At 70.9% G+C, this 57,212-nt stretch carries 46 protein-coding genes; 20 read left to right on the top strand and 26 right to left on the bottom strand.

All coding sequences use genetic code 11. The features are described from left to right. Positions 1 to 135: 135 nt before the first annotated feature. The gene (locus ACWCQ1_RS11015) at positions 136 to 1,140 is read right to left on the bottom strand and encodes an Lrp/AsnC family transcriptional regulator (RefSeq protein WP_451026299.1); all 1,005 of its coding nucleotides are present in this window, start codon (positions 1,138 to 1,140) and stop codon (positions 136 to 138) included. Between the two features lie 118 nt (positions 1,141 to 1,258). Here ACWCQ1_RS11015 and ACWCQ1_RS11020 point away from each other — a divergent pair, with 118 nt between their 5' ends. Both ACWCQ1_RS11020 and ACWCQ1_RS11025 read left to right on the top strand, forming a co-directional pair. Continuing rightward, positions 1,259 to 2,758, top strand: a complete 1,500-nt coding sequence (locus ACWCQ1_RS11020) for an MFS transporter (RefSeq protein WP_451026300.1) — start codon at positions 1,259 to 1,261, stop codon at positions 2,756 to 2,758. Positions 2,759 to 3,009: 251 nt separating this feature from the next. Then, positions 3,010 to 4,836, top strand: a complete 1,827-nt coding sequence (locus ACWCQ1_RS11025; RefSeq protein WP_358596749.1) for an AMP-dependent synthetase/ligase — start codon at positions 3,010 to 3,012, stop codon at positions 4,834 to 4,836. On the opposite strand, the gene ACWCQ1_RS11030 is transcribed toward ACWCQ1_RS11025, so the two are convergent. The 5 genes from ACWCQ1_RS11030 to ACWCQ1_RS11050 are packed head-to-tail and all read right to left on the bottom strand — an operon-like array spanning position 4,837 to position 14,353. After that, positions 4,837 to 6,867, bottom strand: coding sequence for a PQQ-dependent sugar dehydrogenase (locus tag ACWCQ1_RS11030; RefSeq protein WP_358596227.1), 2,031 nt, complete (start codon positions 6,865 to 6,867; stop codon positions 4,837 to 4,839). Positions 6,868 to 6,878: 11 nt separating this feature from the next. After that, positions 6,879 to 9,128, bottom strand: a complete 2,250-nt coding sequence (locus ACWCQ1_RS11035) for an alpha-galactosidase (protein ID WP_133041899.1) — start codon at positions 9,126 to 9,128, stop codon at positions 6,879 to 6,881. Then, positions 9,125 to 12,364, bottom strand: coding sequence for a glycosyl hydrolase family 28 protein (locus ACWCQ1_RS11040; protein WP_358596230.1), 3,240 nt, complete (start codon positions 12,362 to 12,364; stop codon positions 9,125 to 9,127). Before ACWCQ1_RS11040 ends, ACWCQ1_RS11035 begins: the two co-directional genes overlap by 4 nt. 11 nt (positions 12,365 to 12,375) lie before the next feature. Beyond that, the gene (locus tag ACWCQ1_RS11045) at positions 12,376 to 13,158 is read right to left on the bottom strand and encodes a heparin lyase I family protein (RefSeq protein WP_358596233.1); all 783 of its coding nucleotides are present in this window, start codon (positions 13,156 to 13,158) and stop codon (positions 12,376 to 12,378) included. Between the two features lie 4 nt (positions 13,159 to 13,162). Beyond that, entirely contained in the window at positions 13,163 to 14,353 is a 1,191-nt protein-coding gene (locus ACWCQ1_RS11050) for a glycoside hydrolase family 88/105 protein (RefSeq protein ID WP_133041897.1), read from the bottom strand. 299 nt (positions 14,354 to 14,652) lie between these two features. Here ACWCQ1_RS11050 and ACWCQ1_RS11055 point away from each other — a divergent pair, with 299 nt between their 5' ends. Further along, positions 14,653 to 15,489 carry an aldo/keto reductase gene (locus ACWCQ1_RS11055; RefSeq protein WP_133041896.1) on the top strand — a complete coding sequence of 279 codons (837 nt, stop codon included), beginning with the start codon at positions 14,653 to 14,655 and terminating at the stop codon, positions 15,487 to 15,489. Here the strand turns inward: ACWCQ1_RS11055 and ACWCQ1_RS11060 are convergent. The 3 genes from ACWCQ1_RS11060 to ACWCQ1_RS11070 form a co-directional block, all read right to left on the bottom strand. After that, positions 15,476 to 18,007: a hypothetical protein gene (locus ACWCQ1_RS11060; RefSeq protein ID WP_451026301.1), complete on the bottom strand. Its 2,532-nt coding sequence runs from the start codon at positions 18,005 to 18,007 to the stop codon at positions 15,476 to 15,478. The two genes, ACWCQ1_RS11055 and ACWCQ1_RS11060, sit on opposite strands and share 14 nt — an antisense overlap. Before the next feature lie 114 nt (positions 18,008 to 18,121). Next, positions 18,122 to 18,733, bottom strand: coding sequence for a hypothetical protein (locus ACWCQ1_RS11065; protein WP_133041894.1), 612 nt, complete (start codon positions 18,731 to 18,733; stop codon positions 18,122 to 18,124). A gap of 78 nt (positions 18,734 to 18,811) precedes the next feature. Further along, on the bottom strand, positions 18,812 to 19,756 hold the full coding sequence (locus ACWCQ1_RS11070) for a DMT family transporter (protein WP_358596240.1): 945 nt from the start codon (positions 19,754 to 19,756) through the stop codon (positions 18,812 to 18,814). Between the two features lie 228 nt (positions 19,757 to 19,984). Between ACWCQ1_RS11070 and ACWCQ1_RS11075 the strand changes: the two genes are divergently transcribed. After that, positions 19,985 to 20,680 (top strand): glycoside hydrolase family 75 protein, encoded by a 696-nt coding sequence (locus ACWCQ1_RS11075; protein WP_133041892.1) that lies wholly within the window; start codon positions 19,985 to 19,987, stop codon positions 20,678 to 20,680. A gap of 39 nt (positions 20,681 to 20,719) precedes the next feature. Here the strand turns inward: ACWCQ1_RS11075 and ACWCQ1_RS11080 are convergent, their stop codons facing one another. Further along, positions 20,720 to 21,430 (bottom strand): SDR family oxidoreductase, encoded by a 711-nt coding sequence (locus ACWCQ1_RS11080; protein WP_133041891.1) that lies wholly within the window; start codon positions 21,428 to 21,430, stop codon positions 20,720 to 20,722. Positions 21,431 to 21,546: 116 nt separating this feature from the next. Further along, the gene (locus ACWCQ1_RS11085) at positions 21,547 to 22,452 is read right to left on the bottom strand and encodes a class I SAM-dependent methyltransferase (protein ID WP_358596246.1); all 906 of its coding nucleotides are present in this window, start codon (positions 22,450 to 22,452) and stop codon (positions 21,547 to 21,549) included. 158 nt (positions 22,453 to 22,610) lie between these two features. Between ACWCQ1_RS11085 and ACWCQ1_RS11090 the strand changes: the two genes are divergently transcribed. Then, positions 22,611 to 23,381 carry a phytanoyl-CoA dioxygenase family protein gene (locus ACWCQ1_RS11090; protein ID WP_451026302.1) on the top strand — a complete coding sequence of 257 codons (771 nt, stop codon included), beginning with the start codon at positions 22,611 to 22,613 and terminating at the stop codon, positions 23,379 to 23,381. Positions 23,382 to 23,442: 61 nt separating this feature from the next. Here the strand turns inward: ACWCQ1_RS11090 and ACWCQ1_RS11095 are convergent, their stop codons facing one another. Then, entirely contained in the window at positions 23,443 to 24,918 is a 1,476-nt protein-coding gene (locus ACWCQ1_RS11095; RefSeq protein ID WP_451026303.1) for a cellulase family glycosylhydrolase, read from the bottom strand. A 275-nt stretch (positions 24,919 to 25,193) separates the two neighbouring features. Here ACWCQ1_RS11095 and ACWCQ1_RS11100 point away from each other — a divergent pair, with 275 nt between their 5' ends. Further along, complete coding sequence (locus ACWCQ1_RS11100; RefSeq protein ID WP_451026304.1) at positions 25,194 to 28,112, top strand: glycoside hydrolase family 48 protein; 2,919 nt, start codon at positions 25,194 to 25,196, stop codon at positions 28,110 to 28,112. A 211-nt stretch (positions 28,113 to 28,323) separates the two neighbouring features. Here the strand turns inward: ACWCQ1_RS11100 and ACWCQ1_RS11105 are convergent, their stop codons facing one another. Further along, the gene (locus ACWCQ1_RS11105; protein WP_358596258.1) at positions 28,324 to 29,259 is read right to left on the bottom strand and encodes a helix-turn-helix transcriptional regulator; all 936 of its coding nucleotides are present in this window, start codon (positions 29,257 to 29,259) and stop codon (positions 28,324 to 28,326) included. Between the two features lie 39 nt (positions 29,260 to 29,298). On the opposite strand from ACWCQ1_RS11105, the gene ACWCQ1_RS11110 reads away from it, so the two are divergent. Together ACWCQ1_RS11110 and ACWCQ1_RS11115 are read left to right on the top strand one after the other, a co-directional pair. Continuing rightward, positions 29,299 to 29,778: a hypothetical protein gene (locus ACWCQ1_RS11110; RefSeq protein WP_133041885.1), complete on the top strand. Its 480-nt coding sequence runs from the start codon at positions 29,299 to 29,301 to the stop codon at positions 29,776 to 29,778. Further along, complete coding sequence (locus tag ACWCQ1_RS11115) at positions 29,775 to 30,248, top strand: hypothetical protein (RefSeq protein WP_451026305.1); 474 nt, start codon at positions 29,775 to 29,777, stop codon at positions 30,246 to 30,248. Before ACWCQ1_RS11110 ends, ACWCQ1_RS11115 begins: the two co-directional genes overlap by 4 nt. On the opposite strand, the gene ACWCQ1_RS11120 is transcribed toward ACWCQ1_RS11115, so the two are convergent. After that, positions 30,220 to 30,975, bottom strand: coding sequence for a methyltransferase domain-containing protein (locus tag ACWCQ1_RS11120; RefSeq protein ID WP_451026306.1), 756 nt, complete (start codon positions 30,973 to 30,975; stop codon positions 30,220 to 30,222). The genes ACWCQ1_RS11115 and ACWCQ1_RS11120 overlap by 29 nt on opposite strands. A 5-nt stretch (positions 30,976 to 30,980) precedes the next feature. After that, positions 30,981 to 31,286 carry a 4a-hydroxytetrahydrobiopterin dehydratase gene (locus ACWCQ1_RS11125; protein WP_358596265.1) on the bottom strand — a complete coding sequence of 102 codons (306 nt, stop codon included), beginning with the start codon at positions 31,284 to 31,286 and terminating at the stop codon, positions 30,981 to 30,983. Between the two features lie 121 nt (positions 31,287 to 31,407). Here ACWCQ1_RS11125 and ACWCQ1_RS11130 point away from each other — a divergent pair, with 121 nt between their 5' ends. The 4 genes from ACWCQ1_RS11130 (at position 31,408) to narJ (ending at position 34,643) form a co-directional block, all read left to right on the top strand. Further along, a complete protein-coding gene (locus ACWCQ1_RS11130; protein ID WP_358596268.1) occupies positions 31,408 to 32,238 on the top strand; it encodes a helix-turn-helix domain-containing protein in 831 nt (276 codons plus the stop codon). A gap of 86 nt (positions 32,239 to 32,324) precedes the next feature. Beyond that, positions 32,325 to 33,188, top strand: coding sequence for a helix-turn-helix domain-containing protein (locus ACWCQ1_RS11135; RefSeq protein WP_133041880.1), 864 nt, complete (start codon positions 32,325 to 32,327; stop codon positions 33,186 to 33,188). 52 nt (positions 33,189 to 33,240) lie between these two features. Then, positions 33,241 to 34,053 (top strand): SAM-dependent methyltransferase, encoded by an 813-nt coding sequence (locus ACWCQ1_RS11140; protein WP_358596271.1) that lies wholly within the window; start codon positions 33,241 to 33,243, stop codon positions 34,051 to 34,053. 98 nt (positions 34,054 to 34,151) lie between these two features. Continuing rightward, positions 34,152 to 34,643, top strand: a complete 492-nt coding sequence (narJ, locus tag ACWCQ1_RS11145) for a nitrate reductase molybdenum cofactor assembly chaperone (RefSeq protein ID WP_133041878.1) — start codon at positions 34,152 to 34,154, stop codon at positions 34,641 to 34,643. On the opposite strand, the gene dnaK is transcribed toward narJ, so the two are convergent. From dnaK to ACWCQ1_RS11175, 6 genes are all read right to left on the bottom strand, one after another. Continuing rightward, positions 34,640 to 36,517: a molecular chaperone DnaK gene (dnaK, locus tag ACWCQ1_RS11150; RefSeq protein ID WP_133041877.1), complete on the bottom strand. Its 1,878-nt coding sequence runs from the start codon at positions 36,515 to 36,517 to the stop codon at positions 34,640 to 34,642. The genes narJ and dnaK overlap by 4 nt on opposite strands. Before the next feature lie 152 nt (positions 36,518 to 36,669). Then, positions 36,670 to 37,098, bottom strand: a complete 429-nt coding sequence (locus tag ACWCQ1_RS11155; RefSeq protein ID WP_133041876.1) for an OsmC family protein — start codon at positions 37,096 to 37,098, stop codon at positions 36,670 to 36,672. Between the two features lie 57 nt (positions 37,099 to 37,155). Beyond that, a complete protein-coding gene (locus ACWCQ1_RS11160) occupies positions 37,156 to 38,955 on the bottom strand; it encodes a vWA domain-containing protein (protein ID WP_358596277.1) in 1,800 nt (599 codons plus the stop codon). Beyond that, positions 38,952 to 40,013: an ATP-binding protein gene (locus ACWCQ1_RS11165; protein WP_451026307.1), complete on the bottom strand. Its 1,062-nt coding sequence runs from the start codon at positions 40,011 to 40,013 to the stop codon at positions 38,952 to 38,954. The genes ACWCQ1_RS11160 and ACWCQ1_RS11165 overlap by 4 nt, the downstream gene beginning before the upstream one ends. Before the next feature lie 92 nt (positions 40,014 to 40,105). After that, positions 40,106 to 42,112, bottom strand: a complete 2,007-nt coding sequence (locus ACWCQ1_RS11170; RefSeq protein WP_451026404.1) for an alkaline phosphatase family protein — start codon at positions 42,110 to 42,112, stop codon at positions 40,106 to 40,108. A gap of 133 nt (positions 42,113 to 42,245) precedes the next feature. Next, on the bottom strand, positions 42,246 to 42,653 hold the full coding sequence (locus ACWCQ1_RS11175) for a hypothetical protein (protein ID WP_133041872.1): 408 nt from the start codon (positions 42,651 to 42,653) through the stop codon (positions 42,246 to 42,248). Positions 42,654 to 42,736: 83 nt separating this feature from the next. Here ACWCQ1_RS11175 and ACWCQ1_RS11180 point away from each other — a divergent pair, with 83 nt between their 5' ends. Both ACWCQ1_RS11180 and ACWCQ1_RS11185 read left to right on the top strand, forming a co-directional pair. Continuing rightward, positions 42,737 to 43,510 carry an MBL fold metallo-hydrolase gene (locus ACWCQ1_RS11180; protein ID WP_358596286.1) on the top strand — a complete coding sequence of 258 codons (774 nt, stop codon included), beginning with the start codon at positions 42,737 to 42,739 and terminating at the stop codon, positions 43,508 to 43,510. Beyond that, positions 43,507 to 44,133 (top strand): DedA family protein, encoded by a 627-nt coding sequence (locus ACWCQ1_RS11185; RefSeq protein ID WP_358596289.1) that lies wholly within the window; start codon positions 43,507 to 43,509, stop codon positions 44,131 to 44,133. The genes ACWCQ1_RS11180 and ACWCQ1_RS11185 overlap by 4 nt, the downstream gene beginning before the upstream one ends. A 151-nt stretch (positions 44,134 to 44,284) precedes the next feature. Here ACWCQ1_RS11185 and ACWCQ1_RS11190 read toward each other — a convergent pair whose 3' ends face one another. From ACWCQ1_RS11190 to ACWCQ1_RS11205, 4 genes are all read right to left on the bottom strand, one after another. After that, on the bottom strand, positions 44,285 to 45,340 hold the full coding sequence (locus tag ACWCQ1_RS11190) for an MBL fold metallo-hydrolase (RefSeq protein ID WP_451026308.1): 1,056 nt from the start codon (positions 45,338 to 45,340) through the stop codon (positions 44,285 to 44,287). Next, complete coding sequence (locus ACWCQ1_RS11195) at positions 45,337 to 46,584, bottom strand: aminotransferase class I/II-fold pyridoxal phosphate-dependent enzyme (protein ID WP_358596295.1); 1,248 nt, start codon at positions 46,582 to 46,584, stop codon at positions 45,337 to 45,339. Before ACWCQ1_RS11195 ends, ACWCQ1_RS11190 begins: the two co-directional genes overlap by 4 nt. Before the next feature lie 115 nt (positions 46,585 to 46,699). Next, positions 46,700 to 47,599: a hypothetical protein gene (locus tag ACWCQ1_RS11200; protein WP_358596298.1), complete on the bottom strand. Its 900-nt coding sequence runs from the start codon at positions 47,597 to 47,599 to the stop codon at positions 46,700 to 46,702. A 167-nt stretch (positions 47,600 to 47,766) separates the two neighbouring features. Beyond that, positions 47,767 to 48,561 (bottom strand): RNA polymerase sigma factor SigF, encoded by a 795-nt coding sequence (locus ACWCQ1_RS11205; protein WP_358596301.1) that lies wholly within the window; start codon positions 48,559 to 48,561, stop codon positions 47,767 to 47,769. Between the two features lie 256 nt (positions 48,562 to 48,817). Between ACWCQ1_RS11205 and ACWCQ1_RS11210 the strand changes: the two genes are divergently transcribed. Continuing rightward, entirely contained in the window at positions 48,818 to 50,614 is a 1,797-nt protein-coding gene (locus tag ACWCQ1_RS11210) for a thiamine pyrophosphate-requiring protein (RefSeq protein ID WP_358596304.1), read from the top strand. An 869-nt stretch (positions 50,615 to 51,483) separates the two neighbouring features. Here the strand turns inward: ACWCQ1_RS11210 and ACWCQ1_RS11215 are convergent. Continuing rightward, on the bottom strand, positions 51,484 to 52,149 hold the full coding sequence (locus tag ACWCQ1_RS11215) for a TetR/AcrR family transcriptional regulator (RefSeq protein ID WP_451026309.1): 666 nt from the start codon (positions 52,147 to 52,149) through the stop codon (positions 51,484 to 51,486). Between the two features lie 82 nt (positions 52,150 to 52,231). Here ACWCQ1_RS11215 and ACWCQ1_RS11220 point away from each other — a divergent pair, with 82 nt between their 5' ends. The 5 genes from ACWCQ1_RS11220 (at position 52,232) to ACWCQ1_RS11240 (ending at position 56,649) form a co-directional block, all read left to right on the top strand. Continuing rightward, the gene (locus tag ACWCQ1_RS11220; RefSeq protein ID WP_451026310.1) at positions 52,232 to 53,065 is read left to right on the top strand and encodes an alpha/beta fold hydrolase; all 834 of its coding nucleotides are present in this window, start codon (positions 52,232 to 52,234) and stop codon (positions 53,063 to 53,065) included. 19 nt (positions 53,066 to 53,084) lie between these two features. After that, positions 53,085 to 53,990: an alpha/beta fold hydrolase gene (locus tag ACWCQ1_RS11225; RefSeq protein WP_451026311.1), complete on the top strand. Its 906-nt coding sequence runs from the start codon at positions 53,085 to 53,087 to the stop codon at positions 53,988 to 53,990. Continuing rightward, complete coding sequence (locus tag ACWCQ1_RS11230; RefSeq protein WP_451026312.1) at positions 53,987 to 55,567, top strand: FAD-dependent oxidoreductase; 1,581 nt, start codon at positions 53,987 to 53,989, stop codon at positions 55,565 to 55,567. The genes ACWCQ1_RS11225 and ACWCQ1_RS11230 overlap by 4 nt, the downstream gene beginning before the upstream one ends. Further along, a complete protein-coding gene (locus ACWCQ1_RS11235; protein WP_451026313.1) occupies positions 55,564 to 55,971 on the top strand; it encodes an amidohydrolase family protein in 408 nt (135 codons plus the stop codon). Before ACWCQ1_RS11230 ends, ACWCQ1_RS11235 begins: the two co-directional genes overlap by 4 nt. A gap of 123 nt (positions 55,972 to 56,094) precedes the next feature. Further along, positions 56,095 to 56,649, top strand: a complete 555-nt coding sequence (locus tag ACWCQ1_RS11240) for a TetR/AcrR family transcriptional regulator C-terminal domain-containing protein (protein WP_451026314.1) — start codon at positions 56,095 to 56,097, stop codon at positions 56,647 to 56,649. Positions 56,650 to 57,212 lie beyond the last annotated feature (563 nt).

Here is a 57,212-nt window from a genome sequence, read left to right on the forward strand (position 1 = left end):
CGCGTAGCGCTCCGCGAGAAGTGCCGCGCCGGGACGTCGGTCGTCCGCGGCGCCCTCGTCGCTGGTCGCGCAGTTCCCCGCGCCCCTCGGGGCGTTACAGCGGGGCCGCTCAGGTGCTCAGCTGGGGGAAGCTGTTCAGCGCTGGGGCGGTGCATAGGTGAGCTGCTTGATTCTGCGCAGATAGGGCACGGCGTCCACGTGCTGGATGCCGTCCAGCCGTCCGATCGGCCCGCTCAGGTAGCCGTACAGCGCGGCCGTGTCCTTGAAGACGGCGGTGGCCATCAGGTTCGACGCACCGGAGATCGCCGTGACGTATGCGGTCTCCGGATGCCCCGCGACCGCCTCCCCCACCGCGTGCAGCCTGGCCGGTGTGGCGGTGATCCACAGCGAGGCGGCGAGGGGGTAGCCGAGGATCTCCGTGTGGTACTCGACGTCCAGATACACCGCCCCGGACGCGACGAGCGAGGCCAGCCGCCGTTTCACGGCGGACTCCGAACGGCCGGTCGCGCGCTGGAGCTCGGGATACGGGGCCCGCGCGTCCCGTTCGAGCACGGCGACGAGCGGCTCGTCCTCGGGATCGATCCGCGCGGGCCCCGGCGAGGGCACCGGATCCGGCCGCAGCGCCGCCCGCTGCTCCTCGGTCAGCGCGCCGAACTTCTGCAGCCAGCCGTCCGGCCCGCCGAAGAACCGGTGCAGCAGCTGATGGGCCCGCAGCTCCACCACGCTCGGCGTCCGCGGCAGCTTGCCCAGCATCAGGTCGTCGCGGTCGCCGGGACTGCGCGGCCGGGTCCCGCACAGCACCTCCGTCCCTCCGGCGGCGAGCGCGATCCAGTGGGTGTCCGGTCGCTTGGCGAGCGCGTCCGCGATCTGCAGCGCGGTGTCCGGCACGCAGCGCAGCCGCAGGTTCCACTGGTCGTACCCGAGCCGCTCGGGGTCCCGGACCGCCACCACCCGCAGCCCGCCCTCGGCGCACAGCCGCCGAAAGCGCCGGGCGACGGTCTGGTCGGAGACACCCAGCACCGCGCCGATCCGGCTGAAGGAGGCCCGCGCGTTGGTCTCCAGGGCCGCCAGGATCCGCAGATCGAGCCCGTCGAACGTGTCGGACTCCATGACCAGCCCGTGGGATTCCGTCGCAGTCATGCCCTCTCCTGTCGGGTTTCGGCGTCGGGGCACCCGAAACCGCCGCGATCAGCCGTGCGGGGCCCATCGTACGGAGAGCTACGCGTCCGGCGTACGGAAAGCACAGGGAGTTGAGGACATGCGTACATGGGGGCCGCTCACGGCGGTGTGCCTGGGCACGTTCATGTTGTTGCTGGACGTGACCATCGCGGTGGTCGCGTTGCCGGACATGGCCAGGTCGCTGCACGCGTCGCTGAGCGATCTGCAGTGGGTGATGGACGGCTACGCGCTGGCGCTGGCCGCGCTGCTGCTCGGGATCGGGGCCGCGGCCGACATCCTGGGCCGGCGGCGGGTGCATGTCGCGGGCGTCGTCGTGTTCGCGACGGCGTCCCTGTTGTGCGGCCTCGCGACGGGCCCCGGCATGCTGGTCGCCGCGCGCGGGCTGCAGGGGCTCGGCGCGGCGGCGATGTTCGCGACCACGCTGCCGCTGCTGGGCTCGGTCTACCAGGGCAGGCGGCGCTCGACGGCCCTCGGCGCGTGGGGCGCGGTCAGCGGCGCGGCGGCGGCGGTGGGTCCGGTGGTCGGCGGACTGCTGACGGACGGGCCCGGCTGGCGGTGGATCTTCTATGTGAACCTGCCGGTGAGCGTGGCCGCGGCGTGGCTGACGCTGAAGGTCGTGCCGGAGTCGCACGGCTCGCGCGAGCGGCGCGTGGACTGGGCGGGCACGGCGACGTTCGCCGCCTTCGCCGCGGGGCTGACGTACGGGGCGGTGCGGGCCGGGCAGCACGGCTGGGGCGAGCCGGGCACCCTGGCCACCTTCGCGGCGGCCCTGCTGGCGCTGGTCTGCTTCGTGGCCGTGGAACGGCGGGGCGCCGACCCGCTGCTGGATCCCCGGCTGTTCCTGAAGCCCGGGTTCTCGGGCGTGATGGTGGGCGCGCTCGCCTTCAACGCGGCGGCGTTCAGTCTCATGGCGTACGACTCGATCTGGCTGCAGACGGTGCTCGGGATGAGCCCGGTGCGCGGCGGACTGGTCTTCCTGTGGCTGTCCCTGTCGTCCTTCGTGGTGGCGGCGCTCGGCGGGCGGCTGCTGCACGGGGTGCCGGCGCGCATCACGATCGGCGGCGGGCTGCTGCTGATCGGCTCGGGTCAGTTCTGCATGACGGTGCTGGACGCGGGGTCGACGGCGTCCGCGCTGGTGCCGGGGCTGATCCTGGTGGGTGTCGGTACGGGCCTGGTCTCGCCCGGCATCGCGGGCGCCGCGCTGGCCGCGGTGCCGCACGACCGGGCCGGCATGGCGGGCGGCGCGGTCAACACCTTCCGGCAGCTGGGGTACGCGCTCGGCATCGCCGTGTACGGCACCGTGGTGACCTCGCGGATGCAGGACACGCTGCCGCGCGAGGCGGCGCACGCGCTGGCGGGCGGAGCGGCCGGGGCGCTGCGCGGGTCCTTCCCGGAGCACGCGCTGCGCTCGGCGTTCGCCGCGGGTCTGAACACCGCGGCCGTGGTCGCCGGTCTCACCGCCGCGGTGGCCGGAGCACTCGTGCTCGCCCTGGTCCGGCCCCCTCGTCCGGGCCGCACCGGAGTGACGAATTCCGCCCCGGAGACGCTGAGGGAAGAGACGGCGACGCACCGCGGATGACGCCATTGACCTGCGGTCAAGGCCGGTAGGCAGGTCGTACAGATTCGGTGGAGATTAAGAGCCGGATACTTACTCAACCGTCGGTTTTCTGTCCGACCCTTCCTGATGTGAGCGTATTTTCCGCCCGGTGGCCGGGGTGTACGTGAGGGTTGTTCGGATTCGGCGCCCCTCCCGCCCCGCCGCCGGGTGGGGTAGCTTTCACGGCGCTTGCGAAGTCTCGAACACGGCGCCGAGGGGAGCGGGGAGTGGGTTTGCGCGAGTTCACCAACCCTCCGTTGGCGTTGGCGCCCCCCGTGGGGGGTCTGGCCGACGTCGTCTTCGAGCGTGCCCAGCAGGACCCGCTGCACATCGCGCTCGGCCGCAAGGACGAGCAGGGGCGGTGGCGCGACGTGACCTCGGCGGAGTTCCGGGACGAGGTCCTGGCGCTCGCCAAGGGGCTGCTCGCCCGGGGCATCCGGTTCGGCGACCGGGTCGCGATCATGTCGCGCACCCGCTACGAGTGGACCCTGTTCGACTTCGCGCTGTGGACGATCGGCGCCCAGGTGGTGCCGATCTACCCCACGTCCTCCGCCGAGCAGTGCTTCTGGATGCTGTACGACTCCGAGTGCTCGGCGGCGATCGTGGAGCACGAGGACCACGCGATGACGATCGCCACCGTCATCGACCGGCTGCCGCGGCTGCACCAGCTGTGGCAGCTGGACACCAACGCCGTGCAGGAGCTGTACGACGCGGGCGCGCACATCGAGGACGAGGTGGTGCACCGCCACCGGCAGGCCGTCACCCCCGAGTCGACCGCGACGATCATCTACACCTCCGGCACCACCGGCCGCCCCAAGGGCTGCGTGATCACCCACGGCAGCTTCATGTACGAGGCGGACACCGTCGTCGAGCGGTGGGAGCCGGTGTTCCACTCCAAGAGGGGCGACGAGGCGGCCACGCTCCTTTTCCTGCCCCTCGCGCACGTCTTCGGCCGCATGGTCGAGGTCGCGGCGGTCCGCGGCGGGGTCCGCTTCGGCCACCAGCCGCAGCTCAACGCCGCCGCCCTGCTGCCCGACCTGCAGGCGTTCAGGCCGACCTTCATCCTCGCGGTGCCGTACATCTTCGAGAAGGTGTTCAACTCGGCCCGGCGCAAGGCGGAGAAGGAGGGCAAGGCGGGGCCGTTCGAGAAGGCGGTCGACATCGCGGTGAAGTACGCCGACGCCGTCGAGGCGAAGGCCTGGGGCATCGGACCGGGTCCCTCGGCGGGCCTCAGGATGCAGCACCAGCTCTTCGACAAGCTCGTCTACTCCAAGGTGCGGGCCGCGATGGGCGGCCGCATCCGCAACGCCATGTCCGGCGGTTCGGCGATGGACCGGCGCCTCGGCCTGTTCTTCGCGGGCGCGGGCGTGCCGGTCTACGAGGGCTACGGCCTGACCGAGTCGACGGCCGCCGCGACCGCCAACCCGCCCGACCGCACCCGCTACGGCACGGTCGGCCAGCCCATCCCCGGCATGACCGTGCACATCGCCGACGACGGCGAGATCTGGCTGCACGGCGCGAACATCTTCCAGGGCTACCTCAACAACCAGAAGGCCACCGACGAGACCCTGCACGACGGCTGGCTCGCCACCGGCGACCTGGGCTCCCTGGACGACGACGGCTATCTCACCATCACCGGCCGCAAGAAAGAGATCCTGGTGACCTCCGGCGGCAAGAGCGTCTCCCCCGGGGTGCTGGAGGAGCGGGTGCGTGACCATCCGCTGGTCAGCCAGTGCATCGTCGTCGGCAACGACCGGCCGTACATCGCCGCGCTCGTCACCCTCGACCACGAGGCCGTGGAGCACTGGCTGACGATGCGCGGCAAGCCGCAGATGCCGCCGCAGCAGCTGGTGCGCGACCCGGACCTGGAGACCGAGGTGCGCCGGGCGGTGGTCGCCGCCAACACCCTGGTCTCACAGGCCGAGTCGATCCGTACCTTCCGTATCCTGGCCCAGCCCTTCACCGAGGAGCACGGTCTGCTGACCCCCTCGCTGAAGCTGAAGCGCAAGGCCATCGAGAACGCCTATGCGGGCGAGGTCGAGGCGCTCTACCAGGCGTGACTAGCTGATGTTCACCCGGAAGATCTTGTCAGACCCGTCGGGCTGGTTGCCGTTGTTGTCGCTGTTGGTGGTCGACAGCCACAACTGGTCGGCGCCGGGAACCTTGGTGACCGTCCGCAGCCGGCCATAGGTGCCCACGTAGTACGCGGTGGGCGTGCCGACGCTCTCGTTGTCGCCGTTGATCGGGATCCGCCACAGCCGTTCACCGCGCAGGGACGCCATGTAGACGACGTTGCGCACGATGGCGATACCGCTCGGGGACGCCTCCGAGACGTTCCAGGTGGCCTTGGGGTTGGTCATCCCGGAGACGCTGCAGTTGCCCTCGCAGGTCGGCCAGCCGTAGTTGGCGCCCGGCTTGATCAGGTTCAGCTCGTCCTTGGAGCTGTTGCCGAACTCCGCCTCCCACAACCGGCCGTTGCGGTCGAAGGCGAGGCCCTGCGGGTTGCGGTGGCCGAGGCTGTAGACGTAGTTGCCGAACGGGTTGCCGGGGGCCGGCTTGCCGTCGGTCGTCATGCGCAGGATCTTGCCGTTGAGGGAGTTCTTGTCCTGCGCCAGGTCGGGCGTCTGGGCCTCTCCGGTTGAGACGTAGAGATAGCCGTCGGGGCCGAAGAGGAGCCGTCCGCCGTTGTGGTAGCGGTTCTTCTTGATGCCCTGGAGCAGGATCTTGTAGTCGCTGAGCTTGGTGCCGTCGTACGTCATGCGCACGACCCGGTTGCCCTCGGATGCGGTGTGCATGAAGTAGACGTAGTGGTTGGTGTCCCACTTGGGGTCGACGGCGACGCCGAGCAGTCCGCCCTCGCCGTTGGTGGTGACGGCGTTCGGAACGGTGCCGACCTGGGTCTTCGTGCCGTCCTTGGTGACCTTCCAGACCTTGAAGTCGTCCCGCTCGGTGACCAGGGCGGTCTTGCCGTCGGGCATCCAGTAGGTGCCCCAGGGGATGGTCCAGCCGCTGGAGAGCGTCGCGATCGAGGACGGGACGCCGCCGTCGGTCGCGCACGCCTTCGTGGTGAAGGTGACGGTGTTGCTGGCCTCGGAGACGTTGCCGGCCGCGTCCCGGGCGACGACGTTCAGGCTGTAGGGGCTGTTGCAGGCGAGCCCGGTGAGCGTGGTCGACGTGCCGCTGGTGACCGTGTCGTAGACGGTGGTGTCGCTGCGCACGTCGTAGGCGACGACCGCCTTGTCGTCGGTCGAGGCGCCCCACTTGAGGTCGGCGCTGTTGGCGGTGACATTGCTCGCGGACAGCGTGCCCGGCTTGCTCGGCGGGGTGGTGTCGGAGCTGGGCCTGGTGGTGCAGTCGACGACCGGGCTGGCGGGCGAGGTGTTGCCCGCCGCGTCACGGGCGATCACCGTGAGGTTGTAGTCGGTGTTGGGGGTGAGCCCGGTCAGCGCCTTGGAGGTCGAACTCCCCGGCGCCTCACTGATCTTGTTGCCGTGCTCGTAGATGTCGTACGCGCTCACCCCCACGTTGTCCGTGGACGCCCCCCAGGCCAGGGTGAGGGAGTCCTCGCCGATGTCCGAGCAGCTGGGCTGTCCGGGACGGGTCGGGGCCTGGGTGTCGGCGGCCGTGCCGAGGCTGATCCGGTCGAGGTTGGGGCCGCCGTTGGCGGTGGTGGCGGTGGCCCGGATCTTGTCGGTGCCCGCGGTCAGCGGGACGTTGACGGTCTTGGTGACCCAGGTGTTCCAGTCGGCGGTGGCCGGGAAGGACACCCCGGAGGCGACGACCGTGCCGCCCACGGAGATGTCCATCGGCCGGTCGGTGGAGGTCCCGTTGGCGTAGCGCAGGGTGAGGGCGGAGGTGCCGGCGGAGGCCGCGCTCACCGTGAACTCCACGTAGGAGCCCTTGACGTTGGTGTAGTCGACGAAGCCGGTGCCGGTGTACCCGGTGTGGTTGGTGGCCACGGTGCCCTGCGAGATCTGGGCGTCCTCGGCCTGGTAGTCGGTGGCGGCCAGGGCGGTGCCCTGGCCGAGGCCGGCGAGCGGCAGCGCCAGGGCCGCCACGACGCCGTACGGCAGAACTCTTCTGATGTTCACGGATGTTCCCCTCAGCCCGTGTACTGGGTGAAGACCTTGAGGTAGTCGTACGGCTGCTGTGTCACGCCGCTGCAGGCGTCGCCGTCGGTGCCCGAGCCGCAGGCCCGGTCGCGGTTGACGGCCCAGTAGGTGAGCCGTCCGATGTGGTGCTGCTGGGCGTAGGCGAGCATGGTCTTGAAGTCGGCCACCCGCACGCGCTCACCGGAGTCGTCGGTCTTGCCGTTCATCGACGACAGCCCGATGTGGGTGTAGGCGGTGGCGTCGCTGTAGCCGTAGGCCGACTTCACCTGGGCCTTGAGTCCTTCCATGGCCTTGGTGGTGAGGCTGCCCATGTTCGTGGTGCCGCCGCCGAAGTCGAACGGCATGATGCACCAGACGTCGTTCGCCAGACCGGAGTTGGCGGCCCGCTTGATCATGTCGACGCCGGTGGAGTCGGGGCCGCTGGAGGTGGTGCCGAAGGTGATGACGGTCTTCAGGCCCGGGTTGTTCGCCTTCACCGTCTTCAGCGCGTCGACCACCCGCTGCCGCACGGTCGCGTTGGACCACTCGGTGTTCTCGATGTCGATGTCGAGCGCTTTCAACTTGTAGGCGTTGATCACCTTCTGGTAGGCGCCGGCGAGCGCGGAGGCGCTGGAGCACTTCTCGCCGAGCTTGTTCCCGCTCCAGCCGCCGACGGAGACGACGACGTCACCGCCCGCGCCTCTGATCGCGTTGATCGCCGACTGGTCGCTGCCTCCGGTCAGCGGGCGGGAGCCGTCCCACTTCGGGTTGCAGGTGCCGTCGGAGAGGATGAAGGCGAGAGTGAACCACTTGACGCCGGTCGCGGACATCACCGACGTGGGGTTCTGGGGGTTGCCCCAGCCGAGGTACTCGTACGGGGCCACGGCGAAACCGGGCGAAGCGGCCGCCGCCTTCAGGGAGTTGACGGGTTTGACCCGGATGAGCCGGGTCTCGCCCGGACGCAGGGTCGCGCTGTAGGAGTCGGCGATCACGCCCTTGTGGGATCCGGACCAGAGGTCGGTCACGTCACCCGAGCCGCTGAAGCCGACCTGCGACCAGTTCACGCTCACCGTCGCGTTGCCCGAGGTCCCGGTGTTGAACAGGGCCACGACGTACTGTCCGTCGCTCTCCTTCTTGCTCCAGACCTGTTTGACACCGCTGTTCACGATCCGCTTCGCGGCGACGCCGTCCTGGTCGACGCCGATCAGCCGGTCGTTGGTCAGCATCGCCTTGTCGACGGAGTCGAGTTGGGTGAGGTCGGTGCCGAGCAGCAGCGGGGCCGCCGCCATGGACCACAGCGTGAAGTGCGAGCGGCGCTGGTCCGCCGTCAGACCCACCTGGTCGCCGTTGCCGATCTCCAGCGAGTCCAGGTCGTTCCAGCCGCCGGGTCCGGCGTACGGCTGCCAGGAGGCGGCCGAGTCGAACCGCTTGGAGACGTGGGACCAGTCGGTCAGCGGATAGCCGCTGCCGTTGCTCCCCGGCCCGCAGTAGCACTCGACATCCCCCTGGGTGCGCCAGCTGTTCGCCAGTTTCCGCCAGGTGGAGGCGTCCGCTATCGGCAGGTTGTTGGACAGGGCGAAGTTGATGGGCCGTCCGCTGGCCCGCAGCGCCTTGTCCCAGGCCTGGACGTCGGGGATGTCGGCGCTGCCCACCCCGTCGATCTTCAGGTAGTCGACCCCCCAGGACGCGAACTGCTTGGCCCAGGAGTTGACGAACTCCTGCGCGCCCGGCTTGGAGTAGTCGATGTAGTACATGTTCTTGCAGTTGTAGTTCTTCTCGGTCCTGGAGGTGTCCGCGATGTCCTTCGCGTGGTACGAGGTCCCCTCGATCGGCGTGTTCTTGGTGACGGCGTTCTTCGCGATGCCGGGGGTGACGTAGAAGCCGAACTTCAGACCCTTGGAGTGGACGTAGTCGGCCACCCCCTTGATGCCGTCCGGGAACTTGGCGGTGTCGACGGCCCAGCGGCCGTAGCCGTCGACGGTGAAGCCGTTGCTGTCGCACTTCTGCCAGAAGTCGTCGAGGTTGACGTAGACGAAGCCGTGGTCCTTCAGGCCACTGGAGACCAGCGCGTCGGCCTGCGCCTTGATCTTCGCCTCGGTCGGCGTGCGGCGCACGAAGCTCCAGCTGGACCAGCCCATGGCGGGCCGGACGGACTGGCCGTTGTCGGAGGCGGCCGCCGGGTGGGCGGTGCCCACGAGCGGCACCGCCGCGGCGAGCAGCAGGCCCGCCGCCGCGGCCGTGAGCGATCTGACACGGATCATGACTGTCCCCCGTTCGCGGGTGTGGCGTACGACGTTCCGATCCACGCCTCGTCGACCCGCAGTCGCTTGTAGCGGGTCGTGTCGCTGGAGGCGGCCCAGGTGGTGTCGACCTCGAGCCGGACGTAGCGGGCGTTGGCGGCGGTCAGGTCGATGCCCTGGATGCCGCGGCGGCTCGGCAGCTGGCCGGACTTGACCGCGCTGCCCCAGGTCGAGCCGTCGTTGCTCAGGAACACCTTGTAGTCCTTGATCCGCGCGGACTGCTCGGTGCTCGATCGGGCGTAGGCCACGGAGTCCTCGCGCTGGTTGAGCCCGATGTACTGCACCTTCTTGGCCGAGCCGAGGTCGAAGGTGAGGTTCACGGGGAGGGTCTTGTTGTTGTCCCAGTAGGTGAGGTAGTCGCCGTCGCCGGCCGCCGACGCGCCGTGCCCGCTCGCGGAGGCGCTCGCGCTGACCTTGACGCCGGTGAGGATGCCCTGGCGGCCGGCCGTGGTGACCTTGAAGACCGTGTCGTACGGGTCCCAGGTGCCGAGCCCGCTCAGGGTGAGCACGCCGCCGGACTGCGACCACGAAACCGCGGCGCCCGTGCGGAGGTTGGTGACGGAGGCGATGCGGTAGCCGTTGTCCCGCACGCGCAGGGTGCTGGTGCTGGGCGGGGTCAGGACGTGGATGTACTGCCGGTTCGCGTCGTCCTTGGCGATGGTCGTCACCCCGTACGCGCCGTCGTTCCAGGAGCCGGGCTTGAGGCCGCCGTACATGTAGCCGCCGCCCTCGGTGCCGTGCAGGGACTCCCAGATGGGGTCGAGGTAGGAGTCGGCGAAGGTGTTGAAGGATGCCTGGTTCGCCGGGAACTTGCCGTTGACCTGGGCCGTCTCGGCCATCAGCGCCTTCACCGAGGAGCCGGCGTTGGTGATGAGGCGGCCGAGGGTGAGCGCGCGGTCGACGGAGGGGTTGGAGCCGTCGTACCACCACGCACCGGTCGAGGGCAGCTTGAAGTCGGCCTCGGTCAGGCGGGGTTGGGCGGTGTAGACGGCCTGCGGGTAGTCGTAGGCCGGGGTCATGCCCGTCTTCTGCTCATTGCTGATCATGTCCATGATCGGCGTATCTTCGTTGTTGTTGCTGAGCGTGTAGTTCGGGCGCTTGTCGTAGATCTGCTGGTAGAGGTCGTGGCTCTCCCAGTAGGAGTTGTCGTTGTCGATCCAGAAGCCGCCGAGGTCGGGGTAGCGGTCCATGACCTCGAAGAAGTTGTCGTAACTGAACTGCCCGAAGCCGCCGTTGGTGGTCAGGTCGACGTTCTTGCCCTTGTAGGCGGAGTACGCGGACGAGTCGAGCCACTCGTGGCCGCCCTCGTCGTGCCACTGGGGGTCGTTGGTCATGTAGAGGATGACCTTCAGGCCCTTGGCCTTGGCGGCCGTGATCAGCTCGCCGAGGAAGTCCCGCTTGGTGGAGCAGGAGCCGGGGATCTTGGACGGCCAGGGGCGGGCGTAGCCGAGGCGGCTGTGGAAGGTGGCGAGGACCAGGTACTGGGTGTGCAGCTTCTGCGCCTCGTTCACCCAGTAGTCGGGGCTCCAGCCTCCGCTCGTGACGTCGTTCTCCCAGGCGGTGCAGCTGGTGTGGGCCGGTGCGGTGCGCAGGCCCCAGTGCAGGAACAGACCGCCGACGGAGGCGCGGAGGAAGTCCTGGCGGGGGTTCTCCAGGTCGAGCGGCTTCACCGCCGCGCTACTGCCGCAGTCCTGGCTGCCCGAGACGCGCAGGGCGCCGCCGGAGGTGTTGTGACTGTCCGTCAGGCAGCCGCCGATGACGTTCTGGAAGCCCACGTCGAAGGGCGAGTTGCTGCCCTTCTGCGCGGTGAACCGGGTGAGCCGGATGCCGCTGGCCGCGTTGGCGATGAACGCGGGCCGGCCGTCGTTCGAGGCGAATTTGACCGAGCTGTCGGTGAACTGCACGTTGTCGGCGTTGTGCAGGTACCAGCCGTAGGCGGGGCGGGTGCCGATGCTCTTGGGGTTGTAGTCGGTCGAGTCGTTGCTGGGCACGCCGGTGGACATGGTGCCGTTGCCGCCGGGGACCGTGATGTTGACGTTGGTGAAGGTCACGCCGTTGATGCGGTGCCCGGACTCGCCCCACAGGGTCGGGCTGAAGGACGGGCTGCTGCCGGTCGCCGTGATGTTGTCGTACGTGACGTTGCTGATCGATCCGACACCGGGACTGTTGCCGCAGCGTTTGCGGGTGCCGATCTTCTGCATGATCGGCGAGTGGACGTTGGTCATCGTGATGTCGCGGTAGTGGACGTCGGAGATCTTCGAGCCGTCCATCGAGACCATGCCCAGGCCGGACTTGTCGGCGCCGTCGATACGGATGTTCTCGAACTGGTAGTCCGAGAAGTCGCCGCAGGTCTCGGAGCCGAACATCAGGGCGTTGCAGCACTTGGCCCCGAGGGTCGAATCGCTCACCCGCACATGCCCGTTGGGCAGCTTGGCGCCGAGCGCGTAGTCGCTCTTGAAGACCAGGGCGTCGTCGTTGGCGTGGATGGTGGCGTTGGTGATCGTCGCGTTGGTGGTGGAGATGACGTTCCAGCCGTCGCGGTCGCTCGCGGTGTCGATCGTCAGGTGGTCGGAGGTCACGTTGGTGCAGCCGTTGATGAGGGCCGCGAAGTGACCGCCCCGGCGCAGCGTGAGACCGTCGCCGATCCTGAGCCCGTCGCACCGGGTCAGCGAGATGATCTTGTCGGCCTCGCCGGACTTCGGGTTGCCGGTGATCAGGTTGCCCGCGCCGTCGATGACGCCCTGGCCCACGAAGCCGATGTCGGTCAGCTTGTCGCCGTAGATCATCGCGTCGTGGAAGTGGCTGTGGCCGTAGTCCTGGTAGGAGTCGTACGGGTTGGACTCGGCCTTGTCGTAGGTGTCGGCGCTGGAGCCCTGGAGAGTGGCGCCCTTGTCGAGCTGGAGCGTCACATGGCTCTTCATGTGGAGGGTGTTCTTGGACTTGTAGGTCCCGGAGGGGAAGCGGACGGTGCCGCCGCCGGCCGCGTTCGCGGCCGTGATCGCCTTGTCGATGGCCGCGCTGTCGTTGCTGGAGCCGTCGCCCTTGGCGCCGTAGTCCCGCACGTTGTACTCGGCGGCGGCGCGCGGGGCGCCGGCCGGGGCGGCGAGGGCCGCGGGGTGGGTGAGGCCGAGGACCACGGCCACCACGAAGAGGATGACGGCCGCCGCTCGGCGGCCCGGACCGGTGGGGGGTTTCATGTGACGGCTCCTCACACGAGTTGGTAGCCCCGGAGGTTGGTGAGCAGGAGGTAGGTGTCCTGCAGGGACCCGGAGGTGTCGCCGAGGGAGCGGTAGATGCCCCATTTCGGGCGCACGCGGTCGGCCAGGAAGGTGTCGACGCCGGTCTTCGACTTGTCGATGACGGTCGTGCCGCCGGACTTGAGGATCCAGCGGACGGAGCCCGCCGAGCCGTTGCCGACCTTGATCTGGAAGTCGACGTCGGTCCAGTTGTCGTGCAGCGGGTCGAGATCCGTGCGGCCGATGAGGGTGCCGGAGATGGGCAGGGTCAGCTCGATGGTCTGCTTGCCGCTCACCCGGCGCAGCGACTGCGTGACGATCGGGGAGGAACCGGCGCCGGGCTGCTTCATCTGCATGATGTGGGTGAAGGTGGTGGTCGCCTTCAGCGAGCTCGGGATGTACATCGAGTAGGTGACCCGCCAGGTCTGGCCCTCGTTCCACTTGAGGTAGCTGCTGGAGCTCGTGCGCAGACCCGTGACCTCCTGGCGCTGGCGGTCCGTCGAGGTGTCCCGGTCCACCATGTGCATGTTGAACCGCCAGTTGTTGCCGGTGGCGAAGATGTGCGGATGCCCGGCGGGGTGCGAGTCGGCGCGGTCGTCCTCGATCGTCTCGAAGGCGCCGAGGCCGTCGCCGCTCGCCGAAGGAGCCCACTTCTGCTGCCAGGAGGCGGCGTGGGCGGTGGCGGGCAGCCCCAGCGTCGCCCCGGCCGCACCCGCGACCGCCGCACCCAGCAGCGCCCTTCTGGACGTGCTCATGACACTACTCACCTCGCAGTTGTTCGTTCATGATCAGGAAGGCGCCCAGACCGTGGAAGTCGTTGGTGGCCCGGTCACGGGCGATGTAGTACGCGTAGTCGCCGACGTTGGTGCCGATGGAGATGTCGGCGAGGTTGGTGCGGCCGTCGGAGCCGACCGAGAGCTTCGCCAGCACGCCCTGGTAGCCGCGCTGCGCGACGGCGGCGTAGTGCGGGTCGAGGTAGCCCTGCTGAACGCCCCGGGAGAGGGCGTAGGTGAACATGCTGGAGCAGGAGGTCTCGGTCCAGTCGTCGGACCGGCTGCCCTTGTCCATCACCTGGAACCAGCGCCCGGTGGCCGGGTCCTGGTACTTCTCCAGCCCCGCGGCCAGCTTGCGGAAGATGGTGAGCAGTTGGGGACGGCGGGACTGGTTCGCCGGAACGGCGTCCAGGACGTTGACGATCGCCATGGAGTACCAGCCGACGGCCCGGCACCAGTGCTCGGGGGCGAGCCCCGTCTGCGGATCGGCCCAACTCGCGCTCTTGGACTCGTCGTAGGCGTGCCTCAGCAGCCCGTTCGCGACCTGCAGATGGCTGCCGTAGACGTACAGCTGCTTGGCCGCCTCGTCGTCGGTGTACGCGCTGTCGCCGAACTCCTTGCCGTACTCGACGAGGAACGGGTTCACCATGTAGACGCCGTCCGCCCAGAGTTGATGGGCCCGGCTGGAGGTGTTCGCGTGCCAGAAACCGCCGTCGGCGGTGCGCGGGTAGGTGTTCAGGCGGTCGCGGATCTTCTTGGCCGCCTTGCGGTAGCGGTCCTGTCCGGTCTCGTGGTGCAGGATCACCAGGAGCCGGCCGGCCTGCATGCTGTCCAGGTTGTTGAAGGACTGGTCGATGGAGCCGTCGCTCTTCACGAACCGGTCGACATAGCTCTTGATGTAGGTGAGGTAGCGGGCGTCGTGGGTGCGCCGGTAGGTGAGGTACTGGCCGTAGAGGTAGAGGCCGACGGGGTACGACCAGCCGCCGATGGAGCTCGGCGTGTAGCGGGCCATGGTGGAGTCGACGACGGCCGTGGACCAGTCGCGGGCGGCGGCCGGGCGGAGGGCCGCTGGGCCGGTGGGGGCGGTCGGCGCGGGTGCGGCCGCGGGCAGGGTGGTCAGGGCCGCACTGGCGAGGACCAGCCCGGTCAGTGCCGTTCGCAGGCGACGGCGTCTCATGTTCCTCCCTCTCGATCGGACGGGGAGACCCGGAAACATCGGAGGAAAACCGAACCAACTGTTCACATTCATGGATCGCGTTCAGGGACTCGTTCGTTGGCGCGATCCAGAGTTGCGGTCCGGAGGTTCAGCGGTCAATGGTCCGGACCGCAGAGGTCGGATCCATTTCCAGCCAATCTCGGCTTCCGGCACTGACTCATCGGTCAGTTCGGACGGATTCTCCGGTCAGGAATGCATCGCGGCTCGTGATCGTTGACGATGGGAGTACCACCTGACGACAACCGAAGGATCAAGAGCTCGTGAGCAGCAAGGTCCCCCCGATCATCCTGAACAACGGCGTGGAGATGCCCCAGCTGGGCTTCGGCGTCTGGCAGGTGCCGGACGACGAGGCGGAGCAGGCCGTCGCCACCGCGCTGGAGGCCGGGTACCGCAGCATCGACACAGCGGCGATCTACGGCAACGAGGAGGGCACCGGCAAGGCCATCGCCGCGTCCGGCGTCCCCCGCGAGGAAATCTTCGTCACCACCAAGCTCTGGAACTCCGAGCACGGGTACGACGCCACGCTGCGCGCCTTCGACGCGTCGCTGGAGAAGCTCGGCCTGGACTACCTCGACCTGTACCTGATCCACTGGCCGACGCCGGCCCGCGACAAGTACGTCGACACCTACAAGGCGTTCGAGAAGCTGCACGCCGACGGACGCGTCCGCGCGATCGGTGTCTCCAACTTCGAGCCCGAGCACCTGCGGCGGCTGATCGACGAGACGTCCGTCATCCCGGCGGTCGACCAGATCGAGCTGCACCCGCATCTGCAGCAGCGCGCGGCCCGGGAGTTCCACGCGGAGCAGGGCATCGCCACCGAGGCCTGGTCCCCGCTCGGTCAGGGCAAGGGCCTGCTGGAGGTCCCGGCGATCGTCGCCATCGCCCAGAAGCACGGGCGCACCCCGGCCCAGGTCGTGCTGCGCTGGCACCTCCAGCTCGGCAACATCGTGATCCCCAAGTCCGTGACGCCGTCCCGGATCCGGGAGAACATCGAGGTCTTCGACTTCAGCCTGGACACCGAGGACCTCGCGGCGATCAGCGCCCTGAACGAGGACCGGCGGTTGGGGCCGGACCCGTCGTCGTTCAATATGGCCTGAGCCGCTGCCACGGCCACCACGGCCTGACGGCACTCACCCGCGGGGGCTCCTCCCGCACCACGGGCCGGGCAGCCGGGGCCGGGCCCGGAACCGGCTGCTGGGCCGTGGAGTTCCGCCAGGCCAGGACGATGTCGCCGTACGCCTGGTCGGCGAAGTAGTCGGAGTGCCCGAGCGGCTCCTCGTAGCAGGAGTCGCCGGGCCGCAGGCCGAAGCTGCAGGGATCCAGCAACTGCCGGTCCGGCGCGCCGGGCAGGCAGCCCGCCGTCGCCCTCGGCCGGGCGGCCGCATGGGGCGGCAGGGGGTCGTCCACGATGACCCAGCCGCCGATCGGGTCGCTGGGACGGTAGAGGTTGTTCCAGCGCCAACGCCCGTTGTCCGTCAGGAGTTCGCCCAGCCGCCGCAGCGTGCGGACGTCGAAGTAGGCCGGGAAGAACCGCACGTACAGCCGGGTCGCCGGGTTGCCGTAGCTGAGGAGCGCGGTCCTCTCGCTCGCCGGAGTCCTGGCCTGCAGCAGCACGGCCGTCCCGATGACACAGCCCTGCGAATGGCAGGAGAAGACCACCCGTCCGTCCTTCGCCGGGTCCCCTGCGGCAGGAGTGAGGTACTCCAGTCGCTCCAGCAGATCGGGAACCGTGCGCTCGGCGTAGCAGGGCGGGGCGAAGGGGTGGGTGGCGCGGGGCCAGAAGGTTCCGATGTCCCACAGCACACCGACCGTGCGGCGGAAGCGCTCACTGCGGTAGGCCTGCCGGCCGGCCCACAGGATGGCCGCGACCAGGCCGGTGAGCACGAGGTTCGCCAGGGTCAGGAACCAGCGCGGCCCCTCGGTGACCAGGCGCACGCCCAGGACCGGACCGAGGACGGCGCCCGCCACGGTGATCAGGGCCACCGTCGCCAGCAGCCGCCCGAGGACCGACTGCGCGGCCCCGTCGAGCCGTCCGGCCAGGTCCCAGCTCGCGGCGATCCGTGTGCACCGCACCCCTTGCTCGTCCTGGCCCACCTCCGCCTCGGGATAGGCGTCGGCGACCCTCTGCGCGGACGCTCCACGGCCGCGCCGGATCCCCGCCCAGGCGATCCCCGCCAGCGCCACGGCGGCCGCCGTGCTCGCGAGCCCGACCGCGGCCGCCCAGTAGTACGCGGTCGGTACGACCAACAGCCGCTGGCCGCCGGGGTGCTGGGTCTGTCCCGGCACCGCGGGAGCGCCCAGGATCTCGGCGACGCGCAGGGTCAGACCGGCCGACAGAGCCGTCGCCAGCGAGGTGGCGAGCAGGGCGACCCCGCTCATGGTCAGCCCGCCCCACGCCGGGCGCGGGAAGTCCGGGTTGCCGAAGCCGGCCTCGCGGTCCTCGCCCCTCCGCCCGCGCAACGCCCCGACCATCCCCGGGACATGGGTGAGGAACAGGACCGCCAGCAGCGCTCCCTGCGCGCCCAGCACCCACTGGGTCGCCCCCACCTGCCACGGCAGTTCGGCGGGAGCGGGCCCGAGCGGCTCGTCGCGCCACAAGGCCACCACCACGGCACCCGCCGTCAGCAGTGACGCGGCGAGCGGCAGCAGCGTGTACCCGTCCCGGTAGCGCCTCAACGGCTCGCCCACCGTGGGCTGTTCCCGCTTCCCCGTACGCGGCAGCGCGACCCGCAGGACCACCCAGGCCAGCAGCACCAGCAGCGCCAGCAGTACGGCGTTGCGCGCGTCGCCCAGCGGTGTCGTACCCCAGCCGGAGCCGTGCCACAGGCGGGTGAGGTCACGGCCGGGCGGCAGGGGCGCGAGCAGCAGCACACCCACCAGCGCGGTCGCTCCCGCGACATGCAGCAGACGCAGCCTGCGCACGGCCGCGTTCCCGTTCCACAGCTGCCGGTTCTCCAGCAGGGTCCGGTTGTCGGGTTGTTGCACGCTCTGCGGCACGGGCCGCTTCTCGAACCGCGCCCACGTGGTGTGCGCCAGGTACCAGAGCAGCCCGATGACGGCCAGCGGAAGCAGGGCGGCGACGGCGAGATGGCGTCCGGTCCCGGCGAGCCATCCGTACCGTATCCAGTTCAGCCACACCACACCGCCGTTCGCGCAGTGCGGGCCGCCCGCCCCCGCTGCCCCGCACTGCCATCCGACCAGGTCCATCGAGACCGAGGTCGCGGCCAGTACGGCGGTCCCGGTGAGGGACAGCGCGAGCAGCCGCTGGGCCACGATCCGCGCCTCCACCGAGCGCCGTCGCCGCTCGGCGGAGTGCCCCGGGTCCATGTAGAAGGCCATGTTGAGCAGCATGAACGGCAGCAGGAGCAGCCACAGGGCCCGCTTGTTGTCGCCCGAGGTCAGCCCGCCCCACGAGTAGCCTTCACGCCGGAACCCCGGCGGATCGTCCGTGCCCCGGCGGCTGTCCCAGACCCGCCGGTAGAAGCCGGCCTGCCGGTCCCCGGCCACCCGCAGCACCGCGGGATGCCCGAGTTCCGACTCCGGCGAGGTTCCTCCCACGCCGTGGACCCGCAACTCGGTCCAGCCGTCGGTGCCTTCGTTGACGTAACGGTCCATGAGCGCCCCCGTTCCCCCGAACAGAACATGTCCAGGATGACGGGTTCGCGCCCGGTCGAACCCTTTGCGGCAGCCGCGAGTTCAGATGGGAATTCAGATGGGGACGGCGGAGCCTCAGGCGCCCCGCACGTCGGTGAAGACGATCTCGAACTCCTCCAGTCCGGTCACCGTCACATGCGCCTTGGCCGCGCCCTCGTGCCGGGCCGCCGCCTGGGCCGCGCGGGAGGCGACGAGGGAGCCTCGGTCGGTGAACAGGGCGCCGACCAGGCCGCGTCCGCGCTGCCGGTCGACGAGCAGGGACGCCCGGGCCAGCCCGGGCAGCGTCTCCAGCCGGGGCACCACCGACGCCCGGAAGGTGTCGGCGAGCAGATCGGCGTCCGTGGGGTCCAACTCCAGCCGGGTGAGCCGCAGTCCGCCGCCCTGCGCGGGCTGCCGGACCTGGTGGAAGACCAGGGCCTCGTAGTTGTCGACCGCGGTCGTCGCCGCGAACGGCTCCAGCAGCGATCCGCGCCGCTCCCGCATGACCTCGTCGCTGTTGCGCCGGGCCTCCTCGGTCTGCCACCAGCTCACCGCGAGCAGCTTGCCGAGCTCCCGGTCCACGAAGACGCCCGACCCGCGGTAGCCGGGACGCTCCTCCAGCAGGTCCCTCCCCTGCGAGTTCAGCGCCCTGATGGCCGTGTCGACCTGCGCGGGATCCCCGGTCACGTACACCGTGCGAACGAACATGCCCCTCGCCTCCCGAAGCCGAGCGCTGTACGGAATGTTCGATATGACCAGTCTTCTCCTGTGCGGGGAACGCTGCAATCAGGGCGACTCGGCGGACCCGTCGTCGCGCGGGTGCGTACGGCGGCCTGCCACGGTGACGTACGCGCTCACCAGGATCAGCACACACCCGCCCCATTGCGCGAGCGTCGGTCGCTCCCCCAGGATCCAGGCGCCCAGCAGCACCGCCCCGACGGGGGTGAGCAGCAGCAGGACCGCGCCGGTGTGGCTGGGCAGGCGGGGCGAGTTGAGGGCGACCAGGAGCCAGCCGACGATCTGGCTGCTCAGCGCGACCAGGGCGAGCCAGCCCAGGGTGTGCCAGGGCGGGGTGAGGTCGAGGGCGCCCCAGGCGGCGCCACCGAGCGCGGAGACGACGGTCGCGGACAGGATCACCACCGTGTACGTCGTACGGACATGTCCGTGGAAGCCGCCGCGGCGCAGCAGGAACAGGAAGCCGGAGTAGCTCAGGGCGGCGAGGACCGCGTGGACGGTGCCCGCGACGGGGTCGCTGCCGCTCGCTCCGTGCTCGAGGAGCCCGCCGGTCAGCACGACCCCGGCGATCATCGCCGGGAGCCAGAGCAGGAAGCGGCGGGGGATGTGCTCCCGGTCCACCGCCCAGGCCAGCAGCGGCACCAGGACGACCTGCACGTTGACCAGCACGGTGGACAGCCCGGCGCCCACCTCGGTGATCGACCTGGCCCACAGCAGGGCGTCCACGGCGAACAGCGCGCCGCCCGCGACGCCGTAGAGCAGCTGGCGGCGCGGTGGCCGGCCCTCACGGCGGAACTCGGGCAGGGCCAGCAGCGCCAGGACGGGCAGGGCGAGCAGACAGCGGTACGCGGAGGCCGTGCCCGCGTCCGCGCCGGACAGCTCGATGAAGACCGGCGACAGGGACAGCGACAGCGCGCCGGCCGCCTGGCCCCAGCCCGGGCCGCCGAAGGCCCGGGCGGGACGTCGGCGCTGCGGGGCGAGGTCGGTACGGGCCACCCGGCGGCCTCCTCACGACGGGTACGCGGCGGGGCGGTCGCCCCGAGTACCCGTGTACCGGCCATCTACGCGGGACCGGCTTCCCCGCGGTGAGCTGGCGCTTTCCGCTCCAGCCCCAACCGCACACCCGGACAGGGCCGTTCATGGGGTTGACGCGGGCATGCTCGCGGGTCCACCTTGTACGCCAACCCGGTCAGGAAAGTTTCCTAACAGAAGGGTCTCCCCACAGTGCGCATCCGAACACTGACCCTCGCCGCGGCCTCCGGGGCCGCCCTGCTCGCCGCCGGAGTGCTCCCCGCGAACGCTTCCGGCGCCGTCCACCCGACGTCCGCCCAGGAGGGCTCGGTCAGCGCGGCCGACCTGCTCGCCAAGGTGACGTCCTGTTCCCAGATCTCCAACGGCAAGTACAAGACCGACGACGAGACCTCGGCCACCATCCCGGTGTGCGGCAAGAACGGCGCCGTGTTCTGGAAGGCCGACATGGACATCGACTGCGACGGCCAGCGGACCACGAACTGCAACGAGGACCGCGACCCCTGGTACCAGGACGACACGGCCTTCCACCAGTCGAACGGCAAGCCGCTGAAGGCCGAGTCGCTGCCCTACATCGTGGTGCCCAGCTCCAGCAGCATCTGGAAGTACTCCAGCTACGGCATCAAGGGCGGCGGTGTGGTCGCCGTGATCTACAACAACAAGGTCGAGTACGCCGTCGTCGGCGACACCGGTCCCACGAAGATCATCGGTGAGGCCTCGTACGCCACCGCGAAGGCGCTCGGCATCGACCCCGACCCGGCGACCGGCGGGGCCGACTCCGGCGTGACGTACATCCTGTTCAAGAACTCGCAGGTATCCCCCATCGAGAGCCACAGCGCGGCGGTCTCGCTGGGCCAGCAGTTGGCGAAGCAGTTCATCGCCAACAACTGAGGGGGCGGCCCGGGCAGCCCGACGTCCCTTGCGGGAGGGTCAGTTGGGCTGCCCGATCGGCCGTACGACGACGGTGTTGACGTCGACGCCCTCGGGCTGCCGGATCGCCCAGAGAACCGAGTCGGCGATCTGCTCGGCGGTCAGCAGATGGCCCGGCGGCAGGCTGCCGTACTCGTCCCAGAACGGCGTCTCCACCCGGCCCGGAGCGATCAGGGTCACACCGACGCCCCACTCGGTGACCTGGCGCCGGGTGTTCTCGGCGAGACCGGTCACCGCCCACTTGGTCGCCCCGTAGATGTTGCCGGGCGTGTTCACGAAACCGGCCACGCTGCCGACCAGGACGATCCGGCCCCCGGTCTCCTTCAGCGCGTCGACGGACGCCCTGACGAGGAGCGCGGGGCCGAGCACGTTGGTCAGCACCATGTCCCTCCACCCGGCCGGGTCGCCGTCCGCGACCGAGTCGTGGGTGGCGTACCCGGCGTTGGCGACGACCGTGTCCAGCCGCCCGAACTCCTTCAGCGTGGCCGCGACGGCCGCCTGCACGTCGTCCCACTCGGCGGCGTTCCCGGCGACCGTCAACAGGCCCTCCGGCTCACCGAGTTCGGCGGCGAAGGCGCGCAGCCGCTCCTCCCGGCGCCCGGTGACGGCGACCCGGTGCCCGGCGTCGAGCAACCGCCGCGCGACAGCGGCACCGATGCCGCTGCCGCCACCGGTGATCAGCGCGACCCGGGACGCGGTACTGGTGGACATGGTTACCCCCTGTGTTCCGTACGGACGTTCCGTTCGAACGAAGGGAGTGAACCAGTTGAAGCACTCTCGAAGTCAAGAGCCACGATCCCTGGGCGGGGGCTCCCCCAACCGCCGGCTCACATCGCGTGGGCGGCCGTGTGCACGGTGTGGGCCGCCAGGACGAAGACGTCCGGGCGGTGGTGGACGCCTGCCTTGTCGTCCGGGTCGAGGAGGCGGTCGAGGGTGCCGCGGTCGTCGGCGTCGAGGCGGTCGGCGAAGGCCTCGCGGAAGCGGGAGAGGGTGGCGGCGACGTAGGCGCGGGCGCGGTCCTTGGCGGGAGCCGGGAGGTCGAGGAGGAAGGTGCGGCTGCCGGTGGGGCGCAGGCCCGCCGTCGTCATCAGGCCCGGCCAGTCCTCGGCCTCCGCCACCGTGCCGGGCAGACTCGCCCGCATCCCGGCGAACCACTCCTCCTCCAGCGCGTCCAGCCGCGCCTGCAGACCGGGGCGCCCGATGCCGATGTCCCGGGGCAGGAAGCGCGCCGGCAGCCCGCCCTCCATGATCGCCAGCGTGCCCCCGGGCGCGAGCCGCTCGGCGAACGCGGCGAGGGCGGCCCGCTGGTCACCGAGGTGATGCAGACTGCGGCTTGCCCACAACAGGTCCGCCGGATAGTCCAACTCCTCCAGTACGCCGGGCAGTTCACCGGCGACCGTGCTGAAGCGGTCGCCCACGCCGAGCCGTTCCGCCCGCGCCCTGGCCCGCTCCAGCAGCGGCTCGGAGCTGTCGACCGCGACGACCCGGGCCCCCGGGAAGGCCTCCGCGAGCAGACACGCGACGACACCCGGACCGCTGCCCGCGTCGACGATCAGCCCCGGTTCCGTCTGCTTGTCGGTCAGCCAGGCCAGGGCCCTCTCGTACAGCGAGGTGAACAGCTCCGCCTGGGCCTCCAGCAGCGGGGCCATCTCCGCCCAGTCGATGTCGCCGTGGTCGTGGCGACCGGGCTGGTGGTTGCCGTGCTCGTGGTTGCCGTGGTGTCCGTGCGCCATGGAAGTCAGCCTCTCGTCCGATGCGGCTCAGCGTGCGCCGACGCACCGCGGGACGGCAAGCGGAGTTGCCGTGACGGCAAAATCCGGCGGCATCCGACGGTATCCGGCGGCAGGAAATTGGGATGCGCATGGCGGGACGGCTCACCGACGATGGCCCGATGGACGACGTACTGGTGGAGCGCTTCCTCGCGGACGGGTTCGTGAGGATCGAGGGGGCGTTCCCGCCCCGGGTCGCCGAGGACTGCGCACGGCTGCTGTGGCGGGAGACGGGGTACGACCCGCAGGACCCCGGCACCTGGAAGGACCCGGTGGTGTGGGTGGGCGGCATGGCCCAGGGCCCGTTCGCCGCGGCGGCCAACTCCCCCGTACTGCATGATGCGTTCGACCTGCTGGTGGGTGAGGGCCGCTGGCTGCCGCGCTACTCCCTGGGCAGCTTCCCGCTGCGGTTCCCGCACGAGGAGGAGCCGGACGACGCGGGCTGGCACATCGAGGGAAGCTACCTCCCGGAAGGGGAGAACTGGTACTTCACCAACCTCCGCTCCCGGGACCGCGCCCTGCTGATGCTGTTCCTGTTCAGCGAGGTGACCGAGGCGGATGCCCCGACCCGCATCCGGGTGGGCTCGCACCTGGACGTCCCGCCCCTGCTGGAGCCGTACGGGGAGACGGGCGTCTCGGGCCTCGAGATCGCACCGCAGCTGGTCGAGGCCTCGGCGCACCGCCCCGTCACCCACGCCACCGGCTTCCCCGGCGACGTCTACCTCTGCCACCCCTTCCTGGTCCACGCGGCCCAGCCCCACCACGGCACCCGCCCCCGCTTCATGGCCCAGCCACCCCTGATGCCGGCACTCCCGTACGAACTGAACCGCCCGGACGCCGACTACTCCCCGGTCGAGTTCGCCATCCGCCGGGCCCTGTCCGACACGGGGTGACCAGCCACAGACGGCCCGCAGCCAGAACCATGAGTGCGGGTCTCCTTCTCCGGGACGGGAATTACGGGGTGAGGGCGCGCAGGTGATCGCGCAGCCCGGTGCCGTACGACGTGGGTGTGCCGTCGTAGTCGGAGATGAGCGAGGGACCGGAGGAGCAGTCCCAGGTGTTCCAGGTCCAGCCGAGGTAGGAGAGCCCCCGGTCGTCGAACCACTTCATCACCTGGTCGACGAAGGAGTGCGAGCAGGTGTTCTCGCCGATCTCCCCGGCCACGAGCGGGACTTGGGCCGCGACCGGGGCGAGGGTGGAGTTCCAGCAGCTCTCACTCGCGCAGGAGTTGAAGTTGTACACGTGGTACGCGGCGACGAGATCGCCCGTCGGGTCGCTGGGCCGGTACGTCAGCCACTGGCTCAGGTCGTTCGAGTACGCGAGCCCGCCGGCCAGGACGACGTTCTTCGCGCCGGTCCCGCGCACGGCGTCGACGAGGTCCTGCATGCCGGCGACCTGGTAGCCGATGCCGGGGCAGGTGCCGCCGTCCCGCCAGCACTGCCACGCCTGGGTGGCCGTGGAGGTGGCGCGGTCCGGGTAGGGCTCGTTGAACAGGTCGAAGATCACGGCAGAATCGTTCTTGAAGGTGTTCGCCACCGAGGTCCAGAAGGACGGCGTGTACTGCATGTCCGGCATCGGCTTCTGGCAGGTGGCGTGCACGTCGGAGCAGCCCGCCGAGTTGCCGGTGTACTGGCCGTAGGTCCAGTGCAGGTCCAGGACCGGCGTCAGGCCGTGCGCCTCGGCGCGGGCCACCAGGTCCTTGACGGCGTTGACGTAGTTCGTGCCGCCGTACTGCGCCTGGACGCCGGAGAGCCCCAGCCAGCACTCCTCGTTGAGCGGGATGCGGACCGTGTTCGCCTTCCAGCCGGCGATCGCCTTGATCGCGGTGTCGTCCACCGGACCGTCCCAGATGCCCCGGCCCTGCACGCACATGAACTCACCGCCGGACCGGTTCACGCCGACCAGCCGGCGCGTGGCACCCGAGGCGTCCACGAGCCTGTTGCCGGACACGTGCAGCGCGGGCGCGGTACCGCTCGCGGGCGGCTGGGTCGGCGGGGGTGACGGCTCCGCGTCGACGTTGCACGTCGTCCCGTTGAGCTTGAACGACGTGGGTACGGCGTTGCTCCCCGACGCAGGCCGGGAGGCGAGAAACCCGGCGCTGACGCTCGCGCCGGTGGCCAGCGAGCCGTTGTAGCTCTCGTTACCGGCGGTCACGGTCGTGCCGGACTGGGACCACTTGGCGTTCCAGCCCTGGGTGACCTCCTGGCCGCCGGCGAAGTCGAAGCCGAGGTTCCAACCGCTCAGGGCCGCCGAGTTGTTGGTGATCGTCACGGCGGCCTGGAAGCCGGTGTCCCACTGGCCGGTGACCGAGTACTCCACCGAGCAGGCGGGCGCGGCTCCCTGCGCCGTGACGACCGGAATCGTCATGAACCCAACAAGTCCGACCGCCCCGGCGACAACTAGAAGTACTGAACGCGAGGGGTGTCGCATGAGCGACTCCTTGCAGCTCGGGCACGTCGGTACGGACGCGTCGACTGATGGAATCGCTCCCACTGGTGTCCATGAAGCTAGCGCCAAGTGACGGCAAAGGACAGGGGAGGCACTGACTTTCCTGACTTTCCCTCAGCTGAAACGCGTCGAATCTTTTCGACTCTTCAAGCACCTTGACCGCCCCCACCCCCGTCCTCACTATGGGAGCGCTCCCACTGGTTCAAGGCTTGTTGCTCCTCCCCCACTTTCTCCGAGCCGCAAGGAGGAACCAGCACATGCACCCCAGCAGGAGACACAGAGCCGTGCGCCGGTTCTGGACCGCCGTCGTGGCGGCCCTGGCCCTTCCCGTCGCCATGCTCAGCACCGGCACAACCGCCGCACAGGCGGCGGCACTTCAGTGCAGCGTCGACTACAAGACCAACGACTGGGGCTCCGGCTTCACCGCGGACCTGACGATCACCAACCGCGGTTCGGACACCATCGACGGCTGGACGCTGACGTACGCCTACAGCGGCAACCAGAAGCTCGGCAACGGCTGGAGCGGCACCTGGTCGCAGTCCGGCCAGTCGGTCAGTGTGAAGGACGCCGGCTACAACGGGAAGATCGCCGCGGGCGCCGCCGTCTCCACCGGAGCACAGTTCACCTACAGCGGCACCAACACCGCCCCCACGAGCTTCGCGGTCAACGGCACCACCTGTGCCGGCGCCCACCAGCCGCCGGTCACCGTGCTGACCAGCCCCTCGGCCGGCGCGGTCTACACACAGGGCACCGCGGTCCCGCTCGCGGCGACGGCGGCGGCCGCCGACAACGCGACCATCAGCAAGGTCGAGTTCTACGACGACACGACCCTGCTCGGCACCGACACCAGCGCGCCGTTCACCCTGTCCGCCTCCGGATTGTCCGTGGGCAGTCACTCCCTGGTGGCGAAGGCGTACGACAGCCTGGGCGCGTCCGCGGAGTCGACACCGGTCGGCATCACGGTGGCGTCCGGTCCCGCGATCGTCGCCTCCCCCACCCAACTCGGCGTCCAGCAGGGCAAGTCGGGCACCTACGCGGTGAAGCTGTCGACGCAGCCCTCCTCCACCGTGACGGTGACGACGGCCCGCGCGAGCGGCAACTCCGGTCTGTCGGTGACCGGCGGCGCATCGCTGACCTTCACGCCGTCCAACTGGAGCACCGCGCAGAACGTGACCGTCACCGCCGACTCCTCCGGCACCGGCTCGGCGTCCTTCGAGTCGACGGCGACGGGGTTCACCACGGCGGCGGTCACGGTGACCGAGCTGGCGGCCTCCAAGGCGTACGACGCCCGCTTCCTGGACCTCTACGGGAAGATCACGAACCCGGCGAACGGCTACTTCTCGCCGCAGGGCATCCCCTACCACTCGGTGGAGACACTGATCGTCGAGGCCCCCGACCAGGGGCACGAGACCACGTCGGAGGCCTACAGCTACCTTCTGTGGCTGCAGGCGATGTACGGCAAGGTCACCGGTGACTGGTCCAAGTTCAACGGCGCGTGGGCGCTCATGGAGAAGTACATGATCCCCACCCACGCCGACCAGCCCACCAACTCCTTCTACAACGCGTCCAAACCGGCCACCTACGCGCCCGAGCTGGACACCCCGAACGAGTACCCGGCGAAGCTCGACACCTCGGTGTCCGTGGGTTCGGACCCGATCGCGGGCGAGCTGAAGAGCACGTACGGCACGGACGACGTGTACGGCATGCACTGGCTTCAGGACGTCGACAACGTCTACGGCTACGGCGACACCCCCGGCGGCACCTGCGAGGGCGGGCCGACGGCGAGCGGGCCGTCGTACATCAACACCTTCCAGCGCGGCGCGCAGGAGTCGGTGTGGGAGACGGTTCCGCAGCCGACCTGTGACGCCTTCAAGTACGGCGGGCGGAACGGGTACCTGGACCTGTTCACCGGTGACTCGTCCTACGCCAAGCAGTGGAAGTACACGGACGCCCCGGACGCCGACGCGCGCGCCGTGCAGGCCGCGTACTGGGCCGATGTGTGGGCCAAGCAGCAGGGCAAGGGCGCTGACGTCTCCGCGACCGTGGGCAAGGCCGCGAAGATGGGGGACTACCTGCGCTACGCGATGTACGACAAGTACTTCAAGAAGATCGGCAACTGCGTGGGCCCGTCGACGTGTCCGGCCGGCACGGGCAAGGACGCCTCGCACTACCTGCTGTCCTGGTACTACGCGTGGGGCGGCGCGACGGACACCGGCGCGGGCTGGGCCTGGCGGATCGGGTCGAGCCATGTGCACGGCGGCTACCAGAACCCGCTGGCGGCCTACGCGCTCAGCTCCTACGCCGATCTGGAGCCCAAGTCCGCGACCGGTACGGCGGACTGGGCGAAGTCGCTTCAGCGGCAGCTGGAGTTCTACCAGTGGCTGCAGTCGTCCGAGGGCGCCATCGCGGGCGGCGCGACGAACAGCTGGGCGGGCCGGTACGCGACGCCGCCGGCCGGTACCTCGACCTTCTACGGCATGTACTACGACCAGCAGCCCGTCTACCACGACCCGCCGTCCAACCAGTGGTTCGGCTTCCAGGCGTGGTCGATGGAGCGGGTCGCCGAGTACTACCAGCAGACGGGGAACGCGCAGGCCAAGGCGGTCCTCGACAAGTGGGTCAAGTGGGCGCTGTCCAAGACCACGGTCAACCCGGACGGCACCTATCTGATCCCCTCGACACTCCAGTGGTCGGGCCGGCCCGACACCTGGAACGCCTCCAGCCCCGGCTCCAACAGCGGGCTCCACGTCGCCGTCGCCGACTACACCGACGACGTCGGGGTGGCCGCCGCGTACGCCAAGACCCTGACGTACTACGGCGCCAAGTCCGGTGACGCGAACGCCAAGTCGACGGCGAAGGCGCTGCTGGACGGCATGTGGAGCAACTACCGGGACAGCCTGGGTATCGCGGTGCCGGAGACGCGGGCGGACTACAACCGCTTCGCCGACAGCGTGTACGTGCCGAGCGGCTTCAGCGGCACGATGCCGAACGGGGACGCGATCAACTCGTCCTCGACGTTCGCCTCGCTGCGGTCCTTCTACAAGAACGACCCGGCGTGGTCGAAGATCCAGGCGTATCTGGCGGGCGGGGCCGCCCCCGTGTTCACGTACCACCGGTTCTGGGCCCAGGCGGACATCGCCCTGGCCATGGGTTCGTACGCGGAGCTTCTCGAATAGTCCCCGCCGGGCGCTCCGCGGGTTCGGCCGTGCTGTGACTGCGGGTCCGTTGTGGCTGGTCGCGCCCACGCGGCGGAGCCGCACATGTCACAGCCCCGCGCCCCTGAACCCGCGGTACTGCCCGAAGGCTCCGTGTGCGTCGTCCCGTCACCTGACGACGGGACCCCGGCCGGGCGCCCCCCACCCGCACTGGGGGGCGCCCGGCCCTCGGTCAGGTCACGTTGCCGTAGATTCCGGCCAGTTCGGCGATCGTGCGGGCCAGGCGTGTCCGCAGGTCGGAGGGTTCCAGCACCTCGACGTCCGCCCCCAGGCGCAGGAACTCGCCGTGCGCGTGCCCTACGGACTCGATGGGCACCCTGACAACCGTCCGGCCGTCCGCGTCCGTACGGAGGACGACCGCCCTCGGCAGGCTCACCCCCGGCGCCAGCCGGACGACGGCTTCACCCCGGTACAGCCGGTCGTGGAAGTCGCGCTGGTAGGCCGCCCAGTACGCGGCGAGGTCGAAGTCGGCGGGGCGGGTGAACTCCTCGTCGGACGAGGCGAGTTCGAGGATCTGGTCGACCCGGAAGGTACGCGGGCCCGGTCCCGCCACGACATACCAGCGGCCCGCCTTCAGGACCAGTCCGTACGGCTCCAACCGGCGCCGCACATCGGTGGGTTCGGCCCAGCGGCGGTACAGCACGCGCAGCACCCGGCCGTTCCACACCGCCTCGGCGACCGCCGGGAGGCACGGCGTCTCCTCCGCGTCCGCGTACCAGCCGGGGGCGTCGAGGTGGAAGCGCCCGCTGATCCGGTCGGCATGGACGCGCAACTCCGGCGGCAGGGCGGCGCGGACCTTGAGCTGGGCGGCGGCCAGGACGGAGCCGAGGCCCAGCTCGGCGGCCGGCCCTGGGGCGCCGGCGAGGAAGAGGGCCTCGGCCTCCCCGGCGGTGAGGCCGGTCAGCCGGGTGCGGTAGCCCTCGAGCAGGCGATAGCCACCGGCGTGGCCGGCGTCGCCGTACAGGGGGACGCCCGCCGCGCTCAGCGCCTCCACGTCCCGGTAGACGGTGCGGACGGAGACCTCCAGCTCCTCGGCGAGCTGGGCGGCGGTCATCCGGCCCCGGGTCTGGAGCAGCAGGAGGATCGAGACGAGTCGGCCGGCCTTCACTGACACAGGATGTCAGTGAAGCGGGCCTAGCGTCCTGCCATGCCTTTCGAGGAGAAGTTCCTGACCGTGCCGCCGCCCGTCGAGGTGGCCGGCCGGCACATCAAGCGCTATCACGTCACCGCCGACCCGTCCGGCATCGCGCCCGACGTGGAGAAGGCCGCCTACGCGATCCTGCCCGAGCTGCTGCCGGAGCCGGACGGCACGCCGGCGGCCGCGTTCGTCGTCGTTCACCGGGGAAACGACGACGGCGCCTACGTCAACGCCTACAGCTGGGTCTGGGACAACGTCCTGCACTACGCGAACGCGGCGGCCGGCCAGCCGGTCGTCGGGTGCCCGGACCTCGACCCGACGCACTTCGTCAGGCCCGAACTGCCGTGGATCGGCTGCGTCTTCGAGCTGCCGCCGCTCGTGCACGAACGGGACGCCTGGGTGCGGCACATGCTCGTGCCCGACGTCCCGGACCTGGCCGCCTACCTGGCCGACTCCCTGCCCGAGGGAACCACTGGAGACCGCTCATGAGCAGCCCGCACGACTTCGACTTCCTGCACGGCGAGTGGGAGGTCGCCAACCGCCGCCGTACCGACTTCCTCGACCCGGACAGCGGCTGGGAGGAGTTCCCGGCCACCCACTGGTGCCGGCCGCTGTTCGACGGGGCCGCGAACATCGACGAGATCGACATCCCGCACCTGGGGGCGAAGGGGCTGACCCTGCGCCTGTTCGACCAGGAGCGGAAGGAGTGGTCGCTGAGCTGGTCGTCCAGCCGCACCGGCACCCTGTTCCCGCCGGTCGTCGGAGGCTTCGACGGCGAGCGCGGCGAGTTCCACGGCGACGACACCTACGACGGCAAGGACGTGCGGGTGCGTTACGTCTGGGCGGACGTGTCCCCCGTCTCCGCGCACTGGGAGCAGGCCTTCTCCGTCGACGACGGGCGGACCTGGGTGACCAACTGGACCATGGACTTCAGCCGGAGCCGGCCGTCGGCTTCCTGAAGGCACGCAGGGTGAACTCGGGGTCGGGGCGGGGGCGTTCCTGCTCGGGCAGGGCCTTCAGGCCCGCGACGAACCGCTCGGTGAGCGGGTCTCCGGGCGGCAGCGTGGTGAACCAGCCGCGCCGCAGGTCGGCGGCGGTGCGCCGGGGACTGCGGCCCTGGCCCCGGCCCCGGAAACGGGCCTGTCCGGCGGGGCGCAGTCCGTGGGCGGTGGCGTACGACTCCACGAGCGGCGCGGCGTCCGGGGCCGGGCGGCGCGGGCGCGGGGCGAGGACGGCGTCGATGTCGCTGCCGACGTCGTGGGCGGCGGCCTTGTCGACGGTGGTGACGTACACACCGCCCGGCTCGAGGACCCGGACGCACTCGGCGACGACGGCCCGCACGTCCTCGGGCCCGTCGAGGAGGTGCAGCAGCCAGACGCTGGTCACCGCGTCGAAGGTGGCGTCCGGGAACGGCAGGGCACGGCTGTCGGCCAGGACGATCGCGCCGGGCAGCCGGCCGGCCGCCATCCGGGCCATGCCGTACGTCAGGTCCGCGCCCGTCACCCGGGTGGCGGGCCGGGCGGCGGCCAGGCGCCGGGTGACGATCCCGGTGCCGCAGGCCACGTCGAGGAGTCTGCGGGTGCCCGGCGGGACGAGGCCCAGGACGGCGTCGGCGGCGGCCCCGGCCCTCGGTTCGCCGCCGCGGCTGGCGTCGTAGGCGTCGGCTTCCTTGTCGTAGTCCAGCACACCGGTCAGTGTGCCCCGTGTCCCTGTGCGAGCTCCTCGACCCTGCGCGCCAGCTCGAAGTCGAGTGCGGTGACCTTGCCGCCGACGCTGTGCGTGTTCACCGAGAGGGCGACGGTGTTGTAGCCGAGGGTGAGGTCGGAGTGGTGGTCGAGCTCGTCCTGCACCTGGGCGATGTGGATCACCATCGCGGTCGCGGCGAAGTGGGTGCCGAGACGGTAGGAGCGGGTGAGCCGGCCCGCGTCGACCGACCAGCCCGGCAGTTCGGCGAGCCGGTCCTCGATCTCCTCCTGCGACAGCGGTTCGACGGCCATGACCTCGCTCCTTCCCGGTGGTGGGACACGGACTCCCAGCGTGCCACAGCCGCACCACGACGGCCCGTCGCGGTCGCCTGCCCCCCCTACAGACGTACGCTTCTCGACTACGGTCGTATGCATGACCATCGTCGCGACCGGCAAAGCCGCCTCCTCCGCCGTCCCGTCCGACAAGGGCGTGGGCCCGCTGCTGCGGGCCTGGCGGGAGCGGCGGCGGGTGAGTCAGCTGGAGCTGGCCCTGCGCGCCGACTCCTCCGCCCGGCACATCAGCTTCATCGAGACGGGGCGTTCCCGGCCGAGCGAGGAGATGGTGCTGAGGCTGGCCGAGCACCTGGAGGTGCCGGTCCGTGAGCGCAACGCCCTGCTGCTGGCGGCCGGTTACGCCCCGCACTATCCGGAGACCCCGCTGGACTCGCCCGCGCTGGACGCCCTCCGCCAGGGCCTGGAACGGCTGATCCGGTGCTACGAGCCCTACCCCGCGTTCGTGGTCGACTCGGTGTACGACGTCGTCGCGGCGAACCGGGGGATGACGATGTTCCTCGACGGAATCCCGGAGTTCCTGCTCCGGCCCCCGCTGAACGCCATGCGGTTGACCCTGCACCCCGAGGGTCTCGCGCCCCGCATCCGCAACCTCCCCGAGTGGCGCGGGCATCTGCTCGCCCAGATGGAGCGGGAGATCGCCCTGCACCGCTCCGAGCCCCTGCGCAGGCTGTACGAGGAGGTGGCGGCATATCCGGTACCGGACCCGGAACCCGGCCGTGAACCGACCGACCCGGTCCCCTACTTCGCTCTCCCCCTGCAGATCGAGCACGACGGCCGCACCCTGTCCTTCGTCTCGTCCATCTCCACCTTCAACACCCCCATGGACGTCACGGTCGCCGAACTGGCCGTGGAGACGCTCCTGCCGGCCGACCCGGTGACGGTCAAGTACCTCCAGACACAGCTGACTTGATCCCTTGTTGACTCCGAACCTGTGGAACCGAAACCGGAACATGGCACACTGCTGGCGCAGACTTCGGCGCGTAGGGGAGGCGTGGCGTGAGTGAGCGGCGGCCCGCGCCCACCGTGGGCCAGGTGGTGCTCGGCAGGCGGCTGCAGGAGCTGCGGGAGGCCGCCGGGCTCAAGCGTGAGGAGGCTGCCCGCGTCCTGCGGGTGGCCCCGGCGACCGTACGGCGTATGGAGATGGCCGAGGTCGCGCTGAAGATCCCGTACGTTCAGGTGCTGCTGGAGACCTACGGCGTGCCGGACGAGGAGACGACGGCCTTCGTCGAGCTCGCCGAGGAGGCCAACCAGCCGGGTTGGTGGCAGCGGTTCCACGACGTGCTGCCGGAGTGGTTCAGCCTGTACGTCAGCCTGGAGGGCGCCGCCGGGATCATCCGCTCCTACGAGCCGCACTTCGTGCCCGGCCTGCTGCAGACCGAGGACTACGCGCGTGCCGTGATGGAAGCAGGAACGATCGGCCAGACCGGCGCGGAGAACATCGAACGCCATGTGTCCCTGCGGATGACCCGGCAGACGCTCCTCGAACGCCCGGAGCCGCCCCACCTCTGGGTGATCATGGACGAGACGGTGCTGAAGCGCCCGGTCAGCATCCGCGGCGAGGTGATGCGTGAACAGCTGGACAAGCTGCTGGAGTTCGCCGAGCGCGACCGGGTCACCCTGCAGGTCGCGGAGTTCAGGGACGGCCCGCACCCGGGGACGTACGCGCCCTTCTCGCTGTTCCGCTTCGACGAGCCCGAACTCCCCGACATGGTCTTCACCGAGTATCTGACCGGCGCGCTGTACCTGGACTCGCGCACCGAGGTCTCCACGCATCTGGAGGTCCTCGACCACATGGCGGCGCGAGCCGCGTCGGCCCAGCGCACGAAGAAGATCCTGCGGGAGTACCGCGAGACCTTCTGAGCCCCCGCCGCGTCCCGCACGGCACCTTCCGCACACGAGGAGACGACACCGCATGACCGGATCCGACGCCGCGCCGCGGATAGACACCAGCCGCCCGCACCCGGCGCGGGTGTACGACTGGTGGCTGGGCGGCAAGGACAACTACCCGGTGGACGAGGAACTGGCCCGCAGGATCCTCGCCCTGGACAGCACGGCCGTACGCGGGGCCCGGGCCAACAGAAGGTTCATGCACCGGGCCGTCCGCACGGTCGCCGAGGCGGGGATACGCCAGTTCCTGGACATCGGCACGGGCATCCCCACCGAGCCCAACCTGCACCAGGTGGCGCAGGGCGTGGCGGCGGAGTCCAGGGTGGTGTACGCCGACAACGACCCGATCGTGCTGCGGCACGCCCAGGCCCTGCTGCACGGCTCCGCCGAGGGCTCCACGGACTACGTGCACGCGGACGTGCGGGACATCGACACCCTGCTGGCCCGGGCGGCCGAGAGCCTGGACCTCACCCGTCCGGTCGCGCTGTCGCTGGTGGCCCTGACCCACTACCTGGGCGACGAACCCGACGGCGACGACGTCCACGGCCTGGTGGGCAAGTACGTCGCGGCGCTCGCCCCCGGCAGCTATCTGATCCTGTCGCAGGTCACCCCCGACCTGAACCCGGAGGCCATCGCGAAGGCGGCGGCCGCCTTCCAGGGCAGCGGCACCCCCTTCCACCCCCGCCCGATCACCGAGGTGTACCGCTTCTTCGAGGGCCTGGAGCTGCTGGGCCCCGGTGTCATCCCGGTGACGGGGTGGCGCCCGGAGGCCGAGGACGTGGCGGCGCAGGCCGAGGGGGTCGTACCCGTGTACGCGGGGGTCGCCCGCAAGAACTGACCCGTACGGGCGTCCTGAACAGGTGCGTTCCCCTGCCCGCCCCTAGCGTCGAGGGACAGGGCGAGCAAGGGAGCCACGCACCTGCCCAAGGAGGCCCGATGCCCTCGGACGCAGTGCTCTACCAGGCGGCGGCGCTGTGCCTCACCTACCCGGACGAGGACTTCGTCGCCCGGCTGCCGCTGCTGCGGGAAGCCGCCCCGCAGCTGAGGGAGTTCGCCGACCACGCGGCCCGCACGCCACCGCGGGAACTGGCCGCGCACTACGTGCGGGTCTTCGACTCCGGGAACCGCCACAGCCTGTACCTCAGCCGGTGGCAGGACGGCGGCACCCGGCGGCGCGGCACGTCCCCCGGCACTCTCAAGGACGTCTACCGGGCCGCCGGACTGGAGCTCACCGGTGAGGAACCGCCCGACTTCCTGCCCGCGGTGCTGGAGTTCACGGCCCGCACCGGCGACACCGGCCTCCTCACCGGACACCGCGACGGCCTGGAGCGACTCCGTTCCCGGCTCACCGACGTCGGCACCCCGTACGCGTCGGTCCTGCACGCCGTGTGCGCGACGCTGCCGAGCCGCCGCAGGACGGGGCCCTAGGCGGCGCCGCCCTTCGTGTCGCGGTCCTCGTCGACGATCTCCGCGTCCACCACGCCCTCCTCGTCCTGCGGTGAGGTGTGCTGCTCGGTGCCGCCGCCGGGGTCCGTGCCGGACGACGGCTGTTCCGCCTGCGCGTACATCGCCTGGCCCATCTTCTGGCTGACGGACGCCAGTTTCTCGACCCCGGCGCGGAGTTCGGCCGTGTCCGCGTCGCGCTCCAGCAGCTCCTTCAGCTCGGCCGTCGCCTCCTGGACCTCCGTCCTGGTGTCGGCGGGGACGCGGTCCTCGTTGTCGCGGATGAACTTCTCGGTCTGGTAGACGAGTTGCTCCGCCTGGTTGCGGGTCTCGGCGGCCTCGCGGCGCCTGCGGTCCTCCTCGGCGTACTGCTCCGCCTCCCGCATCATGCGGTCGATGTCGTCCTTGGGCAGCGCGGAACCGCCCGTCACCGTCATCTTCTGCTCGCGGCCGGTCGCCAGGTCCTTCGCCGAGACGTGCATGATCCCGTTCGCGTCGATGTCGAAGGCGACCTCGATCTGCGGCACCCCGCGCGGGGCGGGCGGCAGCCCGGTGAGGTCGAAGACGCCCAGCTTCTTGTTGTACGCGGCGATCTCGCGCTCGCCCTGGTAGACCTGGATGCCGACGGACGGCTGGTTGTCGGTGGCCGTCGTGAAGATCTCCGAACGCCGGGTCGGGATCGTCGTGTTGCGTTCGATGAGCTTGGTCATGATGCCGCCCTTGGTCTCGATGCCGAGGGACAGCGGGGTGACGTCGAGGAGGAGGACGTCCTTCACGTCACCGCGGATGACACCGGCCTGCAGGGCCGCGCCGACGGCCACGACCTCGTCCGGGTTGACGCCCTTGTGCGGGTCCTTGCCGGTGAGCTCCTTGACCAGGTCGGTGACGGCCGGCATCCGGGTCGAGCCGCCGACCAGGATGACGTGGTCGATCGCCGACAGCTTCACGTTCGCGTCCTTGACCGCCTGGTGGAAGGGGGTCTTGCAGCGGTCGAGCAGATCGGCGGTGAGCTCCTGGAACTGGGCGCGGGTCATCTTCTCGTCGAGGTGCAGCGGGCCCTCGGCGGAGGCGGTGATGTAGGGCAGGTTGATCGTGGTCTCGGACGAGCTGGACAGCTCGATCTTCGCCTTCTCGGCGCCCTCCCGCAGCCGCTGGAGCGCCATCTTGTCCTTGCCGAGGTCGATGCCGTACTGCCCCTGGAACTTCTTGACCAGGTGCTCCACGATCCGCTGGTCCCAGTCGTCGCCGCCCAGATGCGTGTCGCCGTTGGTGGCCTTGACCTCGATGACCCCGTCGCCGATCTCCAGCAGCGACACGTCGAAGGTGCCGCCGCCGAGGTCGAAGACGAGGACCGTCTGCTCCTCGCCGCGGTCGAGGCCGTAGGCGAGGGCCGCGGCCGTCGGCTCGTTGATGATCCTGAGCACCTTCAGGCCGGCGATCTCCCCGGCCTCCTTGGTCGCCTGCCGCTGCGAGTCGTCGAAGTACGCGGGTACGGTGATCACCGCGTCCGTGACGTCCTCGCCGAGGTAGGACTCGGCGTCCCGCTTGAGCTTCTGCAGCACCCTCGCGGACAGCTCCTGCGCCCGGTACCGCGTCCCGTCGATCGACCCCTGCTCGGGGAAGCGCCAGTGCGCGTCGCCCATGTGCCGCTTCACCGACCGGGCCGTCCGCTCGACGTTCGTCACGGCCTGCCGCTTGGCGACCTCTCCGACCAGTACCTCCCCGTTCTTGGCGAAGGCCACGACCGACGGTGTGGTCCTGGCCCCCTCCGCGTTGGCGACGACGGTGGGTTCGCCGCCCTCCAGCACGGCCACCACCGAGTTCGTGGTCCCGAGATCGATCCCGACCGCACGTGCCATGTCCGTCCCCTTCCGCCAGGGCGCTTCTCAGACTCCAGCACAAAACTTGAGTGCGCTGTTGTCAATGCCGCGAAGGGCCCTGCGGTCCGGGTACCCCGGAAAACCGCGGTGCCGCGCCTCTGTGCGAGACGCGGCACCGGTGTCGCGGGCGTTCAGGAAAGCTTGGCGGACAGGGTGATCGTCGTGCCGGTCAGCGCCTGGCTGACCGGGCAGTTCTTCTTGGCGTCCTCGGCGGCGGCGACGAACGCGTCGTTGTCGATGCCGGGGACCGTGCCCTCGACGGTGAGGTGGATGCCGGTGATGCCCTCACCCGGCTGGAAGCTGACGTCGGCGGAGGTGACGAGCTTGGTGGGCGGAGTGCCGGCGCCGTTCAGGGCGTGCGACAGCGCCATGGAGAAGCAGCTGGAGTGCGCGGCGGCGATCAGCTCCTCGGGGCTGGTCTTGCCGTTCGCGTCCTGGGAGCGCGAGGCCCACGTGACCGGCTGCGCCTCGATGGCACCCGAGGAGTCGAAGTTGACGACCCCGTTGCCCTCGATCAGGCTGCCTTCCCAGACGGTGTGTGCGGAGCGCGTGGTTGCCACGGTGAATCCTTCCGACTTCCTGGTGTTCCTTGCGACCCCATCCGATCACATTCCGGCTCATCGCACCCGGAAGACGGGCCCTCGGGCGGTGAACGGCAGCCGGGCGCCCTGCGGGATCAGATAGGCGTGCTCCCGGCGCACCCGCAGCACGTCGCACCAGCCGTCGGTGATCACGAGGACGGGCGCGGTCGGCGGGAAGTCGTCGGCGCGCAGCAGCAGGTCGATCCCGGGCTGCAGGACCGTGCCGCCCCGGCCGTGGACCCGTACCCGCCCGGCGATCTCGGTGACCGGCAGGAAGCCCGCGTCGTGCGGGGCCGCGTCGCAGAAGACCACACGGGCGGCGGGCACGTCCCGGGCCCCGGCGTACGAGGCGATCGCCCCCAGCGCCTTGCCGAGCAGGGTGCGGTCCATGGACCCGGAGGTGTCCAGCACGACACCGAAGGTGCAGCGGGCGATCTCCTCGGGAGGGTAGTAGCGCCCCGCACGCGGGATGTCCGGCGTCGAGGACTGGCGGCGGGAGGGGCGGGCGTACGACCGCACGGGCTGCGGGCTCGGCACGAACTCGTCGAACCAGCGGGCGAGTTGCGCGTCCCAGGGCAGCGGCGGATGGCTGAGCGCGCGGATCTCCTCGACCAGGCCGCCGGGCAGGAACCCGCGCTCCTGCCGCTGGTGCAGGTCCAGGCCCTGGGCGAGGCCCCGGCGGTAGAACCCGTCCAGGTCGACGTACTCGCCGGGCGGGCCGAGCGGGGCGCCGAGGATGTCGCCGAGGCCCTTGCCGCGCGGGGTGGCCAGCCGGCGCATCCGGCGCAGGTCGCCGGCGAGACGGTCGTAGACCTCCTCGGCGGACAGACCGGTCAGCGCGGGGTCGTACAGCAGTCCCTCCGGCATGGTGCCGATCTGCATCTCCCGCAGCCAGTCGTTGATGACGTAGTCGCAGGCGACGTTGAAGAGGTAGGGGTCGCGGGTGCCGCAGCGGTCGCCGTGGCGCAGGGCGGCGTGCAGCATCTCGTGCGCCAGGATGAACCGCCACTCCTCGTCGTCGAAGGTCCGCAGCGGGTTGATGTAGATCTCGCCGGCCTCCGCGTTCACCGCGGCAACGGAGATGCCGTGGGCGCGGGCGAGTTCGGCGTCGGCGACCAGCCTGATGCCGGCCGCGATGCCGCCGAGCAGGGGGTAGGAGGAGATGAACCAGCTCAGCGCCTTCTGCCACGGCCGCTGCGGGGCGAGTTCGCCGCTGAGCGAGTCGCGGCGGCCGCCGGCCAGGTCCATCGCCGCGGACACGGTCCGGGTCAGGGCGCCGGCGAACGCCAGCTGGTGGTCCGGGGGCCCGCTGTACCATCCGTGCCAGGTCAGCAGCAGCTGGTCGGGCTCGTCGCCCGCCGTGCCGCACCGCTCGTACGCGGCCGGGAGTCCGTCCCGCCGCCAGCGCGCGGCGAGTTGCTCCTCGTCGCCGTCCGGATAGGAGCCGGGGAGTTCCTCGGGAGCGGTGCCGATGGTGAAGTTCAGCAGGAAGCGGTTGACGACGACGCAGCGGGCGGCGAGGTCGAACCGGTCCGGCTGGACGCGCTCGCCCTTCGCCGCGGGGACGTGCCCGAAGCCGAGGTGCAGCACGGCGTGCGCGAGCGCCCAGGCCCAGGCGGCCGGTTCGGCGAGCCGGAAGGGATGGACGTGCAGGTCGGCGTCGGAGTCGACGACCACCAGGCCGTCACGGGGCGCGAGCTTGCACTCCTCGTCCCGGCAGACGTCGAACTCCACCGCCGCGAGCGCCGGGTTGGCCTTCACCAGCCGCAGTCCCTCGGCGAACGCCTCGGCCGCGAGGTCCCGCTTCTTCGGCCCCTTCGCGCGCGGACGGCTCACCGCCGCGCCTCCACCAGCCGCGGCATGTCCCGGGCCGCCTCGATGAGGAACCACGAGGGCAGCACGGGGTTGCCGTCGGCGTCGGAGGCGATGACGGTCTGCGCGACCTCGACGGAGATCTCGGCGAGCTGCACGAGCAGCGACTTGGCGCGGTACGCGGTCTGCCGGCCGTTCGCCGACATGTGCTCCTTGCTGACCGGGAGTTCCTTGATCAGCCGGCCGCGGAAGGACTCGGCGAGGTAGTAGAGCAGGTCGCGGTCCTCGAGGCGGTTCGGCCAGCGGGCGTCGCCCTTGAGGATCGCCTCGATGCCGAACCGGCTGCGCACGATCTTGACGTAACCGCAGAACGCGGTCGCGTGCACCGGCGTCAGCGTGCCGTGCGCCAGCACCTTCAGGGTCTCCTCGTCGACGCCCTGGCCGAAGGAGTGCAGGGCGTCGGAGAGCATGTGCCAGGAGCGGGGCGTGGAGAACGGCTCCTCGGTCTTGGGCGGCTTGGACCACAGGTGGTCGGGGCGGTCGGTGAGGTGGTCCAGGACCCAGGGGTGGATGTCGTTGTTCGCGGCCCAGGTCAGCCAGTCCTTCGCGGACGCCTCCAGATGGACGTGGGTGAGGCGGTTGACGAGGGCGGAGGCGATGGGACGGGCGAGCGCGTTGTCCGTGGCGCGGTTGCCGGCGCCGATGACGATCGAACCCTTGGGGAGCTCGTAGGTGCCGATGCGACGGTCGAGGATGAGCGAGTAGAACGCCTTCTGGACGTCGGGCGTGGCCGCGTTGAGCTCGTCCAGGAACAGGCAGTACGGCTCGTCGCGGGCGATCGCCTCCGGCGGGCAGAACACCGAGCGGCCGTCGCGGATCTGCGGAACGCCGATCAGGTCCTCCGGCGCGAGCTGCGTGCCGAGCAGGCTCACGCACTCCAGTCCGAGCGACTCGGCGAACTTCCGCACCAGGGACGACTTTCCGATGCCGGGCGCGCCCCAGAGGAACACGGGACGGACGGTGGCCAGGCCCAGCAGCAGCTCGGGGACACGGGCGGGAGTGACGGTGACGGCAGCCTGCAAGGGCGGGGTTCCTTAGGGATGTCCGGCGGAATGTCCGGGCGATGTCCGACCTGAACAGTGTGTGCGTACGGCTCCGCCCGCGCAGCTGATTTTCAGGCGACCCGCTCCCGCTCGTCCTCACCCGTCAGCGGCACCTGCGGCCCGTTCAGCTCCCGCAGCCACCGCCGCAGCACCCGGTGGACCTGCTCGGCGCCGACGAGTTCCGAGCCGTCCTCGACCGGTTCGGAGAAGGCGAGCGGGGAGAGCAGGAAGGGCCTGGCCTGGGCGCCGCCGAGGCCGCCGTGGGAGCCGATCTGTTCCTCGAAGGCGAGGACCTCGCCGTCCGCCGGGTCGTGGAAGGAGTTGACCATGATGTCGGCGGTGTGCGGGAAGGAGTGCGTGCGCCGCACGGCGTCCGCCGCTCCGGGCCCGAAGACCTCGAGCGGCCCCGGATCGTCGTCCAGGCGCTCGAGCGGGATCTGGGCGCCGTGGGCGCCGAGCACGAGCCCGCCGTGCTCCTCGCTGCGCACCAGGAGGAATCCGATGCCGGGATGGTTGGCGAGGGTCGTGAGCAGGGCGGGGTGGCGGGCGTCGATCTCCTCCTTGCTCATCCGGTGCGGCACGTCGGGGAAGGAGACCAGGCCGAGGTTGCCGGAGGCCAGCACCAGCGGCTCGGAGTGGCGCGACGGGCGGTACTGCTCGCCGCGCTCCTCGACGGGCCGGCGCAGCGCCGCCCGCACCGCCACCCGCGCCTCGGCGCCGCTGTGGGTGCGCCGCGCCTTGCGCGGCACCGGCAGCCCGCAGCCGGCCCGCACCAGCTCGCCGAGACCGAGGCCGTAGCGGGCGCGGAAGGTCTCGCCGGGGCTCTGCCCGTGGTCCGACAGCACGACGATGCGGTACGGCCGCGGGGCGTGCTCGGCGACGTTTGCGATCAGCGCCAGCGCCCGGTCGAGGCGCTGGAGGACCTTCTCGGCGTCGCGGCTCATCGGCCCGGAGTGGTGCGCGACCTCGTCGTAGGCGACCAGGTCGGCGTAGACGGCGGTGCGGCCGGCGAGCAGGTCGCCCATCACGGCGGCGACCACGACGTCCCGTTCGACGACGGTCGCGAAGGCGCGGACGAGGGGATACAGACCGCCGCGGGAGACGCGGGGCCGCTGCTTGCGCATCCGGGCCCTGGTCGACTCGCCGATCTCGCGGCCGACCTCGGCGACGAAGGACATGACGGTGCGCACGGCGTTGGCCGGGTCGGAGAAGTAGGCGAAGTAGCCGGCCCGGGAGCGGTTCTCCCGGCCGCGGCGGCGGGTGGCTATGGACAGCACGAGGGCCTGTTCGTCGGCGCCGCCGCCGAAGAGGTTGCCGCGGCTCGCGCCGTCGACGGTGAGCAGTCCGCCGTCGCCGGTGAACTCGACGGCTCTTCGCTGGAGTTCGGCCGCGCTGGTCGGACGGTTGCAGACCATGACCTCGCGGCGGTCCTTGTCGTACCAGCGGAACGCGGGCACGTCGTGGTTGGTGCCGTGCAGGATGCCGAGCTGGCTGGCGCCGGTCTGGCTGGACCAGTCGGTGCGCCACGGGGTGAGCCGGTGGGTGCCCTCGAGCCACCGGGCGACGGTGGGCATCAGGCCCTTGCCGACGGCGGCCACGAGGACGTCGTGCCCGACGCCGTCCAGTTGCAGGAAGACGGTCCCCGGGGTGGCCGGACCGGGCTGGCCGGGCACGCGGCGGCGGTCGGCGAGACGGTAGAGGCGACGGCGGTAGGCGTCGTCGTCGCGCACCGCCAGGGCACCGCCGGTGGCGGAGGCGACGGCGGACATCACCGCGGCGACGACCACGGCCGTCTCGGGGGCGGCCTCGGCGCTGGAGGAGGGGTTCAGCCGCAGGGCGACCAGCAGCAGGGAGCCGTTCAGGACGAAGACCAGCAGGCCGAGGACCAGCGCCGGCACGAGCAGCAGGGCGCGCACGAGCAGCGGCCACACCAGGGCCGAGAGCACACCGAAGGCGCCGGCGCCGAAAGCGGCGGTCACGGCGATGTGCGTGGCGCTCTCGCCGTCCGGGGACTGGAGCCGGAAGTCGGGCAGGATGCCGGCGAGCACGAGCATGGTGACCGTGGAGACCGCCCACACCACGACGCTCCGCCCCAGCTGGCTGGCGACCCGCCGCCACCGCACACCACGCACGCCCGGTCCACCTCACGTCCCGGCCCGTCGTCCCCGCGGGCCCGGACCAAGCCTGTCATACGAGCTGCCCGGGGCGGTTCTACCGGCCGTCGTAGCCGGCCGTCGGCATCGACAGCCTGCGGTGCACCCGGGCCTTCATCTGGGCGTCGTAGCGCGGTTCGGCGCTGCCCACCGTCTCCACCCGCACCCCGCGGCGGGCGCACTCGGCGGTGAACTCCTCGACCGACGACAGCGCGCTCTCCAGGACCCGGCGGCTGGGGGCCACGAACAGGTCGACGCCGGGCCGGACCCCGTCCCACAGGACGCAGTGGTCGGCCCGCACCCCCCGGACCAGCAGCTCGCGGGCGATCGTGTACCCGTGTTCCGCCGCCCAGCGCGCGCACATCGCGTGCTGGCTGCGGGAGTCCACCAGGAAGGGATCGGCGTCCAGCTCCTCGAGCGGCGTCAGACTCGCGATCGCCGTCACACGCACGCCTACCGGGCCCATGGCGTCCCCCTCACCTCCGGGTTTCGCCGCCGACCCTACTCCAGCCCGTAGGCTTCGGGGAGTCGCGCGAAGGAGGCAAAGAGGTGCCGGTGGAGATCACCTGGTGGGGTCACGCCACCTGCACGCTCCGGGACTCGGACGTCCGGGTGCTCACCGATCCCCTGTTCGCCCGCCGCCTCGCCCATCTGCGCCGTCGCCGGGGTGCCGTCCCGCCGCCCGGCGCCTGGCAGGCGGACGTGGCCCTGGTCTCCCATCTGCACGCCGATCACCTGCACGTTCCCTCGCTCCAGCGGCTGGCGCCGGGCACGCGCCTGCTGGTGCCCCGGGGTGCGCCCCGGGCCGTCCCGGGTCTGCGCCGGCTCACGCATCTCACGGTGACCGAGGTGGGCGCCGGGGACGTCACACGGGTCGGTGACCTGGTCGTACGGGCCGTTCCCGCGCTGCACGACGGGCGGCGGCTGCCGGTGGGGCCGCACCGCTCCCCCGCTCTCGGGTACGTCGTCGAGGGCGAGGGGCGCACGTACTTCGCCGGTGACACCGGGCTGTTCGACGCCATGGCGAAGGAGGTCGGGCCGGTCGACGTGGCGTTGCTGCCGGTCGGCGGCTGGGGGCCGTACCTCGGGGAGGGGCACCTGGACGCGGGGCGGGCGGCGCGGGCGCTGGCCCGGCTGGGGGCGCGCAGCGCGGTGCCGGTGCACTACGGCACGTACTGGCCGATCGGCATGGACGCCGTGCGCCCCCATGAGTTCCATGCGCCGGGCGAGGAGTTCGTGCGCCTGGCCGCCGAGTACGCGCCGTCCGTGGCGGTGCACCGGCTCGGGCACGGGGAGAGTGTGCGGCTGGAGGTCGCGCGGTGATACAGCTGGCCGTCACCGCGACGACCGTGCCGGCCGAGTCGACCCAGCAGGCGCTCGGATACCCGTCGTTGTTCCTGCTGGTGCTGTTCGGGGCGCTGGTCCCGGTGATTCCGACGGGGGCGCTGGTGAGTACGGCCGCGGTGGTGGCCTTTCACCAGACCTCGCCCTTCTCGATGTTGCTGGTGTTCGTGACGTCGTCGGTGGCGGCGTTCCTCGGGGACGCGGCGCTGTACTGGCTGGGGCGGCGCGGGCTGAAGTCGAAGAACGGCTCGCGGTGGCTGGAGGCGATACGGTCGCGGGCGCCGGAGGAGCGGCTGGCGCAGGCGCAGTCGAAGCTGGCCGAGCACGGGATCGCGGTGCTGGTGCTGTCCCGGCTGGTGCCGGCCGGGCGGATTCCGGTGATGCTGGCCTGTCTGCTGGCGAAGTGGCCGCTGCGCCGGTTCGCGCGCGGCAACCTTCCGGCGTGCCTCGCGTGGGCGGCCACCTACCAGGTGATCGGGATCCTGGGCGGGTCGCTGTTCCCGGAGCCCTGGGAGGGCGTGGTGGCGGCGATCGTACTGACCGTCCTGGTCAGCGCGGCCCCCGCCCTGTGGCGGAGGATCCGCCGCACGACCACCGCCTGAGCGCTCCGCTGCAGGCGCGCCACGATCTGCCGTCCCTCTGCTGCGGCGCCGTCATGGCTGGTCGCGCCCGGCGCGGCGGAGCCGCACATCGACCGCAGCCCCGCGACCCTTCGGGGCGCCGCCGAACCGCAGCGGACTTCATCCCACCTGCTCAGTCCAGCACCCGCGAGCCCCCCACCGGCAGGTCCCACAGGTTCTCCCGGTCCAGGCCCGCCTTCTCCCAGGCGGTGCGCACCCGGGTGAGCGGTTCCATCACCGGCTCCGCCGACAGGACGAACGTGCCCCAGTGCATCGGCGCCATCCGGCGCGCGCCGAGGTCCTGGGCGGCCCGTACCGCCTCCTCCGGGTCGCAGTGGACGTCGCTGAGCCACCAGCGGGGGTCGTACGCGCCGATCGGCAGCAGGGCCAGGTCGATACCGGGGTAGCGGCGGCCGATCCGGTCGAACCAGTGGCCGTAACCCGTGTCTCCGGCGAAGTAGACGCGCCGGCCGTCGCGGTCGGTGAGGACCCAGCCGCCCCAGAGGCTGTGGCAGGTGTCGGTGAGGGTGCGCTTGGACCAGTGGTGGGCGGGGACGAAGTCGAAGCGGGCGCCGTTCAGTTCGGCCGCCTCCCACCAGTCCAGCTCGGTGACGGCCGTGAACCGGCGGCGGTGGAACCAGCGGGCGAGGCCGGCCGGGACGAACACCGGGGTGTCGCGCGGGAGTCGGCGCAGGGTGGGGGCGTCCAGGTGGTCGTAGTGGTTGTGGCTGATGACCACGGCGTCCACGCGAGGGAGGGACTCCCAGGGCACGCCGACCGGGGTGATGCGGGCCGGGGTGCCGAGAATGCGACGGGACCAGACCGGGTCGGTGAGGACGGTCAGACCGCCTATCTGGAGGATCCAACTGGCGTGCCCGGCCCAGGAGACGGCGACCGTGCGGGCGTCGACGCGGGGCAGCGGGGCGGGTTCGAAGGGGAGCCGGGGGATGTCGGCGAGGCCCTCGCGGCCGGGGCGCACGGAGCCCTCGCGGGCGAAGCGGGCCATGGCCTTCAGACCGGGCAGAGGGGCGGTGAGACGGTCGTGGAAGGTCCGCGGCCACACCCGGCGCTCGCTGAGCGGGCGCGGCTCGGCGAGCGGGGGGACCGGGGGCGCGAACTGGGTGGTGGACTGCGGCTCGTCGGCTTCCCGGGTGGTCGTGGTGGTGGTCGACTCGGACTGCTGCGTCATCGAGGAGGCTCCCATCGCCGAGCGTCGTCGCGGAGGTCGTCGAAGACCGACTTCACTTGGTTCAACGCGCGTTGCACGTGTGGCAGTTCCAACGGCGAGGGTGCGGTGAGACATTCCGCGCGCTCCTCGTCGCTCGCGCCCAGCAGCGGGCCGGTGGACAGCCGCACGCGCAGGGCGCCGAGTTCGTCGCCGAAGCGGTGGCCGCCGGGCGCGGGCATGCCGAGGCGGGCGGCGAGGAAGTCCTCCAGTTCCTGTGCGTCGCCGACGCCGTGTCCGGCGAGCGCGGAACGCAGCGGTCCGAGGTCGGCGTAGAGGTGACGGCCGGCCTGCGGCGGGCGGGCCAGGGCGCCCGCGGCGACGACGGCCGCGTGCGCGGCGGCGGCCACACGCGCGTGCAGACGGACGGTGGCGGCCACACGCGCGGTGACCGGCTCGGGCTCGCCCAGCGCGTACACGGCCGGGGCGGCGACCGGGCCGGCGACACGGGCGCCGAGGGCGGTCAGCACGTCGAGCACGCGCGCGTGCAGGCCGTTGCCGGCCTCGCCCGACGGGAAGCGGGCCACGGCGGCCGGCCAGCCGGGCGGCAACAGGGCGCCGGCCAGGTCGGTGACGACGGTGACCCGGTCGGGAAGCATCTCGGCGGGGCTGAGCAGCACGGTGTCGTGCGGGGCGTGCAGGGTGTCGCGCCAGGTCTCGTCGCTGACCAGGTGCAGCCCCTCGCCCGCGGCGGCCTCCAGGCACGCGTGCAGCGCCTCGGGCGGGGCGACGGTGGCGGTGGGGTCGTCGGCGACGGACAGCACCAGCAGCCGCGGGTCACCGCCCTCGTCGCGCACCCGTCGGACGGTCTCCAGCAGCGCGTAAGGGTCCGGGACGCCACCGCTCTCGGCGGGCGTCGCGACATGGAAGACGGGTCTTCCCAACAGACGTGCGTACGGCGCCCACCAGGCCGCGCAGGGCCGGGGCACCAGGACGTCGCCGCCGAGCGCGGCGGTCAGGGCGAGCAGCAGGGCGGGGGCGCCGGGGCCGGCGGCCACGCGGTCGGGGCCGGCGGCGAGTCCGCGGCGCCCCCAGTAGCCGCAGGCGGCCTCGATGAGAGCGGGGCCGCCGCCGACGGGCTCGCTGTCGCCGCGGGCGGCCGACGCGGCGAGAACGGCGGCGAGTTCGGGCAGTACGGGCAGGCCGTCCTCGGGAAGGGGTGGCCCGAAACGGACGGGGCCGTGGCCTTCCGGGTCGGTCCGCGGCATCCCTACCTCCGTTGTGGACTGCTGGGCCGGCGCGGCCCTGGGCTCGGAGTACCCAGCGAGCCGCCCGTCCATGGCGGCCGGACCGGGTTGCGCCCGTCACATGCGGCGGCCGGGGTCAGCGGCCGGTCAGGGTGTCCCGGCGCCACAGCCGGTACGCGGCGGCGCCCAGCGCGCCCGCGATCAGGATGCCACCGGCGACCAGGGCGGGCACGGAGTCGGTGAAGGAGCCGCCCTCACCTGCCCGTACGCCGCGCTGGATGACGGCGGGGTCGCACGAGTCGGCGGAGTCGGCGGAGTCGGCGGACTGCTCGCGGCACGGGTCGCTGTCCTTGCCGGGCCGGGTGACGCCCTGGCCGTCCTCGCCGGGGCGGGTGACGCCCTGGCTGTCCTCGCCGGGCCGGGTGACGCCCTGGACGTCGCCGGGCGGCGTGACGGCTTGGCCGTCTTCGCCGGGCGCGGTGACGGCTGCTTCGTCGTCGCCCGGCGGGATGACGCCTGCGCCGTCGCCGCCGGGACGGGTGACGCCTGCGCCGCTCGCACCGTCGCTGCCGGGCCGGGTGTCGCTCCCGCCCCCCGCGCCGTCGCCGCGGTTCACATGGAACGAGGCGCTCCACGCCTTGCCCTGTCCGCCGGGGGCCGCCGGGCAGGTGCCGTCGACGGTCCAGGGGGAGTCCTGGGTCGCCGCGTCGGGGGCGTCGGCCGCGAGGGAGTCGGCGGCGGCGAGACGGGCGGTGCCGCGGTAGGCGGCGCGCGCGGGGGCGGTCGCCCCGTCCTCGTCCGGGACCCGCTGCAGCTGGACGGTGCCGTCCTCGAAGGCCTGCGAGGTCGCCTCCAGGGTCGCGGGGACAGGGCCGCCGGTGGACTCACAGGTCACCGAGACGGTGACGCTGCCGCCCGGGGAGCCGGTGGTCGGGCTGACCTCCGCGGCCGGGTCGGCGAGGGCGGCCGAGGCGGCGAAGCCGACCACCGCACTGGCCAGGGCCGCGGCGGACAGGACACGGGCGGTGCTGCGCATGGGGTGGGCTCCTTCGAGCGACGACTGCGGGCGGGGCACGGTGCCCATGCCTCGCAGCCATCACAGCCCGTCGCACGCCGCGCCGCGCGCGGCCGGACCCCATTCGCGGGACACCGGGGGTCCGACCGGGTGACACCGGCGGCGGCCGCGCCGAAGGACGCCCCCGCTCAGGCGGACTCGCGCATGACCTGTTCGCGGACCCGGTCGCAGCACCGGCTGATCAGCCGGGACACGTGCATCTGGGAGATGCCGAGCTGCTCGGCGATGCGGCTCTGGGTCATGTCGCCGAAGAAGCGCATGTAGAGGATGGCCCGCTCGCGTTCGGGCAGGGCGGCCAGTTGGGGGGCGACGGCCTCGCGGTCCACCACCTGCTGCAGCGCCGGGTCGGCCGAGCCGAGCGCGTCGCTCAGGGAGTAGCCGTCCTCGCTGCCGGGCAGCTCGGCGTCGAGCGAGAGGGCCGAGAAGCTCTCCAGCGCCTCCAGGCCTGCCCGCACGTCCTCCTCGCTCATCTCTGCGTGCTCGGCGATCTCCGCCACGGTGGGCCTGCGCCCGGAGATGGTCTGCGAGAGGTCCTGGGTCGCGATCCGGACGCGGTTGCGCAGGTCCTGCACGCGGCGCGGCACGTGCAGGGTCCACATGTGGTCGCGGAAGTGCCGCTTGATCTCGCCGGTGATGGTGGGCACGGCGTAGCTCTCGAAGGCGTTGCCGCGCGCGGGGTCGTACCGGTCCACGGCCTTGACCAGTCCGAGGGCCGCGACCTGGCGCAGGTCCTCGTAGCTCTCGCCGCGGCTGCGGAAGCGGCCCGCGAGCCGTTCGGCCATCGGCAGCCAGGCCTCGACCACCCGTTCGCGGAGGGTGTCGCGCTGCGGGCCGGGGGGCAGCGAGGCGAGCCTGCGGAAGTCCTCGGCGGTGTCGGGTGCGTCGTCGTGCGGGTGGTGCTTCGCGCTCACTCGGGTGGGCATGATGCGTCGCAACTCCTCAGAGGGTGCTCTGGGTTGGACGGTCACCGTGGAGTACGGCCGCGAGCTCGGGAACGGTCGCGGCCGGGGGCGGCGCGTCGCCGCTCCCACGGACGTGCCTCCGGTCCGAAGCACTGCAACTGCGCCTGCCCCCCGCCCCCTGCCGCAAACACCGCGCATGTTTTCCCCCGGCCCGGGGGGTGACTCGGTCAGCAGACGACCGCTGCCCGTTGACGTCACGGCCCGGGAGGTTCCCCAGATGAGCACCAAGGTCTCCGACCACATCCTGCAGAGGCTGCGCGAGTGGGGGGTGGACCACGTCTTCGGTTATCCGGGCGACGGCATCAACGGCCTGCTCGCCGCGTGGGGGCGGGCCGACAACAAGCCCCGGTTCGTCCAGGCCCGGCACGAGGAGATGGCCGCGTTCGAGGCGGTCGGCTATGCCAAGTTCAGCGGGCGTCTCGGGGTGTGCGCGGCGACCTCGGGGCCCGGCGCCATCCACCTCCTCAACGGCCTGTACGACGCCAAGCTGGACCATGTCCCGGTGCTGGCGATCGTGGGGCAGACGCATCGCACGGCGATGGGCGGCTCCTACCAGCAGGAGGTCGACCTGCACACGCTGTTCAAGGACGTCGCCTCGGACTTCATCGAGACGGTGACGGTCCCCGAGCAGCTCCCGAACGTCATCGACCGCGCGATCCGCACCGCGTACGCGCGCCGCTCCCCCACCGCGATCATCGTCCCCGGTGACGTGCAGGAGCTCGACTACTCCGCTCCCACGCACGAGTTCAAGATGGTGCCCTCCAGCCTGGACCGCAGTTCCTGGACGGCGATTCCGTCCGAGGAGTCGGTGCGCCGGGCGGCGGAGATCCTCAACTCCGGTGACAAGGTGGCCATTCTGGTCGGCCAGGGCGCCGCGGGCGCGCGCGCCGAGGTCGAGCGGATCGCCGAACGGCTCGGCGCGGGGGTGGCGAAGGCGCTGCTCGGCAAGGACGTCCTCAGCGACGAACTCCCCTACGTCACCGGCTCCATCGGGCTGCTGGGCACCCGTGCGTCGTACGAGCTGATGCGGGACTGCGACACCCTGCTCACCATCGGATCGTCCTTCCCGTACACGCAGTTCCTGCCGGAGTTCGGCAAGGCGCGCGGGGTGCAGATCGACATCGACCCGCACATGGTCGGGATGCGCTATCCGTACGAGGTGAACCTCGTCGGCGACGCGAAGGCGACCCTGGAGCGGCTGATCCCGCTGATCGAGGAGGGCCGCGGGCGCGAGTGGTACGACACGGTGTGCGCCAACGTCACGCGCTGGCGCGATGTGATGGACCGCCGGGCGCAGCTCTCGGCGGACCCGATCAACCCCGAGTACGTGGCGCACGCGCTCGATCCGCTGCTGCCGGACGACGCGATCGTCTCGTCCGACTCGGGCTCGACGGCGAACTGGTACGCGCGGCACCTGACGATGCGGGGCACCATGCGCGGCTCCCTGTCCGGCACGCTCGCGACGATGGGTCCCGGGGTGCCGTACGCGATCGGTGCGAAGTTCGCCCATCCGGACCGTCCGGCGATCGCGCTGGTCGGGGACGGCGCGATGCAGATGAACGGTCTGGCGGAGCTGATCACGGCCGCCAAGTACCGGGATCTGTGGGAGGACCCGCGGCTGATCGTGGCCGTGTGGAACAACCAGGACCTCAATCAGGTGACGTGGGAGATGCGGGCCATGGAGGGCGCCCCGTCGTTCCTGCCCTCGCAGCAGATCCCGGACGTGCAGTACGCCGCGTTCGCCCGCTCGCTGGGGCTGACCGGGATCCGGGTCGAGAAGCCGGAGGACGTCGAGGCGGCCTGGCGGGCCGGCCTGGAGGCGGACGGTCCCGCGGTGCTGGAGTTCCTGACCGACCCGGCGGTGCCGCCGATCCCGCCGCACGCCACGTGGGAGCAGATGGAGGCGACGGCCGCCTCGATCCTGAAGGGCGACGCGGACCGCGCGTCCATGGTCAAGCAGGGCTTCAAGGCCAAGGTGCAGGAGTTCCTGCCGGGCCGGGAGAAGAAGAGCTAGGCCGCCTGTTGAACGGCGCTGAAGAGTTCAGTTGCGCACGAAACAGTTCAGTGGTCAGTTCAGTAGCGCGGTGAACTGTTCAGTGCCGAACTGCCGTACTTGACATCGTGGTGCGGCTGATACTCCCGGACGTCACGCCACGGGGGCTTGCGGAACACGCTGGGCACCCAGCGGCCATCGGCGCCATCGGCGCACCGTGCGGGCAGGAGCAGCGCTGGCCTTCTCGGCCGGCCGGGTCCCCTCCCGTGACGGTGACGGGGCCACGATGAGGGCTCACCGCTGTGCCTGAGCTCAAGGCGGATGAAGGATTGGCCGGGGACGTCTGTCTGGTCCGTCGGGCGTGAGCAGCGGCAGCAGGACTTGGTCGATGAGGCGCCGCGTGGATCGGATCACGCAGGGATGAGGTGACGGCCCTTCGTGCGAGAATGCCGATCTCGGGAACACGTGTAACCGTCAGACGCACGCCGTCCCCTTATCTGTTGGAGGGGCCGGGTCAAGTCCGTCTGGGCATGGTGATGGGCAGTGTGGTGCGTGGCCGGCCCAGCCTTATCTCGGTGCGCAGACGGCTTGATGGTTGTCTGGCGACATGATGATGGATGGGGTCGGGCTCACGGAGTGCGGCCTCTCGGTCTTTAGAGGCCGTGGGGTGGCACGAGGCGGCCGGGCAGGGGACCTGCGAAAGCCGGCCACGGGCATCGTGGAAGTCGGGCGGGGTCGCGCACCGGGCGCCGGGGACGTCGGGCCGGGATGAGTGCCTGGTGGCCCAGTGCATGTGGCACGCTCCAGCCGCACTCCCGAGATGGACAAGATCGCGCCGACAGACGCAGCCACCGGGCACGACCTGACGCTCGACGCAGCTGTTGCCCTGGTCAGCCGCCATCACGGAAGTCTCCCAGCCCGCTGAGGATGGGATCCAACCCAAAGGGGAAGACCTCTTCGACAAGCACCGGCAACGCCTCCGCGATCGAGTGGACAGCGGGGAACCGTGCCGGATCCACGCCCCGGAGGGCAGCGACCGGCACCTCGTTGCGCCGCCCACCGGCGCCGTTCTCATGGTTGAGCTGTATCGCCAGGCCACATACGTGGCGAGCCAGCGTCACATACGCGCATGTGGCCAGTGAGGCCTCTAATCCCGCCTTGAGCAAAAACGCGACACAGCGCTCCCGCAGCGCCATCGCGTTGGGGCCGACGGGAATCTGCTCGGCCAGCAGCCTGGCAGCGTTCCCGTGCCGACCCAAGGCGCGGAACATGGCGTGTGCCACCACCGTCAGAGACCACTGCCAACTCGCCGACGCCAGTTCTCGATCGTCCAGTTCCACGAGGCCGAACATGTGGTCCACGACCTGCGCCACGAGCTCTGCCCGGTTGCCGAAATGCCGGTACAGCGTCGCCGTAACCGAGCCCAGGCGCTCGGCCAGGGCCCTCATCGACAGCGCCTCCGCTCCCTCCTCGTCGACGATCTGCAGCGCCATGGCGACGATCCGGTCCGGTGGGACCGCCAGACGACCTGCAGGGCGGCGCACGAACTGATCCATCTCCTCGCTCAAGACCACCGTGGCCGTAACACGCGGGGGCTTCCACTTGACACGAAACTATATCGGTAACAGTGTAGCCATTATGAGTACCTGGTCTGAGCCCCAGCCCGATTCCCGGTTCGTCGAGGTGGACGGCCTGCGGATCCACTACAAGCGTGCTGGGCACGGCCCGGCACTCGTGCTGCTGCACGGCAGTGCCTCATCGCTGCAGCACTTCGACCGCGCGACGGATCTGCTGTCGGATTCGTTCGATGTCATCCGTCCCGACCTGCCGGCGTTCGGACTGACTGGCCCGCGCAAGGACCGCGACTACCGCGTTCCGGCATACGCCGCGACGGTGGCGGGCTTCCTGGAGGCGCTGGGCGTGCCGCGCTACGCGTTGGCCGGCAATTCCCTGGGCGGCAACATCGCCTGGAACGTCGCGCTGGATCATCCGGAGCGGCTGACCGGCCTGGTTCTGGTCAATGCCACCGGCTACCCGGAGAAGACGGTGCCCGCGGGGATGCGCCTGACCCGCAACCCGCTGGTGCGGCCCCTGCTGAGGCGGGTGATGCCGCGCGGGGCCATCGAGCGCAGCCTGCGCGAGAGCGTCGGGCCGTATTCGCAGATCGTGGACGACGCCATGGTGGACCGCGCCCATCAGCTCATGAGCCGCCCCGGCAACCGTTCGGCCTTCGTCGACTTCTGCAACACCGACCAGCCGGACCGCAGCGCGCAGATCCCCCGCATCACGGTGCCCACGCTGGTGCTGCGCAGCGCGAGCATCGACGGCCAGCACTTCGCCCGCGACATCCCCGGCGCCCAGGAGCTCGTCCACCCCGACGGCGGACATCTGCTGCCGGAGGAGGAACCGGAGTGGGTCGCGGACGCGATCGCGAAGTTCCTCGGCTCCTGCGCCGACACCCCCGCGAACTGAGGGCAAGGAGGCCCGTTCCATGAAGTACTTCGTCGCCTCGGGCGAGGACCGCAAGCTCACCGCCGACTCGCGCAAGGCGCTGCGCGGCAGTTTCATCGAGCTGTCCGACGGTGTCACCCACTACGAGTTGACGGGGCCCGAGGACGGGGATGTCGTCCTGATGGTGGGAGGTCTGACCATACCGCTGTTCTACTGGGACGGCCTCGTCGGCGAGCTGCACGCCCGCGGGTTGCGCACGCTGACCTGCAGCGCCTACGGCCGCGGCTACTCCGACCGGGTACAGGCGCGCTACGACGAGCCGCTGTTTACGCGGCAGCTGGCCGAGCTGACGGACCGGCTCGGCCTGACGGCGCGGCCCCTGCACCTGGTCGGCACCTCCATGGGCGCGCTGGTCAGCATGACGTACGCCGCCCAGTACCGCTCGTCGGTGTCCACTCTCACCATCGTCGGGCCGGCCGGTCTCGCGAAACCGCAGTTGACCTCCCCCCACCGGCTGCTGCGCAGTGATCTGCTGGCCGGACTGGTCGCCCGCCGCCGCGGCCTTCAGCTGCTCCAGGGGCACCTCGGGCACAACGTCCGCGATCCCGAGCTCGGCACGAAACTGACCGAGATGGTCCTCGACTGCCTCTGCTTCGAGGGCTCGATGTACGCGGCCTTCGACACCCTGCAGCACCTGCCTCTCACCGGCCGTGAGGACCTCTTCCGGCGGACGGGGGCCCTGGGCATTCCGACGCTGCTGCTGTGGGGCGACGAGGACCACGTCACGCCGCTGGCGCAGTTCGACACGGCGCGCGCTCTGCTGAAGCCCCAGAAACAACACGTCATTAACAAATGCGGGCACATGGCCCCCTTCGAACGGCCTCTTGACGTCGCCGATCAGCTCGTCCCGTTCGTGTCCGCACGCACCGAAAGGCTCGACTCATGAACCGTCCGCAGGTCATCGATGTACTGATCGTCGGTGCCGGTCCCTCGGGCTCCGCCTTGGCGATCGACCTCGTACGCCGCGGACTCGACGTCCGGATCGTCGACAGGTCCCCCCATGCTTTCGACGGCTCGCGTGCCAAGGGCATCCAGCCCCGCAGCCTCGAAGTCCTCGAAGACCTCGGCGCTCTCGACGACGTACTGGCCGGCGGCGACATCTATCCCAAGCTCGGGCTCCATGCAGGACCCATCGGTGTGCCGTGGAAGATGTTCCCCCACAAGGAGGCGACCCCGGACGTCCCGTACCCGAACACCTGGCTGATCCCGCAGTTCCGCACGGACCGCGCCCTGCACGCCCGGCTCGGTGAGCTCGGCCGTCAGGTCGAGTTCGGCAAGGAACTGACCGAGCTGACGCAGGACGAGGACACGGTGGTCGCCAAGGTGGTGGGCGCGGACGGGGTCGAGGAGATCGTCGCCCGCCATGCCGTGGGGGCCGACGGCGGTTCCAGCGCGGTGCGCAAGCAGCTCGACATCGGTTTCGTGGGGACGACGGACGAGGCCGACCGTGTGCTGATCGTGGACGCCTCCGTCAGTGGCCTGGCCCGCAACCGGTGGCACATGTGGCCCGGCCTCGGCGGCAAGCTCATCGGCGCCTGCCCACTCCCCGACAGCGACATGTTCCAGTGGATGATCCGGCTCACGCCCGACGAGAAGCCGCCCCAGGAGATCGGCGCCATCATCGACCGGATCCACTCCCACACCCGCAACCGGCACATCCAGCTGCACGAGATCCACTGGAAGTCCGTGTTCAGGCCCAACATCCGTCTCGCGCAGCACTACGGCCACGGACGTGTTTTCCTCGTCGGGGACGCCGCGCACGTCCACACCCCGGCCGGCGCCCAGGGCCTGAACACTGGTATGCAGGACGGCTACAACCTGGGCTGGAAGCTCGCCCAGGTCCTCGCCGGAGCCGACCCGGCCCTGCTGGACACCTACGAGGCCGAGCGGCAGCCGATCGCCGCCGGGGTCCTGGGTCTGTCCACGGAGAAGTGGGGCGGCATCGCCAAGCTGGACCCCTCCAGCATGAAGCGCGGCAAGGACGAGCAGCAGCTCTCCCTGACCTACTACGGCGGCCCGCTCGCCCCCGCCGACGGCATGCGCACCGAGACCCTGCGCGTGGGCGACCGCGCCCCGGACGCCCGACTGCTCGGCGCCGACGGCGCCGAGACCCGCCTGTTCACCCTCTTCCAGGGACCGCACTTCACCGCCATCGCCTACGGCCCCGGCGCCACCCGGGACCTCGAACTCCTCGACTGGCCGACGACGGGCGCCCAGCTCAAGCGGCTCACGATCGGATCGACCGCGGGCTTCTCCGACCCCCAGAACACGCTGCGCAGTGCCTACGGCCTGACCGGCGACACGCTGCTGCTGATCCGTCCCGACGGCTACATCGGACACATCGCCACTCGGGACTTCCTCACGACCACGCAAGCCGCCGTGCAGGCGATGACGCCCGAGGCAAGGAGCCGCACCATGTCCCAGCCGAGCCACACCTCCCCCGGTTCGGGGGCCACTGAATGAGCCGCATACTGCTGCGCGGGGCGCAGGTCATCACGATGACGCCGGACCGGCCGGACTCCGAGCACACCGATGTCCTCGTCGACGGCGACCGCATTGCCTGGGCCACGGTCGATGGGGCCAAGGCACTGGGCCTGGCCGACCGGGTGGGCCGTATCGAGGCGGGCATGCAGGCCGACCTGGTCGCCGTCGACGCCCGCGCACTCAACCTGTGGCCGGCACACGACCCCGTCGCCACGGCTCTGCACGCCGACATCGCCAACATCGAGGCCGTGATGGTGGCGGGCACCTGGCCCAAACGCGATCACGCGCTGCTCGCATCCGGCCTCGACAAGGTCAAGGACCAGCTACGTGAGTCCGGAGAACGCCTGCTGCACAGCATCAGGCCCGCGGGCTCTCCCGGCTGACACAGCGCAACGACCCCAGATGAACCGCGCCGACGGGCACGGCACCGCGTCCTCGTCGGCGCGACGGCCACGCGCCTCCCAGAGCCGCACGCCGCGGCCTCGTTCCCACAGCAAGAAGGTGCCGTGAGCAGCCCCATCCCGACTACCGCGGGGATGCCCCGCGACGCTCTGCACCAGGAGCAGATCGTCCAGGCGGCCATCGCCCTTCTGGACGAGGGCGGCATCGAGAGTCTGACCATGCGAAGACTCGGCAGCCGTCTCGGTATCACCGCGGCAGCCCTCTACTGGCACGTCAAGAGCCGACACGATGTGCTCCTGATGGCTGCTGACACCGTCTGGGGGCAGACACCTCTCTCCGCTCTCGACGGTCTCGAATGGCGTCCGGCCCTCCTGGCCATGGCGGACAACCTGCGTTCGATGCTCCTCAGGCACCCCTGGCTGCTGGCCACCATGACCGTCCAGCCTCTCGACGGCCCTGCCAGGGACCGCCATGACGAGCACCTGCTGGCGGTCTGCCAGGCGTCCGGCCTCACCAGACGGGATGCCGAGCAGGCCGCCCAGAGCGTCGTCACGTTCGCGATCGGCGCCGCCCTCGCAGCCACTCCTCGCCCGCATGTGTCCTTCGGCCTGCAGTCACTTCTCGACGGCGTCGAAGCCAGGCTTGCCGCCCGTACCTGACCCGACACAGCAGAAGAGGCAGACGCTCGGCTCGACCGCCTTCCTCTGAACCACCTGGATCCACCGCGTGGATTCTGATCTTCGGTATCGGAGCGCGTCTCACCTGCGCAAGGACGGACTAATGAACCGGTCCGACTTCGACGTCGACGTGATCGGCCGACCCGGAACCTCGCGTCGGCGTCCTGGACGGCGAGGCAACGCGGACGCTGCAAAGGCTGGAGTGTACGAGTGCGCAATCGTTGACATGCTCCCAGGCACCGGTGCGCAGTGGATGTCGCCGCGTGGCAAGGTGGTGGTCACAAGCCTTCCGGCCGAGAAGCCTCAGTGTCATCCGTCGGCACCTGCGCTCGGCGCTTGCAGAGTGCGGAGCGACGGACGTACGCCTCAACCACGCTGTCACGTTCCTTGACGCACGCGGCGAACTCGGACATGCGCGAGCAAGCATCGTCTTGGGGTGTGACGGCGCCAACAGCGAGGTACGCAAGCTCATTGGGGCCACGTTGGTCGGATCCGACTTCACCGACACATGGCTATCGACGAGCACCTGCACGGCATCCAGGACC

The organism is Streptomyces sp. NPDC002144 (assembly GCF_053593695.1).

What these genes read in the sequence shown, in the direction of transcription:
- ACWCQ1_RS11015 (WP_451026299.1), bottom strand. Translation starts at nt 1,140, where the DNA reads ATGACTGCGACGGAATCCCACGGGCTGGTCATGGAGTCCGACACGTTC.
- ACWCQ1_RS11020 (WP_451026300.1), top strand. Translation starts at nt 1,259, where the DNA reads ATGCGTACATGGGGGCCGCTCACGGCGGTGTGCCTGGGCACGTTCATG.
- ACWCQ1_RS11035 (WP_133041899.1), bottom strand. Translation starts at nt 9,128, where the DNA reads ATGATCCGTGTCAGATCGCTCACGGCCGCGGCGGCGGGCCTGCTGCTC.
- ACWCQ1_RS11040 (WP_358596230.1), bottom strand. Translation starts at nt 12,364, where the DNA reads ATGAAACCCCCCACCGGTCCGGGCCGCCGAGCGGCGGCCGTCATCCTC.
- ACWCQ1_RS11045 (WP_358596233.1), bottom strand. Translation starts at nt 13,158, where the DNA reads ATGAGCACGTCCAGAAGGGCGCTGCTGGGTGCGGCGGTCGCGGGTGCG.
- ACWCQ1_RS11050 (WP_133041897.1), bottom strand. Translation starts at nt 14,353, where the DNA reads ATGAGACGCCGTCGCCTGCGAACGGCACTGACCGGGCTGGTCCTCGCC.
- ACWCQ1_RS11060 (WP_451026301.1), bottom strand. Translation starts at nt 18,007, where the DNA reads ATGGACCGTTACGTCAACGAAGGCACCGACGGCTGGACCGAGTTGCGG.
- ACWCQ1_RS11065 (WP_133041894.1), bottom strand. Translation starts at nt 18,733, where the DNA reads ATGTTCGTTCGCACGGTGTACGTGACCGGGGATCCCGCGCAGGTCGAC.
- ACWCQ1_RS11080 (WP_133041891.1), bottom strand. Translation starts at nt 21,430, where the DNA reads ATGTCCACCAGTACCGCGTCCCGGGTCGCGCTGATCACCGGTGGCGGC.
- ACWCQ1_RS11085 (WP_358596246.1), bottom strand. Translation starts at nt 22,452, where the DNA reads ATGGCGCACGGACACCACGGCAACCACGAGCACGGCAACCACCAGCCC.
- ACWCQ1_RS11090 (WP_451026302.1), top strand. Translation starts at nt 22,611, where the DNA reads ATGGACGACGTACTGGTGGAGCGCTTCCTCGCGGACGGGTTCGTGAGG.
- ACWCQ1_RS11095 (WP_451026303.1), bottom strand. Translation starts at nt 24,918, where the DNA reads ATGCGACACCCCTCGCGTTCAGTACTTCTAGTTGTCGCCGGGGCGGTC.
- ACWCQ1_RS11100 (WP_451026304.1), top strand. Translation starts at nt 25,194, where the DNA reads ATGCACCCCAGCAGGAGACACAGAGCCGTGCGCCGGTTCTGGACCGCC.
- ACWCQ1_RS11110 (WP_133041885.1), top strand. Translation starts at nt 29,299, where the DNA reads ATGCCTTTCGAGGAGAAGTTCCTGACCGTGCCGCCGCCCGTCGAGGTG.
- ACWCQ1_RS11115 (WP_451026305.1), top strand. Translation starts at nt 29,775, where the DNA reads ATGAGCAGCCCGCACGACTTCGACTTCCTGCACGGCGAGTGGGAGGTC.
- ACWCQ1_RS11125 (WP_358596265.1), bottom strand. Translation starts at nt 31,286, where the DNA reads ATGGCCGTCGAACCGCTGTCGCAGGAGGAGATCGAGGACCGGCTCGCC.
- ACWCQ1_RS11130 (WP_358596268.1), top strand. Translation starts at nt 31,408, where the DNA reads ATGACCATCGTCGCGACCGGCAAAGCCGCCTCCTCCGCCGTCCCGTCC.
- ACWCQ1_RS11140 (WP_358596271.1), top strand. Translation starts at nt 33,241, where the DNA reads ATGACCGGATCCGACGCCGCGCCGCGGATAGACACCAGCCGCCCGCAC.
- narJ (WP_133041878.1), top strand. Translation starts at nt 34,152, where the DNA reads ATGCCCTCGGACGCAGTGCTCTACCAGGCGGCGGCGCTGTGCCTCACC.
- dnaK (WP_133041877.1), bottom strand. Translation starts at nt 36,517, where the DNA reads ATGGCACGTGCGGTCGGGATCGATCTCGGGACCACGAACTCGGTGGTG.
- ACWCQ1_RS11175 (WP_133041872.1), bottom strand. Translation starts at nt 42,653, where the DNA reads ATGGGCCCGGTAGGCGTGCGTGTGACGGCGATCGCGAGTCTGACGCCG.
- ACWCQ1_RS11190 (WP_451026308.1), bottom strand. Translation starts at nt 45,340, where the DNA reads ATGACGCAGCAGTCCGAGTCGACCACCACCACGACCACCCGGGAAGCC.
- ACWCQ1_RS11195 (WP_358596295.1), bottom strand. Translation starts at nt 46,584, where the DNA reads ATGCCGCGGACCGACCCGGAAGGCCACGGCCCCGTCCGTTTCGGGCCA.
- ACWCQ1_RS11200 (WP_358596298.1), bottom strand. Translation starts at nt 47,599, where the DNA reads ATGCGCAGCACCGCCCGTGTCCTGTCCGCCGCGGCCCTGGCCAGTGCG.
- ACWCQ1_RS11205 (WP_358596301.1), bottom strand. Translation starts at nt 48,561, where the DNA reads ATGCCCACCCGAGTGAGCGCGAAGCACCACCCGCACGACGACGCACCC.
- ACWCQ1_RS11210 (WP_358596304.1), top strand. Translation starts at nt 48,818, where the DNA reads ATGAGCACCAAGGTCTCCGACCACATCCTGCAGAGGCTGCGCGAGTGG.
- ACWCQ1_RS11215 (WP_451026309.1), bottom strand. Translation starts at nt 52,149, where the DNA reads ATGGATCAGTTCGTGCGCCGCCCTGCAGGTCGTCTGGCGGTCCCACCG.
- ACWCQ1_RS11220 (WP_451026310.1), top strand. Translation starts at nt 52,232, where the DNA reads ATGAGTACCTGGTCTGAGCCCCAGCCCGATTCCCGGTTCGTCGAGGTG.
- ACWCQ1_RS11225 (WP_451026311.1), top strand. Translation starts at nt 53,085, where the DNA reads ATGAAGTACTTCGTCGCCTCGGGCGAGGACCGCAAGCTCACCGCCGAC.
- ACWCQ1_RS11230 (WP_451026312.1), top strand. Translation starts at nt 53,987, where the DNA reads ATGAACCGTCCGCAGGTCATCGATGTACTGATCGTCGGTGCCGGTCCC.
- ACWCQ1_RS11235 (WP_451026313.1), top strand. Translation starts at nt 55,564, where the DNA reads ATGAGCCGCATACTGCTGCGCGGGGCGCAGGTCATCACGATGACGCCG.